General features: G+C 74.7%; 60 protein-coding genes and 1 pseudogene (2 of these 61 running past the window's edge). 36 read left to right on the forward strand and 25 right to left on the reverse strand.

The window, feature by feature from the left end:
* A protein-coding gene (locus O2W16_RS19760; RefSeq protein ID WP_269160542.1) for an AraC family transcriptional regulator crosses the window boundary here: on the reverse strand, positions 1-230 show its 5' end (the start). Its footprint begins 703 nt before the window's first position; only the first 230 of its 933 coding nucleotides appear in the window; it begins with the start codon at positions 228-230; its stop codon lies off the left edge, out of view.
* A gap of 81 nt (positions 231-311) precedes the next feature.
* Between O2W16_RS19760 and O2W16_RS19765 the strand changes: the two genes are divergently transcribed.
* On the forward strand, positions 312-1,145 hold the full coding sequence (locus tag O2W16_RS19765) for an NAD(P)H-binding protein (protein ID WP_269160543.1): 834 nt from the start codon (positions 312-314) through the stop codon (positions 1,143-1,145).
* Entirely contained in the window at positions 1,142-1,612 is a 471-nt protein-coding gene (locus O2W16_RS19770) for an anthrone oxygenase family protein (protein WP_269160544.1), read from the forward strand. The genes O2W16_RS19765 and O2W16_RS19770 overlap by 4 nt, the downstream gene beginning before the upstream one ends.
* 2 nt (positions 1,613-1,614) lie before the next feature.
* Here the strand turns inward: O2W16_RS19770 and O2W16_RS19775 are convergent, their stop codons facing one another.
* A complete protein-coding gene (locus O2W16_RS19775; RefSeq protein ID WP_269160545.1) occupies positions 1,615-2,553 on the reverse strand; it encodes a hypothetical protein in 939 nt (312 codons plus the stop codon).
* Positions 2,554-2,660: 107 nt separating this feature from the next.
* Entirely contained in the window at positions 2,661-3,644 is a 984-nt protein-coding gene (gene dapD / locus O2W16_RS19780) for a 2,3,4,5-tetrahydropyridine-2,6-dicarboxylate N-succinyltransferase (RefSeq protein ID WP_269160546.1), read from the reverse strand.
* A 111-nt stretch (positions 3,645-3,755) separates the two neighbouring features.
* Here dapD and dapE point away from each other — a divergent pair, with 111 nt between their 5' ends.
* The 4 genes from dapE to O2W16_RS19800 are packed head-to-tail and all read left to right on the forward strand — an operon-like array spanning position 3,756 to position 6,580.
* Positions 3,756-4,886 carry a succinyl-diaminopimelate desuccinylase gene (gene dapE / locus O2W16_RS19785; protein WP_269160547.1) on the forward strand — a complete coding sequence of 377 codons (1,131 nt, stop codon included), beginning with the start codon at positions 3,756-3,758 and terminating at the stop codon, positions 4,884-4,886.
* Entirely contained in the window at positions 4,883-5,713 is an 831-nt protein-coding gene (locus tag O2W16_RS19790; protein ID WP_269160548.1) for a TIGR00730 family Rossman fold protein, read from the forward strand. Before dapE ends, O2W16_RS19790 begins: the two co-directional genes overlap by 4 nt.
* A gap of 2 nt (positions 5,714-5,715) precedes the next feature.
* Complete coding sequence (locus tag O2W16_RS19795; RefSeq protein WP_269160549.1) at positions 5,716-6,117, forward strand: DivIVA domain-containing protein; 402 nt, start codon at positions 5,716-5,718, stop codon at positions 6,115-6,117.
* Positions 6,110-6,580: an SRPBCC family protein gene (locus tag O2W16_RS19800; RefSeq protein WP_269160550.1), complete on the forward strand. Its 471-nt coding sequence runs from the start codon at positions 6,110-6,112 to the stop codon at positions 6,578-6,580. Before O2W16_RS19795 ends, O2W16_RS19800 begins: the two co-directional genes overlap by 8 nt.
* A 106-nt stretch (positions 6,581-6,686) precedes the next feature.
* On the opposite strand, the gene O2W16_RS19805 is transcribed toward O2W16_RS19800, so the two are convergent.
* Together O2W16_RS19805 and O2W16_RS19810 are read right to left on the reverse strand one after the other, a co-directional pair.
* Entirely contained in the window at positions 6,687-7,433 is a 747-nt protein-coding gene (locus tag O2W16_RS19805) for a cytochrome c oxidase assembly protein (protein WP_269160551.1), read from the reverse strand.
* Entirely contained in the window at positions 7,430-7,891 is a 462-nt protein-coding gene (locus tag O2W16_RS19810; RefSeq protein WP_269160552.1) for a DUF2243 domain-containing protein, read from the reverse strand. The genes O2W16_RS19805 and O2W16_RS19810 overlap by 4 nt, the downstream gene beginning before the upstream one ends.
* Positions 7,892-8,051: 160 nt before the next feature.
* Between O2W16_RS19810 and O2W16_RS19815 the strand changes: the two genes are divergently transcribed.
* The 12 genes from O2W16_RS19815 to O2W16_RS19870 all read left to right on the forward strand — a co-directional run bounded on the left by O2W16_RS19815 (position 8,052) and on the right by O2W16_RS19870 (position 18,997).
* The gene (locus O2W16_RS19815) at positions 8,052-8,765 is read left to right on the forward strand and encodes an ABC transporter ATP-binding protein (RefSeq protein ID WP_269160553.1); all 714 of its coding nucleotides are present in this window, start codon (positions 8,052-8,054) and stop codon (positions 8,763-8,765) included.
* The gene (locus O2W16_RS19820; RefSeq protein ID WP_269160554.1) at positions 8,762-10,099 is read left to right on the forward strand and encodes a hypothetical protein; all 1,338 of its coding nucleotides are present in this window, start codon (positions 8,762-8,764) and stop codon (positions 10,097-10,099) included. The genes O2W16_RS19815 and O2W16_RS19820 overlap by 4 nt, the downstream gene beginning before the upstream one ends.
* A gap of 96 nt (positions 10,100-10,195) precedes the next feature.
* Positions 10,196-11,104, forward strand: coding sequence for a DMT family transporter (locus O2W16_RS19825; protein WP_269160555.1), 909 nt, complete (start codon positions 10,196-10,198; stop codon positions 11,102-11,104).
* A complete protein-coding gene (locus O2W16_RS19830; RefSeq protein ID WP_269160556.1) occupies positions 11,101-11,694 on the forward strand; it encodes a DNA-3-methyladenine glycosylase I in 594 nt (197 codons plus the stop codon). The genes O2W16_RS19825 and O2W16_RS19830 overlap by 4 nt, the downstream gene beginning before the upstream one ends.
* A gap of 116 nt (positions 11,695-11,810) precedes the next feature.
* A complete protein-coding gene (locus tag O2W16_RS19835) occupies positions 11,811-11,978 on the forward strand; it encodes a DUF3117 domain-containing protein (RefSeq protein WP_064972432.1) in 168 nt (55 codons plus the stop codon).
* Positions 11,979-12,127: 149 nt separating this feature from the next.
* On the forward strand, positions 12,128-13,600 hold the full coding sequence (locus tag O2W16_RS19840; protein ID WP_269160557.1) for a leucyl aminopeptidase family protein: 1,473 nt from the start codon (positions 12,128-12,130) through the stop codon (positions 13,598-13,600).
* A gap of 85 nt (positions 13,601-13,685) precedes the next feature.
* A complete protein-coding gene (locus O2W16_RS19845) occupies positions 13,686-13,853 on the forward strand; it encodes an antitoxin (protein WP_269160706.1) in 168 nt (55 codons plus the stop codon).
* Positions 13,854-13,925: 72 nt separating this feature from the next.
* Positions 13,926-15,374: a hypothetical protein gene (locus tag O2W16_RS19850; RefSeq protein WP_269160558.1), complete on the forward strand. Its 1,449-nt coding sequence runs from the start codon at positions 13,926-13,928 to the stop codon at positions 15,372-15,374.
* Positions 15,375-15,423: 49 nt separating this feature from the next.
* Positions 15,424-16,125 (forward strand): hypothetical protein, encoded by a 702-nt coding sequence (locus O2W16_RS19855; protein WP_269160559.1) that lies wholly within the window; start codon positions 15,424-15,426, stop codon positions 16,123-16,125.
* A 198-nt stretch (positions 16,126-16,323) separates the two neighbouring features.
* Complete coding sequence (locus tag O2W16_RS19860) at positions 16,324-17,250, forward strand: ABC transporter ATP-binding protein (RefSeq protein WP_269160560.1); 927 nt, start codon at positions 16,324-16,326, stop codon at positions 17,248-17,250.
* The gene (locus O2W16_RS19865; RefSeq protein ID WP_269160561.1) at positions 17,247-18,125 is read left to right on the forward strand and encodes an ABC transporter permease; all 879 of its coding nucleotides are present in this window, start codon (positions 17,247-17,249) and stop codon (positions 18,123-18,125) included. Before O2W16_RS19860 ends, O2W16_RS19865 begins: the two co-directional genes overlap by 4 nt.
* A 119-nt stretch (positions 18,126-18,244) precedes the next feature.
* Positions 18,245-18,997 carry a CPBP family intramembrane glutamic endopeptidase gene (locus O2W16_RS19870; protein ID WP_269160562.1) on the forward strand — a complete coding sequence of 251 codons (753 nt, stop codon included), beginning with the start codon at positions 18,245-18,247 and terminating at the stop codon, positions 18,995-18,997.
* Between the two features lie 7 nt (positions 18,998-19,004).
* Here O2W16_RS19870 and O2W16_RS19875 read toward each other — a convergent pair whose 3' ends face one another.
* From O2W16_RS19875 to O2W16_RS19905, 7 genes are all read right to left on the reverse strand, one after another.
* Entirely contained in the window at positions 19,005-20,498 is a 1,494-nt protein-coding gene (locus O2W16_RS19875; RefSeq protein ID WP_269160563.1) for a phytoene desaturase family protein, read from the reverse strand.
* 79 nt (positions 20,499-20,577) lie between these two features.
* Positions 20,578-21,447, reverse strand: a complete 870-nt coding sequence (locus O2W16_RS19880; RefSeq protein ID WP_269160564.1) for a polysaccharide deacetylase family protein — start codon at positions 21,445-21,447, stop codon at positions 20,578-20,580.
* Positions 21,448-21,666: 219 nt separating this feature from the next.
* Positions 21,667-23,193, reverse strand: a complete 1,527-nt coding sequence (locus O2W16_RS19885; RefSeq protein ID WP_269160565.1) for a DUF2252 domain-containing protein — start codon at positions 23,191-23,193, stop codon at positions 21,667-21,669.
* A gap of 57 nt (positions 23,194-23,250) precedes the next feature.
* A complete protein-coding gene (locus O2W16_RS19890) occupies positions 23,251-24,270 on the reverse strand; it encodes an ABC transporter permease subunit (protein ID WP_269160566.1) in 1,020 nt (339 codons plus the stop codon).
* Complete coding sequence (locus tag O2W16_RS19895) at positions 24,267-25,181, reverse strand: ABC transporter ATP-binding protein (RefSeq protein WP_269160567.1); 915 nt, start codon at positions 25,179-25,181, stop codon at positions 24,267-24,269. Before O2W16_RS19895 ends, O2W16_RS19890 begins: the two co-directional genes overlap by 4 nt.
* 119 nt (positions 25,182-25,300) lie before the next feature.
* Positions 25,301-26,296 (reverse strand): MsnO8 family LLM class oxidoreductase, encoded by a 996-nt coding sequence (locus O2W16_RS19900; protein WP_269160568.1) that lies wholly within the window; start codon positions 26,294-26,296, stop codon positions 25,301-25,303.
* On the reverse strand, positions 26,296-27,408 hold the full coding sequence (locus O2W16_RS19905) for a spore photoproduct lyase family protein (RefSeq protein ID WP_269160569.1): 1,113 nt from the start codon (positions 27,406-27,408) through the stop codon (positions 26,296-26,298). Before O2W16_RS19905 ends, O2W16_RS19900 begins: the two co-directional genes overlap by 1 nt.
* Positions 27,409-27,507: 99 nt before the next feature.
* On the opposite strand from O2W16_RS19905, the gene O2W16_RS19910 reads away from it, so the two are divergent.
* Entirely contained in the window at positions 27,508-27,927 is a 420-nt protein-coding gene (locus O2W16_RS19910) for a DUF350 domain-containing protein (protein ID WP_269160570.1), read from the forward strand.
* A gap of 41 nt (positions 27,928-27,968) precedes the next feature.
* Here O2W16_RS19910 and O2W16_RS19915 read toward each other — a convergent pair.
* A pseudogene (locus O2W16_RS19915) lies at positions 27,969-28,817 on the reverse strand (EamA family transporter); the annotation flags it as partial.
* Between the two features lie 71 nt (positions 28,818-28,888).
* On the opposite strand from O2W16_RS19915, the gene O2W16_RS19920 reads away from it, so the two are divergent.
* A complete protein-coding gene (locus tag O2W16_RS19920; RefSeq protein ID WP_269160571.1) occupies positions 28,889-29,815 on the forward strand; it encodes a LysR family transcriptional regulator in 927 nt (308 codons plus the stop codon).
* Between the two features lie 145 nt (positions 29,816-29,960).
* Positions 29,961-30,923, forward strand: coding sequence for a GGDEF domain-containing protein (locus O2W16_RS19925; RefSeq protein ID WP_269160572.1), 963 nt, complete (start codon positions 29,961-29,963; stop codon positions 30,921-30,923).
* Positions 30,924-30,933: 10 nt separating this feature from the next.
* On the opposite strand, the gene glgA is transcribed toward O2W16_RS19925, so the two are convergent.
* Positions 30,934-32,106 (reverse strand): glycogen synthase, encoded by a 1,173-nt coding sequence (gene glgA / locus O2W16_RS19930; protein WP_269160573.1) that lies wholly within the window; start codon positions 32,104-32,106, stop codon positions 30,934-30,936.
* A gap of 71 nt (positions 32,107-32,177) precedes the next feature.
* Between glgA and glgC the strand changes: the two genes are divergently transcribed.
* Together glgC and O2W16_RS19940 are read left to right on the forward strand one after the other, a co-directional pair.
* Complete coding sequence (gene glgC, locus O2W16_RS19935) at positions 32,178-33,398, forward strand: glucose-1-phosphate adenylyltransferase (protein WP_269160574.1); 1,221 nt, start codon at positions 32,178-32,180, stop codon at positions 33,396-33,398.
* 6 nt (positions 33,399-33,404) lie between these two features.
* On the forward strand, positions 33,405-33,971 hold the full coding sequence (locus tag O2W16_RS19940; RefSeq protein WP_269160575.1) for a 2'-5' RNA ligase family protein: 567 nt from the start codon (positions 33,405-33,407) through the stop codon (positions 33,969-33,971).
* Here O2W16_RS19940 and O2W16_RS19945 read toward each other — a convergent pair.
* Positions 33,968-34,645, reverse strand: coding sequence for an O-methyltransferase (locus tag O2W16_RS19945; RefSeq protein WP_269160576.1), 678 nt, complete (start codon positions 34,643-34,645; stop codon positions 33,968-33,970). The two genes, O2W16_RS19940 and O2W16_RS19945, sit on opposite strands and share 4 nt — an antisense overlap.
* A 231-nt stretch (positions 34,646-34,876) precedes the next feature.
* Here O2W16_RS19945 and sigE point away from each other — a divergent pair, with 231 nt between their 5' ends.
* From sigE to O2W16_RS19965, 4 genes are all read left to right on the forward strand, one after another.
* Positions 34,877-35,482: an RNA polymerase sigma factor SigE gene (gene sigE / locus O2W16_RS19950; protein WP_269160577.1), complete on the forward strand. Its 606-nt coding sequence runs from the start codon at positions 34,877-34,879 to the stop codon at positions 35,480-35,482.
* Complete coding sequence (locus O2W16_RS19955) at positions 35,479-36,057, forward strand: anti-sigma factor family protein (protein ID WP_269160578.1); 579 nt, start codon at positions 35,479-35,481, stop codon at positions 36,055-36,057. The genes sigE and O2W16_RS19955 overlap by 4 nt, the downstream gene beginning before the upstream one ends.
* Before the next feature lie 245 nt (positions 36,058-36,302).
* The gene (locus O2W16_RS19960; RefSeq protein ID WP_269160579.1) at positions 36,303-37,664 is read left to right on the forward strand and encodes a S1C family serine protease; all 1,362 of its coding nucleotides are present in this window, start codon (positions 36,303-36,305) and stop codon (positions 37,662-37,664) included.
* 145 nt (positions 37,665-37,809) lie between these two features.
* Positions 37,810-38,208: a twin-arginine translocase TatA/TatE family subunit gene (locus O2W16_RS19965; protein WP_269160580.1), complete on the forward strand. Its 399-nt coding sequence runs from the start codon at positions 37,810-37,812 to the stop codon at positions 38,206-38,208.
* Positions 38,209-38,334: 126 nt separating this feature from the next.
* On the opposite strand, the gene O2W16_RS19970 is transcribed toward O2W16_RS19965, so the two are convergent.
* Positions 38,335-39,495, reverse strand: a complete 1,161-nt coding sequence (locus O2W16_RS19970) for an Mrp/NBP35 family ATP-binding protein (protein ID WP_269160581.1) — start codon at positions 39,493-39,495, stop codon at positions 38,335-38,337.
* Between the two features lie 291 nt (positions 39,496-39,786).
* Between O2W16_RS19970 and O2W16_RS19975 the strand changes: the two genes are divergently transcribed.
* From O2W16_RS19975 to O2W16_RS19985, 3 genes are read left to right on the forward strand one after another with little or no spacing between them, the layout of a single operon-like run.
* The gene (locus O2W16_RS19975; protein ID WP_269160582.1) at positions 39,787-41,316 is read left to right on the forward strand and encodes an esterase; all 1,530 of its coding nucleotides are present in this window, start codon (positions 39,787-39,789) and stop codon (positions 41,314-41,316) included.
* 51 nt (positions 41,317-41,367) lie between these two features.
* On the forward strand, positions 41,368-42,060 hold the full coding sequence (locus O2W16_RS19980; RefSeq protein ID WP_269160583.1) for an AzlC family ABC transporter permease: 693 nt from the start codon (positions 41,368-41,370) through the stop codon (positions 42,058-42,060).
* The gene (locus O2W16_RS19985) at positions 42,057-42,374 is read left to right on the forward strand and encodes an AzlD domain-containing protein (protein WP_269160584.1); all 318 of its coding nucleotides are present in this window, start codon (positions 42,057-42,059) and stop codon (positions 42,372-42,374) included. The genes O2W16_RS19980 and O2W16_RS19985 overlap by 4 nt, the downstream gene beginning before the upstream one ends.
* 48 nt (positions 42,375-42,422) lie before the next feature.
* Here O2W16_RS19985 and O2W16_RS19990 read toward each other — a convergent pair whose 3' ends face one another.
* The 4 genes from O2W16_RS19990 to O2W16_RS20005 are packed head-to-tail and all read right to left on the reverse strand — an operon-like array spanning position 42,423 to position 45,910.
* Positions 42,423-42,824 carry a universal stress protein gene (locus tag O2W16_RS19990; protein WP_269160585.1) on the reverse strand — a complete coding sequence of 134 codons (402 nt, stop codon included), beginning with the start codon at positions 42,822-42,824 and terminating at the stop codon, positions 42,423-42,425.
* Positions 42,821-44,362, reverse strand: a complete 1,542-nt coding sequence (locus tag O2W16_RS19995; RefSeq protein ID WP_269160586.1) for a tripartite tricarboxylate transporter permease — start codon at positions 44,360-44,362, stop codon at positions 42,821-42,823. The genes O2W16_RS19990 and O2W16_RS19995 overlap by 4 nt, the downstream gene beginning before the upstream one ends.
* Positions 44,355-44,897: a tripartite tricarboxylate transporter TctB family protein gene (locus O2W16_RS20000; protein ID WP_269160587.1), complete on the reverse strand. Its 543-nt coding sequence runs from the start codon at positions 44,895-44,897 to the stop codon at positions 44,355-44,357. The genes O2W16_RS19995 and O2W16_RS20000 overlap by 8 nt, the downstream gene beginning before the upstream one ends.
* A complete protein-coding gene (locus O2W16_RS20005; RefSeq protein WP_269160588.1) occupies positions 44,894-45,910 on the reverse strand; it encodes a Bug family tripartite tricarboxylate transporter substrate binding protein in 1,017 nt (338 codons plus the stop codon). Before O2W16_RS20005 ends, O2W16_RS20000 begins: the two co-directional genes overlap by 4 nt.
* Positions 45,911-46,065: 155 nt before the next feature.
* Between O2W16_RS20005 and O2W16_RS20010 the strand changes: the two genes are divergently transcribed.
* The gene (locus O2W16_RS20010) at positions 46,066-47,661 is read left to right on the forward strand and encodes an ATP-binding protein (protein ID WP_269160589.1); all 1,596 of its coding nucleotides are present in this window, start codon (positions 46,066-46,068) and stop codon (positions 47,659-47,661) included.
* Complete coding sequence (locus tag O2W16_RS20015; RefSeq protein ID WP_269160590.1) at positions 47,658-48,377, forward strand: response regulator; 720 nt, start codon at positions 47,658-47,660, stop codon at positions 48,375-48,377. Before O2W16_RS20010 ends, O2W16_RS20015 begins: the two co-directional genes overlap by 4 nt.
* A gap of 28 nt (positions 48,378-48,405) precedes the next feature.
* Here O2W16_RS20015 and O2W16_RS20020 read toward each other — a convergent pair whose 3' ends face one another.
* Together O2W16_RS20020 and O2W16_RS20025 are read right to left on the reverse strand one after the other, a co-directional pair.
* Positions 48,406-49,986: an MDR family MFS transporter gene (locus tag O2W16_RS20020; protein WP_269160591.1), complete on the reverse strand. Its 1,581-nt coding sequence runs from the start codon at positions 49,984-49,986 to the stop codon at positions 48,406-48,408.
* A gap of 39 nt (positions 49,987-50,025) precedes the next feature.
* Positions 50,026-50,628 (reverse strand): acyl-CoA-like ligand-binding transcription factor, encoded by a 603-nt coding sequence (locus tag O2W16_RS20025; protein WP_269160592.1) that lies wholly within the window; start codon positions 50,626-50,628, stop codon positions 50,026-50,028.
* 116 nt (positions 50,629-50,744) lie between these two features.
* Between O2W16_RS20025 and O2W16_RS20030 the strand changes: the two genes are divergently transcribed.
* On the forward strand, positions 50,745-51,353 hold the full coding sequence (locus tag O2W16_RS20030; protein WP_269160593.1) for a DUF6518 family protein: 609 nt from the start codon (positions 50,745-50,747) through the stop codon (positions 51,351-51,353).
* 4 nt (positions 51,354-51,357) lie between these two features.
* The gene (locus O2W16_RS20035; RefSeq protein WP_269160594.1) at positions 51,358-51,867 is read left to right on the forward strand and encodes an AAA family ATPase; all 510 of its coding nucleotides are present in this window, start codon (positions 51,358-51,360) and stop codon (positions 51,865-51,867) included.
* On the opposite strand, the gene O2W16_RS20040 is transcribed toward O2W16_RS20035, so the two are convergent.
* Both O2W16_RS20040 and O2W16_RS20045 read right to left on the reverse strand, forming a co-directional pair.
* Positions 51,860-52,405 (reverse strand): DUF1003 domain-containing protein, encoded by a 546-nt coding sequence (locus O2W16_RS20040; RefSeq protein ID WP_269160595.1) that lies wholly within the window; start codon positions 52,403-52,405, stop codon positions 51,860-51,862. The genes O2W16_RS20035 and O2W16_RS20040 overlap by 8 nt on opposite strands.
* Positions 52,398-53,627, reverse strand: coding sequence for a magnesium transporter MgtE N-terminal domain-containing protein (locus O2W16_RS20045; RefSeq protein WP_269160596.1), 1,230 nt, complete (start codon positions 53,625-53,627; stop codon positions 52,398-52,400). The genes O2W16_RS20040 and O2W16_RS20045 overlap by 8 nt, the downstream gene beginning before the upstream one ends.
* Before the next feature lie 102 nt (positions 53,628-53,729).
* On the opposite strand from O2W16_RS20045, the gene O2W16_RS20050 reads away from it, so the two are divergent.
* The gene (locus O2W16_RS20050; protein WP_269160597.1) at positions 53,730-54,611 is read left to right on the forward strand and encodes a PhzF family phenazine biosynthesis protein; all 882 of its coding nucleotides are present in this window, start codon (positions 53,730-53,732) and stop codon (positions 54,609-54,611) included.
* Positions 54,608-55,576 (forward strand): DMT family transporter, encoded by a 969-nt coding sequence (locus O2W16_RS20055; RefSeq protein WP_269160598.1) that lies wholly within the window; start codon positions 54,608-54,610, stop codon positions 55,574-55,576. The genes O2W16_RS20050 and O2W16_RS20055 overlap by 4 nt, the downstream gene beginning before the upstream one ends.
* 117 nt (positions 55,577-55,693) lie before the next feature.
* Here O2W16_RS20055 and O2W16_RS20060 read toward each other — a convergent pair whose 3' ends face one another.
* A protein-coding gene (locus O2W16_RS20060; RefSeq protein ID WP_269160599.1) for a GNAT family N-acetyltransferase crosses the window boundary here: on the reverse strand, positions 55,694-55,726 show its 3' end. The gene runs 537 nt beyond the window's last position; only the last 33 of its 570 coding nucleotides appear in the window; its start codon lies off the right edge, out of view — the gene reads right to left on this strand; the stop codon is at positions 55,694-55,696.

The following is a 55,726-nucleotide window of genomic DNA, read 5'->3' on the forward strand; positions in this document are numbered from 1 at the left end:
TCGGCCACCGTGTAGTGCTGCGGGCCGCGGACCAGGGCGACGTCACCGGCGCCGATGCGCTCGGTGCGGCCGTCGGCGAGCACCACCCACGCCGAGCCACGCAGGACGGCGACCAGGGTCAACGGCGCCTCGTCGGCGATCCGCATCGACCAGGGTGGGCTGAGCAGGGAGCGCAGCAGGAAGGCGCCGCGGGCGTGCGGACCGTCGAGCAGACCGGAGACGGCGTCCATGCGGCGCAGCGTAGACGCTGGCGCATGTCCTTGCGGCTCCTGACCATGGATCGTCTCGCTTCCCGACGCTGTACTGACGTCATGACCGAACAGCTGATCCTCGTGACCGGCGGCACCGGGATGACCGGCAGCCGCATCGCCCGTCGACTGCGCGCCCGGGACGTGCCCGTCCGGGTCGCCTCCCGGAGCTCCGCCTGCCGGCTCGACTGGGCCGACCCCGCCACCTGGGACGCCGCCCTGGCCGGGGCGTCGGCGGTGTACCTGGCGTACGCGCCGGACCTCGCCGTCCCGGGGTCGGACGACGTCCTGACCGCCTTCGCCGAGCGGGCCGCCCGCGCCGGCGTGGGCCGGGTCGTGCTGCTGTCCGGGCGGGGCGAGCCCGCCGCGCAGCGGGCCGAGCAGGCGGTGCAGCGGACGGCCACCGGCGCGGGGCTCGGGTGGACGGTGGTGCGGTGCAGCTGGTTCGTGCAGAACTTCACCGAGGGGCAGTTCGCCGACGCGGTGCGCGCCGGTGAGCTCGCGCTGCCCGTGGACGACGTGGTCGAGCCGTTCGTGGACGCCGACGACATCGCCGAGGTGGCCGTCGCCGCACTGCTGGACGACGGGCACGCCGGACGGACCTACGAGCTGACCGGCCCGCGGGCGCTCGGCTTCGGTGCGGCCGTGGCCGAGATCGCCGCGGCGACGGGCCGGCCGGTGGCCTTCCGGCCGATGCCGCTGGGGGAGTTCACCGCCGGCCTGGCCGAGCACGGTGCGCCGCCGGAGGTGGTGCAGCTGATGACCCACCTGTTCACCGAGGTCCTGGGCGGCCGCAACGCCGCGCCCGCCGACGGCGTGCAGCAGGCGCTGGGCCGCCCGGCCACCGACGTCACCGACGCGGTGCGCCGGAGCGCACTCGCCGGGACCCGGCGATGAGCGGGGATCGCGCCCCCGTGCTGGTCGTCGCGACCGTCGGGTCGGGGCTGGTCGCCGGGGCCTTCACCGTCTTCGGGCTGATGGTGCTGCCGGCCCTGACCGCCCTGCCCGGTGCCGCCGGTGCGACGGCCATGCAGTCGGTCAACCGTGCCGCCGTCCGTCCCGGGTTCATGACGCTGCTCTTCGGCACGGCGCTGGTCTGCCTGGTGCTGGGCGGCGTCGAGCTGGCCGGGCAGCGCCGGCCCGCCGTGCTCACCGGTGCCGCGCTCCACCTGTTCGGCGTCGTCGGGGTCACCGTGCTGGCCAACGTGCCGCTCAACGACGCGCTGGCCCGGCTGGACGCCGCCGCGCCGGGAGCGGCGGAGACGTGGCGGGAGAACGCGGCCCGCTGGGGCAGGTGGAACACCGTGCGCGCGCTCGCCGCGACGGGTGCGGCGACTGCGTTCGTGCTCGTGCCGACCGACTGAGCTCAGCTCAGCTGAAGCTGGAGCGGCAGCTCGAAGGTGCTCGGGGTGCTCTCCCAGCCCACCGCCGGGGTCCAGCGCCAGCCGTCCTTCGTGACCTCGGTGAGCCCGAACCGCTCGGCGTGCGTCACCGCCCAGGTGGCCTCCGGCCAGCCGGCGTCGGCGATCGTCACGGTGCCGTCGGTCTCGACGGTGGGCGCGCCGGCCTCCCGCCGGGCGGCCTCGGTGACCAGCGCCGTCCGCTCCGCCACGGTGGCCGGTTCTGCAGCTGGCGTGTAGCTGCACGAGAGCTGCCCCGGCTGATCGGCGAGCAGAGCGGGGGCCAGAGACTCTGCCATCGCGGTCCACTGTCGGTAGGCGAGCGGGAAGGCGCTGCGCTGAACAGCGTCTGCCACGGTCGTCAGGTCTCCGGTCTCCCAGTCCGGCACCTTCACCAACCCGTCGAAGAACTTGCCGGCCGAGTAGACCGGGTCCTGAACCTGGGCTTCGCTGCCCCAGCCCTGGGAGGGCCGTTGCTGGAAGAGGCCGAGTGAGTCGCGGTCGCCGTAGTCGAGGTTGCGCAGCCGGGACTCCTGCTGGGCGGTCGCCAGCGCGATCACGGTGGCCCGTGGCGGCAGCCCACGGGAGCGGGCCACCGCGGCGATCGTCGCGGCGTTGGCGGCCTGCTCGGTGGTGACGGTGACGTCCGAGCCGGGCACGGCGCACCCGGCGGGCACCGACGGCGTGCCCTCCTCCTCGCGCCAGACCAGGGCGACGGCGGCGATCAGGACGGCGACGACCAGCAGCGGCCACAGGCCGCCCGCACGGGACCTGTGTGCGGTCCTGCGGGCAGGGGGGCGAGCCGCCGGCCGGCCCGCTCGGGCCTGCGGCCGGCTCGACGGGCGACCCGACGGGCGAGCAGCCCGGGCCGGGGGCCGTCGGCTCGCGACCGGGCTGCTGACCATCGCGCCGATGGTAGGTCGCCGCGCTGTCAGTCAGCTGGACGTCGGTGGCCTGCGCGGCGGTCGTGTCCGGTGGGGAGGACGAGCCCGATGAGCCGGTCTCGCCCGCGTCAGTTGGCGTGCAGTGCGGCGTTGAGCGCGCCCCAGTCGCCGTCGCGGGGCAGGGCCTCGAGCGCGCCGCTGAGGGAGTTGCGGCGGAACAGCAGGCCGCTGCGCCCGGAGAGCTCGCCGCCCTTGATCGACGTCCCGTCGGGGAGCAGCACCTTCGACCCGGCGGTCACGTAGCAGCCGGCCTCGACCACGCAGCCGTCGCCGAGGGAGATGCCGATGCCGGCGTTGGCGCCGAGCAGGCAGCCCTTGCCGATCGAGATGACCTGCTTGCCGCCACCGGACAGCGTGCCCATGATCGAGGCGCCGCCACCGATGTCGGAGTCGGCGTCCACGACGACCCCGGCGCTGATCCGGCCCTCCACCATCGAGGGGCCCAGCGTGCCGGCGTTGAAGTTGACGAAGCCCTCGTGCATGACCGTGGTGCCCTCGGCGAGGTGGGCCCCCAGCCGGACCCGGTCGGCGTCGGCGATCCGCACACCGGAGGGGACGACGTAGTCGACCATCCGCGGGAACTTGTCGACCCCGAAGACGGTCAGGTGCCCGGCCTCCGACCGCAGCCGGGCCCGCACCGCGTCGAGCTCGGTGGCGAGCACCGGGCCCGCGCTGGTCCAGGCGACGTTGGCCAGCAGCCCGAAGACGCCGTCCACGTTGACCCCGTGCGGCCGCACCAGCCGGGCGGACAGCAGGTGCAGGCGCAGGTAGACGTCGTGGGCGTCGACGGGCGGGGCGGAGAGGTCGGCGATGGTGGTGGAGACGGCGACCGACTGCACGCCGCGGGCGTCGTCGGTGCGCACCAGCCCGGAGAAGTCCGGCCCGAGCAGCCCCTCCAGCTCCAGCACCCCGATCTGCTGGGTGCCGCTCTCGCCCTGGTCGGCACCGCTGAGCGCCGGCGAGGGGAACCAGGTGTCGAGCACGGTCCCGTCGGCGGTGAGGGTGGCGATGCCGACGCCGTTCGCGCCGGTGGTCTCTGCAGCGGTCGTCACGGGCAGTCAGGCTACCCAGGGCGCCGCGGCCCGGCCTGGCTGCAGGGGTCCGGTGCGGGCGTCGGCGAGGGTCCGGGGGAGCCGGGTCCTCCCTCACTAGGCTCGGTGGTCGTGAGCCCCGCCGAGCAGCCGCTGCCCCCGCTCGACCTGACCGCCGACGTCCTCACCCTGACCCGGGCGCTGGTCGACGCCCCCTCGGTGTCCGGCACCGAGGGGCCACTGGCCGACGCCGTCGAGACGGCGCTGCGTGGGCTGGGCGGCCTGGAGGTGGAGCGGATCGGCGACTCGGTGCTGGCTCGGACGAACCTCGACCGGGACACCCGAATCGTGCTCGCCGGGCACCTGGACACCGTGCCGATCGCCGGCAACGTGCCCAGCCGGCTCGAGGTCGTCGACGGTGAGGAACGGCTGTACGGCTGCGGCACCAGCGACATGAAGGCCGGGGACGCGGTGATGCTGCGGCTCGCCGGGATGTTCGGCGTCCCCGGGGCGCAGCCGGCCCGCGACCTCACGTTCGTCTTCTACGACAACGAGGAGGTCGAGGCGGTCCGCAACGGGCTGGGCCGGGTGGCCCGCGAGCGCCGCGGCTGGCTGTACGGCGACCTGGCGGTGCTGCTGGAGCCCACCGACGGGGTGGTCGAGGGCGGCTGCCAGGGCACGCTGCGCGTCGTCCTCACCGTGCCCGGCACGCGCGCGCACAGCGCGCGTTCGTGGCTGGGCGTCAACGCCGTGCACGGCGCCGCCGGCATCCTCGCCACCCTGGCCGCACACCGGTCCCGCGAGGTCGAGATCGACGGGCTCCACTACCGCGAGGGGCTCAACGCCGTGCGGATCGAGGGCGGGGTGGCCGGCAACGTCGTCCCCGACGAGTGCCGGGTGACCGTCAACTTCCGGTTCGCCCCCGACCGGGACGAGGACCAGGCCCTGGCGTACGTGCGGGAGGTGTTCGCCGACGCGCTGGCCGCCGGGGTCACCCTCGAGCTCACCGACAGCTCCGGCGGCGCGCTGCCGGGGCTGTCGGAGCCGGCCGCCGCGGAGTTCGTCGCCGCGGTCGGGCAGCCGGCGCGGGCGAAGCTGGGCTGGACCGACGTGGCCCGCTTCGCCGCCTTCGGCATCCCCGCGCTCAACTTCGGTCCGGGCGACCCGACCCTGGCCCACACGGTCGACGAGCACGTCCGGGTCGACCGGTTGCAGCCGGCCGAGGACGCCCTGATCGCCTATCTGAGCGGGAGTGACGCATGAGCCAGACCGACGACGGCGCACGGCGGCGGCCGATCCGGCACCGCGGGCCGATCACGCTGCGCGGCGGTGAGCCCGACCCGCAGACGGCCGGGACGACGACCGACCAGCGCCTGCTGGACCGGCGCGGCAACAGCGACTGGGTGCACACCGACCCGTGGCGCGTGCTGCGGATCCAGGCCGAGTTCGTCGAGGGCTTCGGACTGTTGGCCGAGCTGCCGCGGGCGGTCAGCGTCTTCGGCAGCGCCCGCACGCCGCGGGACTCCGCGTACTACGCCACCGGGGAGCAGCTGGGTGCGGCGCTGGCCGAGGCCGGCTACGCGGTGATCACCGGCGGCGGGCCGGGCGCGATGGAGGCGGCGAACAAGGGCGCCTGCGACGCGGGCGGCACGTCCGTGGGCCTGGGCATCGAGCTGCCGTTCGAGCAGGAGCTCAACGAGTGGGTCGACGTCGGCGTGCTGTTCCGCTACTTCTTCGTGCGCAAGACGATGTTCGTCAAGTACGCGCAGGCGTTCGTGATCCTGCCCGGCGGCTTCGGCACCCTCGACGAGCTGTTCGAGGCGCTCACCCTGGTGCAGACCGGCAAGGTGACCCGGTTCCCGGTGATCCTGTTCGGCAGCGAGTACTGGGCCGGGCTGATCGACTGGATCCGGCAGACGATGGTCGCGCAGGGCACGGTGAGCCCGGGGGACCTCGACCTGCTGCACGTCACCGACGACGTCGCCGAGGCGGTCGCGATCATCCAGGCCGCGGACGCCACCCGCGCCGAGCACGAGTCGGAGCCGCCCGCCGGGGACGCGGTCCCCGACCCCGCCCCGATCGACGACTGAGCATGGCCGGTCTCGTCTTCGTCATCGGCCTGCTGCTGGTCGGCGGGCTGCTGTTCCTCGGCGCCTCGCTGCTGCTCGGCCGGGGCGAGACGCAGCCGCCCGCGGAGCCCGAGCGCTCGCCGGTGCAGCTGCCCGAGGGCCGGGCGGTGGTCGCCGACGACGTCCGGGCACTGCGGATCTCGGTGACCGTGCGCGGCTACCGGATGACCGAGGTCGACTGGCTGCTGGACCAGCTGGCCTCGGTGCTGGACGACCGGGACGCCGAGATCGCGGCCCTGCGTGCGCAGCTGCCGGCGGCGCTCCCGGAGGACGACCAGCGCGACACTGACCCCGGGGGCGTGCCCGTCCCCGGAGGCGGCCTCCGTGCCGGACCTGACGACGACGAGAGGCGGACCGGTGCCTGAACTGGTGGAGCAGATCGAGGTGGACGCACCACCCGAGCAGGTCTGGGCGGCGCTGGTCGACTGGGACCGGCAGGGCGAGTGGATGCTGCTCACCGACGTGCGGGCCGGCGCCCGGGACGGGCAGGGGGTGGGTGGGGAGCTGGCGGCCACCACCGGCGTCCGGCTGCCCGGGCCGTTCGCGGGCCGCCGGATCGGGGTGCTGGACACGATGCTGATCACCGGCTGGGAGCCGCCCCGCCGGGTCGACGTGCGGCACACCGGCCGGGTGGTGCGCGGCACCGGCACCTTCGAGGTGCGGCCCCGGGACGGCGGCGGGTCGACGTTCGTGTGGACCGAGGGCCTGGACCTGCCGCTGGGGGCGCTGGGCCGGGCCGGGTGGCCGCTGGTGCGCCCGGTGATGGCCGCCGGGGTGCGGCTGTCGCTGCGCCGGTTCGCCGCCTACGCGCAGGCCCACCCCGCCTGACGGGACTGCTCCGGCAGCCGGGTTGCACGCTCTTCGTCCGCTCCGCACGTGCTGCACCACGTGCGGAGCGGACAGAACGCGTGCACAGGGAGGTGCGTCGGGGCGGTCAGGCCCCCGCGGGCACTGTGGTGTGTTCGGCGTCCCGGACCGCTGCCCGCGAGCAGTACCACTGCCGCCACAACAGGGCCGCCACCAGCACGTGCACGACGGTGCCGCCGTGGTACATCAGCTGGGCGCCGGCCTCCGCCTCGGTGACCCCGGCCGGCGGGGCCGCGTACAGCGCCTTGGCGAGCACGTCGTGGGCGGCCGCCCCGGCGGCCAGCGCCACGGCGCGGGCCACCACGCCGCGGCGGTGCCCGATCGGCTCCAGGGCCAGGACGGCGGCCGTGGCCAGCCAGCCGGTGAGCAGCACGTGCGCCGAGACCAGCAGGTGCAGCCCCGGCGAGTGCAGCATCGCCGTCAGCAGGCCCGTGCCGTAGAGGAGCCAGAGCCCGGCAGCGTTCAGCCCGGTGGCGACGAAGGGGTCGGCGAGCACCCGCACCGGTGCCGTGCGCAGCACCCGGCTGACCCGCCGGGCGGCGGGCACCGGCAGGGCGCGCAGCAGCAGGGTCGCGGGGCGGGCGAGCACCAGCAGCAGCGGGGCGACCATCCCCACCAGCAGGTGCGCGGCCATGTGCGCGCGCAGGTCGCCGTGTGCCGCGGCGAGCGGCCCGGTGAGCGCCACGGCCAGGCAGCCCAGCCCGGCCAGCCAGGCCACCGTCCGGCCCGGTGGCCACGGCGAGCGCGTCCGGGCGACCCCGGCCAGGTACAGCGCGGCCGGCACGAGCACCGCGGCCCCCACGGCCTGGTTCACGGTGTGCGGCCGGTCCGGGTGCGCCCGAGCAGCAGTGCCCCGGCGAGCAGCACGAGCACCCCGGCGCCGATCCAGGCCAGGTCGTAGCCGGTGAGGTCGACCCCGTAGCGGACCTGGTGCAGCCGCAGCAGCTTGTGGTGGACGACGCCGTCCCAGACCTGGAACGCCCCGGCGCCCACCAGCACCGCGCCCCACCAGGTGCGTGGGGTGAACGACCGCCGCCGGCGGACGTCGGCCAGCAGCGCCAGGCCGGCCACGGTCGCCGACCAGGTGGTGGCGTGCAGCAGTCCGTCGGAGACCAGCGCCGCGGCCCCGCCGGCCCGGTCGTAGAAGTGGTGCCAGTGCAGCAGCTGGTGGAAGACGATCTCGTCGACCGCGCCGGCGGCGCCGAGGCCGAACAGCAGCCCGGAGACCAGCAGCCGGCGGCGATCGGACCGCGGGGGATCGCCTGCGGTCACGGGGCCTCCGTCGTCGGGCTGCGGGTGGTGCCCGGTCGCTGCCCGGCCGCCGACCGGGGGAAACCCCTGCCCGGGTGTACGACCCAGGGCGGACCCCGGCCACCCGGCTTCCGTCCCCGGGGCGACGCGGTGCGTCGGGTCGGCGGCCGACGATCAGCCCATGACCGCGACCCTCTCCGCCCGGGACCTCCGGATGACCTACGGCGACGGCCCGGCCGCCGCCCACGCCCTGGCCGGGGTCGACCTCGACCTCGGCGCCGAGTCGCTGGCCGTGATGGGGCCCTCCGGTTCCGGCAAGACAACCCTGCTGCACTGCCTGGCCGGCATCGTCCGGCCGACGTCGGGGTCGGTCACCTGGCAGGGCCAGGACCTCGCCCGGCTGTCCGACGCGCGCCGCACGGTGCTGCGCCGGTCGGACTTCGGCTTCGTCTTCCAGTCCGGCCAGCTGCTGCCCGAGCTGCCCGCTGTGGAGAACGCCGCGCTGCCGCTGATGCTGGCCGGCGTCGACCGGCGCACGGCGACCGAGCGGGCGGCCCGCTGGCTGGACCACCTGGGGCTGGCCGGGCTGGAGCAGCGCCGGCCCGGTGAGCTCTCCGGCGGGCAGGGTCAGCGCGTGGCGATCGCCCGCGCCCTGGTCACCTCGCCGGGCGTCGTCTTCGCCGACGAGCCGACCGGTGCGCTCGACGCCGCCACCGGGCAGGAGGTGATGAGCCTGCTGGTCCGCTCCACCTCGGCGGCCGGGGCAGCGCTCGTCGTGGTCACCCACGACGAGGGGGTCGCCGCCTGGTGCGGACGGGTGGTCACCATGGGCGACGGCCTGCTGGTCGACGACCGCCAGACGCCGGCCGCGGCGCCGCGCGGGAGCCTCCTATGAGGGCCGCCCTGCGGTTGTGGTGGGCGCTGGCCCGCAGGCAGGGGCCCGACCGGCTGACCACCGGCCTGGCCGTGCTCGCCTTCACCGCGGTGACCTGGGCGCTGCTGACCACCCTGGGTGGGCTGCGCGCCTTCGTCGACCGCGCCGCCGTCGAGCGGGCCGGACCGGAGCCCTCGGGCATGGCCGAGGTGTACGTCGTCCTGGCCGTCGTCGCGGCTGCCCTCATCCTGGTGCCGCTGATCACGCTCGGCGGCGCGGCGGCCCGGCTGGCCGTCGCGCGGCGCAACGCCCGGATGGCGGCGTTGCGGCTGGCCGGGGCGACCACCGGGCAGGTCGCGGGGATGGCGGTCGCGGACGCGCTGGCCCAGGCGGTCGCCGGTGCGCTGGCCGGTGCGGTGCTCTACGGGGCGACCCTGCCGCTGGTGGCGCTGCTGCACTTCCAGGGCCGGACCTTCGCGGTGGGCGAGCTGTGGGTGGGCTCCTGGGCTGCCCTCGCCCTGCCGGTGGTGCCGCTGGTGGCCCTGGTCTCGGCGCTGGCCGCGCTGCGCCGGGTGGCGGTCACGCCGCTGGGCGTGGCCGCGCGCACCGGGGTGAAGCCGCTGTCCTGGACCCGGCTGCTGCCGCTGGTCGTGCTGGTCGGGGTGTTCCTGCTCGCCGCCAACGGGATGCTCCGGCTCGACGCGATCGTGGTGCTGGCGATCCTCGTCGGGACGCTGGCCGGCGCGATGTGGGTGTTCAACCTGGTCGGCCCGTGGCTGATCTCGGTGCTCGGCCGGGTGGTCGCCCGGCGGGCGCGCAGCGTGCCGACCCTGCTGGCCGGCCGACGGATCGTCGACGACCCGAAGGCGGCCTGGCGCAGCGTGGGCGGGGTGGCGCTGGTCGCCTTCGTCGCCGGCGTGCTGAGCGTCAGCCCGGGCCTGGCGGCGACCGGCGCGGAGCAGGACCACCTCGGGGTGGACATCGCGACCGGGACCGCGATCACGCTGGTGATCGCGTCGCTGCTGGCCGCGGTCTCCACCGGGGTCACCCAGGCGGGCCGGGTGCTCGACCACGCCAGGGAGTACCGCGCCCTGCACCTGGCCGGCACCGAGGTGGCCACCCTGCACGCGGCCCGGATGCGGGAGACCTGGATCCCGCTGGTGGTCTGTGTGGGCGGCGCGAGCGTCACGGCGCTGGCGCTGATCACCCCGTTCATCGACGTGCTGGCCGACGAGCCGATCGGGGTGCTGCTCTTCCTCGGCTCCGTGGTGGCCGGCTGCGCGCTGGTGCTCGGCGGCACGGCGGCCAGCCGGCGGATGGTCGACCGGGCCGTCGGGGCGGCGGTCCCGGCCTGACCGGGAGCGGCCTGCGGCCTTGGGTCCGCCGCCGGCGAGGACCGTCGTACCGGGGAGCCATGATGACCCGGTGAGGACGGCGTCAGGGGGACGAGGGTGAGTCGGCGGGGCTGGGCGCTCTTCGTGGCGATGTCGCTGATCTGGGGCCTGCCGTACCTGCTGATCAAGGTGGCGGTCGAGGACTTCTCCCCGGTCGTCGTGGTCTTCCTGCGCTGTGCGATCGGCGCGGCGCTGCTCCTGCCGTGGACCCTGGCCCGGGGGCACCTGGGTACCGCGCTGCGCCGGCACTGGCGGGCCCTGCTGCTGTTCACCGTGCTGGAGATGACCGGCCCCTGGCTGCTGCTGCCGTACGCCGAGCAGTCGCTGTCCAGTTCGCTGACCGGGCTGCTCGTCGCGGCGGTGCCGTTCGTGGCCGCGGTGGCGGCCCTGGTCGCCGGGGACGAGGACCGGCTCTCCCCGCTGCGGGTGGTCGGCATGCTGATCGGGGTGGTGGGCATCGCCGCCCTGCTGGGCCTGGACGTCGGCGGAGCCCAGCTCAGCGCGATCGGGGCGGTCGCCCTCGTGGTGGTCGGCTACGCCGTCGCCCCGATCGTGATCAGCCACAAACTGCCCGACGTGCCGGGCGTGACCGCAGCGTCCTTCGCGCTGCTGTTCACCGCGCTGGTCTACGCGCCGTTCGCGGTGCCCCAACTCGGTGCCGCCGTCGACGCACCGACCCGGGCCTGGCTCGCCCTCCTCGCGCTCGGCACGGTCTGCACCGCGCTGGCCCTGGCGCTGTTCTTCGCGCTGATCCGGGAGGCCGGGCCGCAGCGGGCGCTGGTGATCACCTTCGTCAACCCGGCGGTCGCCGTCCTGCTGGGCGTCCTGGTGCTCGACGAGCCGTTCACCCTCGGGCTGGCGCTCGGGCTGCCGCTGGTGCTCCTCGGTTGCGTGCTGGCCACCCGGCGCAGCCCCGTTCGCACCGCGCGGTCGGAGTTCGACGACCTCGACACGGCCGTCCCGTGACCGCGCAGACGCCGGCCCCGGTGGAGCGCTCCGTGGTCGGCAGATGTGGCTGGGCGACGAGCGCGCCGGAGTACGTCCGGTACCACGACGAGGAGTGGGGGGTGCCGCTGCACGGCGACGACGCCTTGTTCGAGCGGCTCACCCTGGAGGCGTTCCAGTCGGGCCTGTCCTGGATCACGATCCTGCGCAAGCGCCCCGCCTTCCGGGCCGCGTTCGCCGGCTTCTCGATCCCGGCGGTGGCCGCCTTCACCGACGACGACGTCGAGCGGCTGATGGCCGATGCGGCGATCGTCCGCAACCGCGCCAAGGTGACCGCCGCGCTGCGAAACGCCCGAGCCGCACTGGACCTGCCGGAGGGTCTGTCGGCCCTGCTGTGGTCGTTCGCACCGCCCCCGGGACGTCCCCGGCCGGAGACCCTCGCCGACGTCCCGGCCACCAGCCCGGAGTCGGTTGCGCTGGCCAAGGAGCTGAAACGGCGGGGGTTCACCTTCGTCGGACCGACCACCTCCTACGCCCTGATGCAGGCAACCGGGATGGTCGACGACCACGTCGCCACGTGCTTCCGGACGGGGGCCAGGTACCCGGACTGAGGGGTCCGGGTTGGTCGATGGCCGGAGATACGGGATCATGGACCGCACAGCTCTGCAGGAACAGTTGCCACACCACGGTCCAGCCGGGCGGTGGGTGGCCGGTGAAGGAGGCACGCATGGCGGCCATGAAGCCGCGTACGGGTGAAGGTCCCCTCGAGGTCACCAAGGAGGGCCGCGGCCTGGTCATGCGCGTCCCGCTGGAGGGTGGTGGCCGGCTGGTCGTCGAGCTGTCCCCCGACGAGGCGAGCGCCCTCTCCGAGGCCCTGAAGGGCGCGATCAGCTGAACACCGACGCGAGTCTGCCTCCGGGCAGCCCCGCGATCGACGACGCGGCCCCGGCCGCCGGCACCACGCCGGCGACCGGGGCCGCGCCGTTCCCGCGGGTCGAGATCGTCCCGGCGCTGCCGGACCTGGGTCCCGACGACGTCCTGGCCGTGCCGGTGGGGGCCCAGGGCGCCCTGCCGGACTGGCTCACCGCGGCCGACCATCCGCCGGTCGACCCGGACTTCCTCGCCGCCGCGCTGGCCGACACCGGCAACGGCGGCAAGCCCGGCGGGATCACCAACGTCCCGCTGGCCGGGCGGCACCCGCGCAGCGTGGTCGCCGTCGGGGTGGGCGACGCGACCCTGCCGCACCTGCGCTCCTACGTGTCGGTCGCCGTCCGGCGGGCGCAGACGCTCGCCGAGTCCGGCGCCCGCCGGCTCGTGCTGCCGCTGGACACCGGCGTCGCCCCGGCCGGTGCCGACGAGGTGCGCACGGCCGTCGAGACGGCGCTGCTGGCCGGCTACCGCTTCCGGGACACCTCGACCCCGCACCCGCCTCGGCTCGCCGAGGTGCTGGTGGTGGCCGCCGGTGCGGACGACCCGGCGGTGGCCGCCGGTGAGCTCGCCGGCCGGGTCGCCGCGGAGTCGGTGGCCTGGGCCCGCGACCTGGTCAACACCCCCAGCAGCACCAAGAACCCGCCCTGGCTGGCCGAGCAGGCCCGGCGGCGGCTGGGTGCGCTCCCCGGGGTGACCGTGACCGTGCTGGGGCCCGACGAGCTGCGGGCGGGGCGCTTCGGTGGCGTGCTCGCCGTCGGCGGGGGATCGGCCTCCCCGCCGCAGGTGGTGGTCGCCAGCTACCGGCCGCACGGTGCGGGTCCGGCCCACCCAGTGCTGGTCGGCAAGGGCATCACCTTCGACACCGGCGGCATCTCGATCAAGACCAACCCCGGCATGCGGGAGATGAAGACCGACATGGCCGGCGCCGCCGCGGTCCTCGGCGCCGTCGACGCCGCGGCCCGGCTGGAGCTGCCCGGTGCCGTCACCGCCGTCGTCGCGCTCTGCGAGAACGCCGTCTCCGGCGCCGCCTACCGGCCGGCCGACGTCGTGCGGCACGTGGACGGGCGGACCACCGAGGTGCGCAACACCGACGCCGAGGGCCGCCTGGTGCTCGCCGACGCGCTGGCGCACGCCCGGCTGGCGCTGGGGGCGACCGTGCTGGTCGACGTCGCCACGCTCACCGGGGCGATGAGGACGGCGCTGGGTGCTCGCACCGCCGGGCTGTACGCGACCGCCGACGGGCTGGCCGACGCGCTGCTCACCGCGGGCGGCCATGCCGGCGAGGCGTTCTGGCGGATGCCGCTGACCGAGGAGCACGTCGGGCACCTCCGTTCGCAGCTGGACTCGGAGGTGGCCGATGCGAACAACGCCCCGGGCAACCCGGGTTCGACCACGGCGGCGCTGTTCCTGCAGCCCTTCGCCGGGGGCCTGCCGTGGGCGCACCTGGACATCGCCGGCCCGGCGCGCGCCGGCAGCGACGACGCCGAGGTGGTGAAGGGCGGCTCGGGCTTCGCCGTCCGCACGCTGCTGCGCTGGTTGGAGGCGGGGGCACCGGCCGAGCTGCCGGAACCGGTCGTGCGCAACTGAGCGGTTGCCCTCGCCGGTCGGCGGGCATCCCGGGGTCGAGCCGCGTCACCGGCGCGACCGGACAGCAGGAGGACCAGCCGTGAGCATGATGGACAAGGCCAAGGGCGCACTGAACAGCGACAAGGGCGAGAAGGCCAGCGACTCGGCGCTGGACAAGGGCGAGCAGTTCGCCGACAAGAAGACCGGCGGCACCCACGATGCGCAGATCGACAAGGGTCGGGACGCCGCCGACGGCAGGATCGGCAACCAGTAGTCGAGGTGGTCGGCGGCTGACGCTCACGAGCCCCAGCCGCCGTCGCCGGGCCGGGTCGGGCAGGATCGGGCCGTGACCGAGGACCAGCGCGGAGTCGTCTTCCCGGCCGGGCCCGACGGCCGGCGCAGCACCGCCACGCTCGGCCGGGCGGTCGTCGCCGACGCGTTGCGGCCGGTCGACCCGACGGGGGCGCGGGCCGCTGAGCAGGAGACCAACTGGCGGGCCGGCTACCTGACGCACCTGCGCCGCACGGTGGAGGCGGGGCTGAGCTCCCGGGCCGCGGCCCTGCAGATCGCCGGTGCCGGACTGGACTCGCTGCACGCCCGGATGCGGGTGGCGGGGCCGGACGGCGAGACCGACCTCGGCGCGCTGCAGACCGCGCCGCCCGCCCGCCGGCTGCGCACCGCGGAGCTGACCGGGGCGGCCGAGCCGGAACGCGAGCTGTCGCTGCCGTACCGCGGTGGCCGGCTGCGCGGGGACGACCTGCACCGCCGGCTGGTCGCCTGGGTCGACGCCGGGGTGATCGAGCCGAGCTGCGCCGACGCGGTGCGCACCGTCGCCGACCACCCCGAGTGGCTGGCACTGCCCGACCACACGGTCGCGGTGCTGGGCGCCGGCGCGGAGATGGGGCCGCTGACCGCGCTGCTGCGCTGGGGCGCCCGGGTCGCCGCCGTCGACCTGCCGCGGCCGCCGCTGTGGGAGCGGGTCCACGAGACCGCCCGGCGCGGCGCGGGCACGCTGCTCACTCCGGTCGGCGAGGACGACGCAGCCGGCGCCGACCTGATCACCGAGGTGCCCGCGGTCGCCGACTGGCTCGCCGCCCTCCCGGGTTCCCCGGTGCTCGGCAACTACGTCTACGCCGACGGCGCGACCAACGTCCGCGTCTCGACCGCCGTCGACGCGCTCACCCGGCGGCTGACCGGCGCCCGCCCCGACCTGGCGCTCGCCTTCCTGGCCACCCCGACCGACGTGTTCGCGGTGCCCGGCGAGGCCGTCGACTTCTCCGTCGCCGCCTACGCCTCCCGGCCGCGGACGGCGAAGCTGGTGGGCCGGCCGCTGCGCACCCTGTCGGCCGGACGGCTGCTGCGCCGGGCGTACGTGCCGGGCACCGACCCGGGCATCGCCGACAGCCTCGTGCCGCAGCAGGGGCCGAACTACGCCCTGGCCAAGCGGCTGCAGCGCTGGCGTGCCTCGGTGGCCCGAGAGGCGGGCAGCACCGTGTCGATGAACGTCGCCCCGCCCACGCGCACCCGCTCGGTGGTCAAGAACCGGGCGCTGGCCGCCGCCTACGCCGGTGCCCACCGCTTCGGGGTGGAGGTGTTCGAGCCGGCGACGTCGAACGTGCTGATGGCGGCGCTGCTGGTGCACGACCTGCACACCGGCGGGGGCCCCGCGCAGCCACACCCCTGGCAGGAGGAGGCGAACGCCGCCGCACACGGCGGGCTGTGGCGGACCCCGTACGCCCCGCGCAGCGCCCTGGGGCTGGCGGCGGTGCTGGGCCTGGGCGCCGCGCGCAGCTGAACCGGCCGACCGTGTTCCGCTGACGGCCGGTCACCTCTACGGTCGCGTCATGCCGCCGGCCACCGCACCGACCACGCCGGTCCCGCCGCGGCCGCGGACGCGGCTGCGGGACCCGTGGACGGCGTTGCGGGTGGCGCTGGCGCTCGGCTGGGTGGTCGTCGCGCTGGCCACCGTCCTCGTCGGTCAGCGCCCGGCGTCGCTGGAGGACCTGCGTGCTGCGGTCGATGGCGGGTGGGTGCAGGAGCTCCAGGTCAGCGAGGGGCTGGAGCCGGACGCCACCGGCTACGCCGTGCAGACCGCGGTCTGGCAGTCCGGCCTGATCACCCGGCGCACCGAGGTCTGGGAGGCGAGCCCGGGCGCCCAGCCGCCCGGAGGCTCCCGACCGGTCGTCATCGGCGACCTGGCCGACCAGCTGCGGACGGTGGAGCCGGGCCTGCGCGTGGAAGCGTTGGCCGAGCCGCTCTCCTCGTCGGAGTTCCTGGGCTGGCGGACCCCCATGTGGGTGGGGACCCTCCTGCTCGTCACCTGGCTCGCCGGGATGTTCCTGCTGGTCGGTGGTCCGGTGCCGGAGCGGGCCACCCGCTGGGCGTGGTTCTGGCTCACCTGGACCCCGCTCGGCACGCCGGCGTTCCTGCTTCTGTCCGGGCCGTTCCCCGGTGTCCCGGCGCCGCGGCCCGGAGCTCGTCGGCTGACCGGCGGCTGGGCGTTCCTGCTCAGCTGCGTCCTGGGCGGTGCGCTCGCCGGGAGCTGACCCGGCGAGCATGAGCCCACCGGCCTCGGGACGGCTCCGGGCGGCGTCCGCTGCCGTTCCGCTCAGGGGCTGCTCAGGGACGCAGGTCAGGGGCGCTTCAGGGTCGGTTCAGGGCGCTCCCCGATGTCCCCGGGGGCGCCCCGCCGACAGGCTCGTCGGCATGGACACCACCTCTTCCGCCCACCTCGGAGGGACGCTGTGATCGTCGCCCGGGGACTCACCAAGACCTACGGCCCGAAGACCGCCGTCGACCACCTGAGCTTCACCGTCGAGCCCGGCCGGGTGACCGGCTTCCTCGGCCCGAACGGGGCCGGCAAGTCCACGACGATGCGGATGATCCTGGGCCTGGACCGCCCCACGTCGGGCAGCGTGACCGTGAACGGCCGGTCCTACGCCGCCTCACCGGCGCCGCTGCGCGAGGTCGGTGCGCTGCTGGAGGCGCGGGCCCTGCACCCGGGCCGCAGCGCCCGCGACCACCTGCGCTGGCTGGCCGCCAGCAACGGCATCCCGCGCACCCGGATCGACGCGGTGCTCGACCTGGTCGGGCTGGAGGCCGTCGCCGACCAGCGGGTGGGCCGGTTCTCCCTCGGCATGGGCCAGCGGCTGGGCATCGCGGTGGCGCTGCTGGGCGAGCCACCGGTCGTCGTCCTGGACGAGCCGGTCAACGGCCTGGACCCGGAGGGCATCCGCTGGGTGCGGACCCTGGCCCGGGAGCTCGCCGGGCAGGGGCGCACCGTGCTGGTCTCCAGCCACCTGATGTCGGAGATGGCGCTCACCGCCGACCACCTGATCGTCGTCGGCCGCGGCCGGATGCTGGCCGACTGCTCGATGGCCGACTTCATCACCGACCACGCGTCCTCCTACGTCCGGGTCCGGAGCCCACGGATGGGCGATGCCGAGGCGCTGCTGCGCGACAACGGCCTGGACGTCGACCGGGTCGACGACGAGCTGCGGGTGCGCGGCCGGAACGCCGCCGAGATCGGGGAGCTGCTCGGCGGCGCCGGGCTGTACGTCCACGAGCTGTCCCTCGTCCAGTCCTCGCTGGAGGACGCGTTCATGACCTTGACCGCCGACAGCGTCGAGTACGCCACCCACTCGACCGAGACCGCAGGAGCCGTCCGATGAGCACCACGACCGCGAGCGCCGCCCCGGCCCGGCCCGGCGCCGGCTCCTCGCCCACCCTCGACGTCGTCTCCCTCGACCCGAACCGGCACGTGCCCGGGGTCCGGCGCCCCGGCTTCCTCCAGGTGCTGCACGCGGAGTGGGTCAAGTTCTGGACCGTCCGCTCCACCCGCTGGTCGCTGGGCCTGCTGTTCCTGCTCGGCGCAGGCCTGACCACGCTGGTCTGCTGGGCCGCGGCCGCCGACCTGGCCGCGGGCGACACGGGGGAGGTGCCGGCGGCCTTCCTCACCTGGGGCCTGCTCTTCTCCCAGCTCACCGCGCTGGCGCTGGGCACGCTGGTGGTCACCAACGAGTACGGCACCGGGATGATCCGGGCCACCGTCACCGCGGTGCCCCGCCGCGGGCGGGTGGTGGCGGCCAAGGCCGTGGTGCTCGCCGGCGTGCTCTTCGTCGCCGGCGTGGTGACCGCGGTGGCCGGCTACTTCGGCGGCAACTGGTTCCTCGAGCGGGAGGGCGTCGGCATGGCGCTCTCGGACGACGGGGTGATGCGCGCCCTGCTGGGCAACGGGCTCTACCTCGCCGGGCTCGGGCTGTTCGCCCTGGCGACCGGGCTGCTGATCCGGCACACCGCCGCGGCCGTGACCGTCGGCATGGCGCTGGTGCTGGTGGTCGGCAACGTCGCCTACGCCCTGCCGGGCACCTGGGGGGAGTGGGTGGCCAAGCTGCTGCCGGGCAACGCCGGCGGGTCGGTCGCCCAGGTCGCTCCCTTCAACGGCGGGGCGGTGCTGGCGCCGTGGACCGGCTTCGGGGTCTTCGTCGCCGAGGTGGCCGCGCTGATGCTGGTGGCGGTCCTGGTCTTCCGCCGCCGCGACGCCTGACCAGAGACGGTCACCCCGTCCCTCGACTCCTCCCTCACCCGCCGGTGAGGGAGGAGTCGCTGCATCTCCGGACCGGGGAGCCTGGACGGCGGTCCTCCGGGCGCGGGACGCTGCCCGCCGTGCGGCTGCGTGTGCTCGACCTCGCCCGCCGGCGGCCGCTGACCTCCGCCGCCGCGGTCACGGTGCTCTGGCACCTGGTGCTGTTCGCCGTCGAGGACCTGCTGCCGCCGTTGCGGCCGGGGTGGTTCCCCGACCTGGGCGCAGCGGTGGTGAACGTCGTGCTCGCCGCGCTCACGCTCGCGCTGATCGGCTGGCTCGGCTGGTGGCGCGAGACCGGGCTGGCCTGGCGGTGGCCGGACCGCTCGTGGTGGCTGCTCCTGCCGCTGCTGGCCGAGGGGCTGCTGCACCTCGTCGACGGGCTGACCGGTTCGGCGACGGTGCTGGCCAGTGCTGCGGTGACCATGCTGGCGGTCGGGTTGGCCGAGGAGTCGCTCAGTCGAGGGCTGGTCCAGCGGCTGCTGAGCCCGTTGGGCCTGGCCCGGACGGCGGTGCTGGTGGGCGTGCTGTTCGGCCTCGGGCACGCGATGAGCGGGCTGTGGTTCGCGCGGCCGGTCGACGAGATCGCCTTCCAGGTGGTGAACACCGCTGCCTTCGGGTTCTGCCTGGCCGCGCTCCGCTGGCACGTCCGCACCATCTGGCCGTTGGTCGGGCTGCACGCGCTGGTGGACTTCACCAGCATCAACAGCCCCGGCGCGCTGCCCGACGTCGTCCAGGTCTCGATCATCGTGCTGCTGATCGCCTACGGCTGGTGGTTGCTGCGGCTGCTCGACCGGCAACCGGAACGGGCCCGGGACCCGGCCTCCACCGGCTGACCGGTGCTCACGCCGGGCCGATGAGCCCGGCGACGATCTCCGCGGAGAGGGTGACCAGGGGAAGCCCACCGCCGGGGTGCGCCGAGCCGCCGACCAGGAACAGGCCGGGCACCCCGGCCGCGTTGGCCGGCCGCAGGAAGGCGGCCCGGGCCCCGTTGCTGGACGTGCCGTAGATCGAGCCGCCGGGGCTGGCGGTCTCCCGCTCCAGGTCGGCCGGGGTGCGCACGACCCGCCAGCGGACCCGATCGCGCACGTCCAGGCCGCGGGCGGCCATCGTCGCCAGCACCTGGTCGGCGTAGCGGTCGGCCAGGCCGGGGGCTGTCCAGTCGACGCCGGTGCCCGGCTCGTGCCGGGGTGCGTTGACCAGCACGAACCAGGACTCGCTCGACTCGTCCGGGCGGGTGGCCGGGTCGTCGGGGGCGCTGACGTAGACCGTCGGATCGGTCACCGGTCGCGGTCCGCCGTGCCGGCCGAAGAGCGCGTCGAACTCGGCGTCGTAGTCGGTGGGGAAGAGCACGGTGTGGTGGGCCAGCCCGGGCGTGCGGCCGCGCAGCGCCAGCAGCAGCACGAACCCCGAGGACGACGGGGTGACCCGCTGCAGCGCGGCCCGGGCCCGCCGCACCGGCGCCTCCCGGGGGAGCAGCCGACCGTAGAGGCTGGCCGCGTCGGCGTTGCAGACGACGACGTCGGCCGGCAGCACCTCGCCGTCGGCCAGCCGCACCCCGGCCGCCCGGCCACCGGTCACCAGCACCTCGGCTACCGCGGCGCCGGTGCGCAGGACCGCGCCTCGTGCCTCGGCACGCGCGGCCACCGCCTCGGGCAGCCGGCGCAGCCCACCGGGCACGTACCAGGAGCCGAACGCCTGCTCGGCGTAGGGCACGGTGAGCAGTGCGGCGGGTGCCCGCCGGGGATCGGAGCCGGAGTAGGTCGCGTACCGGTCCAGCAGCATCCGCAGCCGCGGGTCGGTCAGGTGGCGGCGGCCCAGGCCGCGCAGCGTCCGCCCGGGGGCGACCGTGCGCAGGTCGGCGGTGTTCCGGGCGAGCCGGGCCAGCGTGGCCGCACCGGCCAGCGGGGTGCGCAGGAACGGCTGCTCGGTGGCCCGCCACATCGCCTCCGCCCGGGTCAGCAGCGCGGCCCACTGCGCGCCGCTGCCCGGGCCGAGGTCGGCGTCGAGCCGGGCCGGGACGTCGTCGCGGTGGCCGGGCATCGCCGTCGTCGTCCCGTCGGCGAACCGGTAGGCGACCGCGGGGTCCAGGCGCTGCAACGGCAGCACCTGCGACAGCGGGGCTCCGGTGGCGGCGAAGAGGTCCTCGAGCACCTGCGGCAGGGTCACCAGGCTCGGACCGGTGTCGAAGCCGTGGCCGTCGCGGGCGTACCAGCCGAGCTTGCCCCCGACCTGCGGCGCCTGCTCCAGCACGGTCACCACGTGGCCGGTCGCAGCCAGCCGGGCAGCGGCGGCGAGGCCCCCGAGCCCGGCGCCGACGACGACGACCCGGGCCACGCCGCCACGGTACTGGCCGCCGTTGGTCACGCCGTGCGGTGTCGGCCGCCCCGAGGCAGCGCTCAGCGACCAGCGGCGGTCAGAAGTCGGACTCCAGGTGGGCCAGCAGGGTCGCACCGTCCCAGGTGGGCGGCGGCATGATCCGGCGGATGGTGAGCAGCGGCTGCGCCGGGTCGGTGGTGTCGGCGAGCTGGAACGCGGCCCGGTAGCCGGCGGTGGCGACGTGCGGCAGCGCCTCCTGGTTCCACATGCCGTGCGGGTAGGCCAGCAGGTCGACCGGGTGGCCCAGGATGCCGGCGAGGGTGGCCGCCGGGGCGTCGAGCTGCTCGGTCCACTGGTCACCGGTCAGCTGGTCCATCCGCTGGTGGTCCCAGCTGTGCGCGCCGATCGTCATGCCTGCCGCGTCCAGCTCCCGCAGCTGGTCGCTGCTGAGCCAGTCCGGCTTGTCCAGCACCACGGTCATCGGGAAGAACGCCGCCGGGAAGCCGAACTGCTGGAGCACCGGCAGGGCCGCCGTGGCGTGCGTGACGGACCCGTCGTCGAACGTCAGCAGCACCGGCCGGTCGGGGAGGGCGGTGCCGAACTGCAGGTGGTCGACGACCGCCGGGGCGGTGACCGGGGTGTACCCGCCGTCGCGCAGCGCCTGGAGCTGGGCGGTGAGCACGGCCGGAGGCGTGATGATCGTGCGGGCGTAGGCGCTGTCGTCGGCGCGGAACTCCCGGATCTGGTGGAAGCAGAGCACCGGGACCGTCGACCGGGCGAGGATCTCGGCCGGGGTCCCCGGGGTGGGGGCTGGTTCCTCGGTCGGGCTGGGAGCTGCGCTGGAGGTCTCGGCTGCCGACGTCGACGGCGCGGAGGTCGTGGGCGTCGCCACCCGGTCGCCGTCGGACCGGCTGCACCCGGCGAGGAGGAGGGCGCCGCCGGCGGCCAGGAAGTCACGTCTGCGCACGGACGTCACCGTGGTCCATCGAGGGGCGCGGGCGCAAACCCCCGGCGTGGCGCCGCACGGGTGCGCCGCCGCCGGGCACCGACAGTCCTGTCGGCCCGGCTGAGGCGCCGCAGGGTCGAGCCGCCCCACCGACCGTGGAGCCAGGGCGCGGCCCGGCTCCACGGTCGGCCCTGCGGCTCAGGCTGGGCCGGGTCGAGGGCCGAGCCTGAGCCGGCGCCGTCAGCGGTAGACGACGTCCACGCTGCGGAAGGCGCCCAGCTCGTGGTCGGCGACGAAGTACTCGTGGTCCTGGCGGACCCGCTCGGTGGCCTCCTCGGCGAAGCGCAGGATGTCGTCGACGAACAGGTCCCGCCCGCCGATCGCCTCCAGGATCGCCGGCTCGACGTCGTAGTCGACGTTGCCGGTCTCGTCCGACATCGCATGCGTGTGCGCCAGCACCCGGCCGCAGATCTCCGCGTACTGCTTCCACTCCTCGGTCGACAGCGAGCCGAGGCTGATGTCGTCGCGGAAGGGTGCCCGCTCGCGGACCATGAAGCTCTGGCCGTCGATGTCGACGCTGCCGTAGAAGACGTCACCGCTGACCAGGTGCACCCGCTGGGCGTGCCGGATCCGGTCACCCTGGCCGTCCACCTCGTACCCCGAGGGCGGGACCAGCCCGGCCAGGGCCGAGCGGCGGGCGCGCTTGAACTCCAGGAGCAGGTCGTCGGTGCCGTCGTCGTTCACGCCGGTGATGAGCACGAAGTACCGGGTCAGCCCCAGGGAGGCGGTGCCGGCGCCGCGCCGTTCGGCGACGTCCTTCACCCGCATCCGGCCGGCGCGCTCGGGCACCGGCACCTCGTTCTCGGCGACGTAGCGGTCGACGATCTCCTGGAACTCCTCCCGGCGGCTGCTGACCGGCACCAGTTCCTCGTCGTTGCGGAAGCCGCGGCCGGCGTCGTCGAGCATGTCGGCCAGCCAGTCGGCGCGGGTGGTCTCCAGCGTGCTGGAGATCAGCTCGGCGATCAGCGGCGGCGCGTTGTCCATCCGGAGCTGCTCGGTCTGCTCCTGGCCGTCGGCGGCGTAGGAGGCGATCCCGGCCACGTAGCCGCGCACGAAGCGGCGGGCGATGGCCCGCTGCTTCTTCGGGCCGTGACCGGACTTCTCGGCCGCACCCAGCATGAATCCGACGGCACCACGCTTGAGGTCCCAGGTGAAGGGCGCGTAGTAGGCGTCGTCGAAGTCGTTGACACCGAAGATCGGCACGTTGTCCGAGCTGGGCATCACACCGAAGTTGCCGGGGTGGACGTCGCCGAGCGCGAGCACGGTGGGCAGCCGGGAGTCCTCGCCGACCAGGTCCCGGTAGAAGAGGAGGTTCGTGCCGCGGAAGAAGTGGAAGACCGACCCGGCGAGCTTGTCGAACTTCTCCCGCGCCTCCAGGTCACCGGTCGCGATGCGCGTCTCGTGGTCCTCGCGCACGGTCTCCCGGACGTGCACCCGCCGGTCGTTGCCGGTGAGCATGCGGGGGATGAGCACCATCTCGCCGCGAGACCGGGCCTCGGCCAGCAGGTGGAAGGCGTCGACCCGGGAGTGCACCGGACGGGAGCCGTCGCCGCGCATGCCGTCAGGGGAGGCGGCGTGGCCCTGGTCGTCCGACGTCAGTGCGTCCAGCAGTTCTTCCTTGCTCATCGACGAACGTCCGGGCACCTCCTGCTCACGCGCGCGGCGCAGCAGTTCGGTGCGGGTGGCGGACTCGAGGTCTGTGTCCATGCCCCTCCGCCTACCCCGACCCGCCCGGGTGCTGAAACCCCGACGTCAGCAGCGGGGTCAGTGCAGGTCGCGGCGGGTGAACAGCACGATGCCCACGGTGAGGACGACGGCGGCGACGACGGCGAGGAAGACGCCGGCCTGGAGGTTGCCCAGCAGGTACTCCGTGGAGACCCCGGTGACCGGGTCGAAGCCGGTGTAGATGGTGAGTCCATCCGGCATCACCAGGGCCGCGGCGTTGTCGGTGAGCAGCCAGGGCTGCCACTCCGGGCGCACGGCCCGCACCGCCGTCTCCAGCACCGCGAAGTAGACGAACCCCACCCCGAGCGCTGCGCCGGTGTTGCGCACCAGGTTGGTCAGCCCGAACCCGAGCAGCCCGACCAGGGTGGTGAGCAGCACGCCGCGGCCCCCGGTGGCCAGCAGCTCCGGCCAGAACCCGTCGGGCAGGGCGGCGCCGTCGCCGGCGAACGCCTGCCAGAGGCCGGCCGTCGCCAGCCACGCAGCCTGCGCCACCACCCCGAGGACGGCGGAGGCGACGGCGACGACGGCGATCTTCGCCCCGAGCACCCGGGGCCGCCGGGTCTCCCAGAACAGCAACGCCACCATCGACCGGGACGACCACTCGGCGCCGACGAACGTGGCGCCGACGAGGAAGGCCAGCACCGCACCCGCGGCACCGAACGCCACCGCACCCGCCGTGCCGCTGGCGGCGAGGGAGAACGGCGCCGGGTCGAGGTACCAGTCGAGGTCGAGGTCGGCGGCGGTGACCGGCGTGCCGCACCACTCCTCGGGGGAGATGTCCGCCGGGGCGTCGTCCGAGGCCAGGCACTCCTCGCGGTACGCGTTCGACCGTTCCACCTCCTCCTGCAGTTCCTGCTGCGCCGCGGCGAGCCGCTCGGGGGTCGCGGAGGCGAACTGGGTGAGGCCGATGACGGTGGCGGTGACCCAGCCCAGCGCCGCGAGCAGCAGGAGCACCTGGATGAACCGGCGGGCCACGAAGCGGTGCGCCTCGGCCCTCAGCAGTCCGCCGAACCGTCCGGCGGGCGCCGTCGGGGGCGCCTCGGTGCGGACGGCGCTCACGCCGGCTCCGCCGTCAGCGCCAGGAACGCGCTCTCCAGGTCGTGCGCCACCGGGGTCAGCTCCTCCAGGTAGTGACCGTGCTGGGCGAGCACCCGGGTGATCTCACCGGGAGCCGGGACGGCGGAGACGACCAGCACGTCGTCGGTCGGGGTGACGGTGAAGCCGGCTGCGGTGAGGACGGCGGCCGCGGCGGCCTGGTCGGGCACCCGGACCCGCACGTCCCCGGAGGAGCGGCCGGACAGCACCTCGTGCACCGGGCCGGAGGCGATGCAGCGGCCCCGGGCCATGATCGAGACCTGGTCGGCGACCTGCTCGATCTCGGCGAGCAGGTGCGAGCTGAGCAGCACGGTGGTCGAGCCGTCGTGGCCCAGCCGGCGGATGAGCTCACGCACGTCCCGGATGCCGGCCGGGTCCAGACCGTTGCTGGGCTCGTCCAGGATCAGCAGCCGTGGCGACTTGAGCAGCGCCGCGGCGATGCCCAGCCGCTGCTTCATCCCCAGCGAGTAGCCCTTGAACCGGTCGTCGGCCCGGTCCTGCAGCTCGACGGTCTCCAGCACCTCCTCGACCCGGGTCCGCGGCACCCCGGCGGTCTCGGCGAGCAGCCGCAGGTTGCGGCGGCCGGAGAAGCCGGGGAAGAACAGCGGGGTCTCGACCAGGGCACCGACGTTGCCGATCACCTGCGGGAGCCCGTCGGGCACCGGCCGGTCCAGCAGCCGGACCTCGCCGGCGTCGGGGCGGATCAGGCCCAGCAGGACCCGGATCGTCGTCGTCTTGCCCGAGCCGTTCGGGCCGAGGAACCCGTGCACCCCGCCGGACTCGACGACCAGCTCCAGGGAGTCCAGGGCCTGCTGCGGCCGGCGACCCCGCCGGGCGTAGCTCTTGGACACCGCGTGCATCTCCACGGCTGGCACGGACGCCTCCTGACGCGACGGGGCTGGGCGGGGAGCACCGTGGCACAGCCGAGCGCCCGCGCGACACCACCTGGCGCGTGTGTCCGGGAGCAGGCCGGCCACGTCAGGAGCTCCCCGGGTCAGGGGGCCGCGCGCTGCCGGCCGAGCAGGTCGGCGAGTGCGGCGTCGGAGACGGCCAGCGCCGCGCGGTCGTGGGTGCTGCTGGAGGCCACCAGCTCCGCGGCGCCGGTCCGCTCGAGCAGCTCGGCCAACCGGCTCGCCACCTGGGCGGGGGTGCCGGCGATCGCGGCGGCGGTGGTCTGCTCGACGTACTGCTGCTGGCGCGGGCTCAGCGTGCGGGTCCGGATGTCCGCCACCGGCTCCAGCGGCGGGAAGGCGCCGGTGGTGCGGGCCTGCGCCATCGCCCAGGCCTCGGGCAGCAGCAGGTCGGTGGCATCGGCGGCGCTGTCGGCGACCAGCACGTCGAGGCTGATCGCCACCCGCGGCTCCGGCGCCTGCTCGCTCGGCCGGTGGTCGCGCCGGTACCCGGCCAGCGCGGCGAGCCCGGGCTCCGGGTCCCCGGCCACGCCGAGCAGCGGGCCGCCCACGATCACCGGGAGCCCCAGCTGCGCGGCGACCTGCAGGCCCTGGCCGGTGGCCAGCACGTACATCGGGACGGCGGCGGGCGGCCGGGGGTACGCGGTGATCTCCGCGGACCCGGTGAGGAAGGCCCGCAGCTCCGCCAGGTCACCGGCGAAGTCGTGTTCGCCGGTGGAGCGGAGCGCCCGGCGCACCGGCGCGGTGAAGCCGGGGGAGCGGCCCAGCCCGAGGTCGACCCGCCCGGGGGCGAGCGCACTCAGGGTGGCGAACTGCTCGGCGACGACAAGCGGCTGGTGGTGCGGCAGCATCACGCCGGCCGAGCCCAGCCGGACGGTCGTCGTCCGGCCGGCGATCGCGGCGAGCAGCACCGCGGGCGCCGACCCTGCGACGCCGGGCACCCCGTGGTGCTCGGCCACCCAGAACCGGTCGTAGCCCAGTTGCTCGGCGCGGGCGGCCCGGGCCACGGTGCCGGTCAGCGCGGCGGCGTCCGGCTCGCCCGCCCGGGTGCGGGCACGGTCCAGCAGGGAGAGCTGCATCAGAACGCGTACCTGACCCGCAGCCACGGGGCGTGCTGCCGGATCAACTCCTGCAGCCGGAGCACCCCGGCCCGCTTCACGTCGTTGCGGTAGCGGACGTTGACCTGGCCGTTCTGGCTGACCTTGGGCTGCTGCAGCTCCGGGCGCCAGAGCAGCTCCTCGGCCTGCGGGTGCCACCCGAGGTTGACCTCGTGCAGGCCCTCGTTGTGGGTCAGCAGGATCACCTCGGCGGCGGCCTGGGCCTTCGTCGCGTCGGCGAGCTCGTCGTCCAGCTTCCGCAGCAACGTCGCCCAGTCGGCCTCCCACCCGTCCCGGAGCACGACGGGGGAGAGGTTGAGGTGCACCTCGTAGCCGGCCGCGACGAAGTCGTCGACCGCACCGATCCGCTCGTCGACCCGGCTGGTGCGCAGGTCGAGCACCCGGGCGTCGGCGTCGGGCATGAGCGAGAAGCGGATGCGGGTGCGACCCTGCGGGTCCAGGTCGAGCAGCTGCCGGTTGACGTGCTTGGTCGCGAAGGAGGCCTTCGCCGTCGGCAGCGTGCGGAAGGTGGCGACCAGGTCGGCGACGTTGTCGCTGACCAACGCGTCGACCGAGCAGTCGCTGTTCTCGCCGATGTCGTAGACCCAGCTCTCCGGGTCGCACTGGTCGGGCTCGGTCTTGGGCCCCTGGCGGGCGACGTGCCGGCGCAGGTGGCCGGTGATCTGGTCGATGTTGGTGAAGACCGTGATCGGGTTGGCGTAGCCCTTCTGGCGCGGCACGTAGCAGTAGGCGCAGGCCATCGCGCAGCCGTTCGCGGTCGACGGCGCGATCCAGTTGGCCGAGCGCCCGTTGGGCCGGCACGACAGCGACTTCTTGACCCCGAGCACCAACGTCTCGGTCTTCACGCGGACCCAGCGGTCGACGTTGCCCTCGTTGCCGTGCAGGTCGGGGATCTGCCAGTGCGAGGGCACCTCCACCACCTCGGCGCCGGGGAACCGGGCGAGCACCTGCCGCCCGCGTGGGGAGGCGGCGGCCGCGGGCTCGGCGTAGACGGTGCGCACCTGCAGCAGTCGGCTCCGCACCGGCTCCTCGGGCGGGAGGACGTCGTCGAACAGGGTCAGCGCGTCCGTCACGACCGGTGCAGCGTCGCCGGATCGACGCCTGTTCCACGGGGCGATGTGGTGATGGCCCTAGGCTCAGCGCTCCGCCGTCCCCCATCTCGGAGGTCCTCTGTGCTGGCCAGCATCGGTTACGCCGTCGCCTACACCGGCGTCGGCATCATGCTGCTCGTGGTGGGCGCCCTCGCTCTCGACCTGCTCACCCCCGGCCACCTGGCCAGGCACATCTACGAGGAGCGTTCGGTCAACGCCGGCATTGCGCTGGCGGCCGGGTTCCTCGGCCAGGGCGCGATCGCGTTCACCACCATCTGGACCAACGCGACCAGTGGGTTCGGGCGGGCGCTGCTCTACACCGTGGTGTTCGGGCTGCTCGGTGTCCTGCTCCAGGCGCTGGCGTTCCTGCTGCTGGACCTGCTCACCCCCGGGCGGCTGGGCCAGCACCTCACCGAGGTGGCCTTCCACCCCGCCAGCCTGGTCTCTGCCGGAGCGACGCTGGCCGTCTCGGCGATCATCGTCGCCTCCATCTGGCCCTGACGGACCCCCCGACGGGTCCGTCGGGTCGTGGTCGCCAGCAGCACCCCGGCGACCACGAGGGCGCCGCAGCCGAGCTCCACCGCTGACGTGCTGTCGCCGAGCACCAGCCACGAGGTGCCGATGCCGACCACCGGCACCAGCATCGAGAAGGGGGCGACGGTGCTCGACGGGTGCCGGGCCATCAGCGCCGTCCAGAGCCCGGACCCCAGCAGGGTGGCCACCACGACGGTGTAGAGCAGCCCCGCCAGCGCCAGCAGCCCCTGCTGACTGCCCAGCGTGGTGAAGGAGCGGGCGATCGCCTCCGGGCCCTCGGCCACCAGGGAGACCCCGAGCATCGGCACCGGGGGGACCACGCTGATCCAGAGGGTGAGCTTGAGCGGCTCAGAGGAACGCGCCTGCCGGGCGCAGAGGTTGCCCAGCGCCCAGCCCAGCCCGCCGCACAGGGTGAGCAGCACGGGCAGCGCCAGCGCGGTGCCCCCGAGGTCGGCCCGGTAGAGGGCGATGCCGCCCAGCCCGGCGACCGCGATGCCGATGCCGGTGAGCTGGCGGGCGGTGAGCCGCTCGTGCAGCAGCAGCCCGGCCAGCAGCACGGTGAACGGGGCCGAGGACTGCAGCACCAGGGAGGCCAGTCCGGTCGGCATGCCGGTGTCCATCGCCAGGTAGAGGAAGAAGAACTGCAGGACGCCGAACCCGGTGCCGTAGCCGATCAGCCAGCGCAGCGGGACGTCGGGGCGCGGCACGAACAACAGCGTCGGGACGGCGAGGAGGGCGAAGCGCAGCGCCACCAGCGCGAAGGGCGGGAACTGCTGCAGCGACAGGTGGATGGCGGTGAAGTTCAACCCCCAGAGCACGGCGACGAGGCAGGCGAGCAGGCGGTCACGAGGGGGCACGAGATGAGCGTGCCGCCCCGCGTCGTACAACTCCAGTGAAGAGACGTTGACCGTCCGTGCAGAATGGCTACATGGATCTGCGCACCCTGGAGACGCTGCGCGCGGTCCGCAGCCAGGGCGGGGTGACCGCGGCCGCCACCGTGCTGCACCTGACGCCGTCGGCGGTCTCCCAGCAACTGGCCGGGCTCGCCGCGGAGATGGGCGTGCCGCTCACCGAGCGGGTGGGGCGCGGGCTGCGGCTCACCCCGGCGGGTGCGGCGCTGGCCGATGCCGCGGTCGACGTCGCCGTCGCCGTGGAGCGGGCCCGCGCGGCCTGCCAGGGCCATCGGGACTCACCCGTCGGCACGGTGCGCGTCTCGGCCTTCCAGAGCGCGGCGCAGCTGGTCTTCCCCCGGCTGCTCGGCGCGGTGGCCGGGTGGGACGGCGTGACGCTGGAGTGTGCCGACGAGGACGTCGCGCTCGCCGACTTCCCCGACCTCACCGATCGCTTCGACGTGGTGGTCGCCCACCGGCCGGACGGCGCCGCGGACTGGCCTCCCGGCGTGCGCGTGGTGCCGCTGTTCCGGGAACCGCTGGACGTCGCGGTGAGCCCGGGGCACCGGCTCGCCGGCCGGGGGGTGATCGGCCCCGAGGAGCTCGCCGACGAGGCGTGGATCACCGTGCGGGAGGGCTTCCCCGTGGCGCCGGTGCTGGCCGCGGTGGCGGCGCGGTCCGGGGCAGCGCCGCGCATCGCCCACCGGATCAACGACTTCACGGTCGCCACGGCGATGGTCGCGGCCGGGCACGGGATCTCACTGCTGCCCCGGCACACCACGCCCGCCTTTCCCGGGGTGCGGTTGCTGCGGCTGACCGGGGTGCCGGCCGGGCGCCGGGTGGAGGCGCTGCTGCGCCCGGACCGGGCGGAGCGGCGGGTGGTGGCGCGGGTGGTCGGGGCGCTGACGGCGCTGGCTGCCGAGATCGACACCGTGCCGGCCGAGCCGTCTGACCGATCCGGGTGAGGTCCTGCCGGGAACCGGTCCGCACGCCTGGAGCCAGCAGCTAGGTTGCCCACAACGGAACCGCCCGGTCTCGCGCCGGTGCCGGGACCGTCCGGCACCGGGCCCAGCGAGCACCGGGCACAGGGCGAGGACCGGGAGGTGGCAGGTGCGGAACGGACTCGAGGTGGCGACCGCCCGGATCATCGGCCCGGTCATCGGCTCGCTGTACGTGGCCGGCGGCCTCGCCGTCCTCGCGGTCGTCGGGTTCGGCGGGATCGGGGAGCGGTCCGTCTCGCCCCTGCTGACCGCGATCGGCCTGATCGCGATGTTGGCCGGCGCCGGGGTGGTCCGCTGGGGGCACCACCTGCCGCGACCGGTGTTCCACCTGATGGTCTTCCTGGGCACCGGGCTGATCAGCGCCGTCGTGTACGCGGCGCCCGATCCGGCCTCGTCCGTGGCGCTGGCCGGCATCTACTCCTTCGTCGCGGTCGCGGCGTTCTTCCTGTTCACCCTGCCCGTGGCCTCGGCCTACCTCGGCCTCGCGCTCGCCGCCTGCACCGGCGTCCTGCTGCTGAGCGGGGTGTCGACCGGCCCGGTGGTCGCGCTCGCCGTCGTGATGGCCGCGATCGGCCTGGTGGTCGCCACGCTCGCCCGGCGCGCCTCGGCGGCCAGCCTGGACGGGCTCACCGGCCTGGCCAACCGGCGCGGCTTCGACGACGCGCTCGAGGAGACCGTGCGGGTCGCCGTGCGCACCGGCACCGACCTGTCCGTGGCGCTGGTGGACATCGACCACTTCAAGTCCATCAACGACCAGCACGGGCACGCCGCAGGCGACGAGCTGCTCCGGACCGTCGCCGACGAGTGGCTGCCGCGGGTGCCCCGCGTATCGGTGCTGGCCCGGCACGGCGGGGACGAGTTCGCCCTGCTGCTGCCCGCCCACGCCGGCCCGGCTGCACTGGCGGTGGTCGAGCAGCTGCGGGTCGCCTGCACGGGCGTGCCGCTGTCGATCGGCGTCGCCCAGCACGAGCCGGGGGAGCCGACGTCCCAGTTGATGCGCCGCGCCGACAGCGCCCTGTACCGGGCGAAGGCGGCCGGGCGCGCCCGCACCGTCTTGTACGAGGACGGCTGAGCAGCTCCGGTCAGCCGCGGGCGGCGAGCACCGACTCGTAGACCTCGACGGTCTGTTGGGCGATCGCCGGCCAGCCGAACTCGGCCAGGACCCGCTCCCGGCCGGCCGCGCCCATCGCGGCGGCGCGGTCGGGGTCGGCGAGCAGCTCGGCCATCCGCGCCGCCAGCCCGGCCGCGAAGGCGGCCGGGTCCTCGGCGTCGTAGGGCACCAGCAGCCCGGTGCGGCCGTCGTCGACGACCTCCGGGATGCCGCCCACGGCGCTGGCCACGACCGCGGTGCCGCAGGCCGCGGCCTCCAGGTTCACGATGCCCAGGGGCTCGTACACCGACGGGACGACGAAGACCGTCGCCCCGGTGATCAGCGGCACCAGCTGTTCGCGGGGCAGCATCTGCTCGATCCAGACCACGCCGCTGCGGCGGGTCTGCAGCTCCGCCACGGCGTCGGCGACCTGCGCGCGCTCGGCCGGGGTGTCGGGTGCGCCCGCGCAGAGGACCAGACCGGCCTCCGCCGGCAGCTGCTCGGCCGCGGCCAGCAGGTGCACCAGCCCCTTCTGCCGGGTGATCCGGCCGACGAACAGCGCGTACGGCCGGTCGGGGTCGACCCCGACCGAGCGGACGACGTCGGGTGCCTGGACCGGCCGGTAGGCCTGGGCGTCGACCCCGTTGCCGACCACGACCACCTTCGCCGGGTCCAGGTCGGGGTAGACCTCGAGCACGTCGGCCCGCATGCCCCGGCTGACCGCGATCACCGCGTCGGCGGAGGCGTAGGCGGTCCGTTCCACCCAGGAGGAGAGCCGGTAGCCCCCGCCCAGCTGGTCGGCCTTCCACGGCCGGCGGGGCTCCAGCGAGTGCGCGGTCACCACGTGCGCCGAGCCGTGCACCAGCGAGGCCAGGTGCCCGGCGTGGTTGGCGTACCAGGTGTGCGAGTGCACCAGCTCGGCGTCGGCCAGCGCGGCGGCGATCTCCACGTCGACCCCGACGGCCTGCAGCGCGCCGTTGGCGGCCTGCAGCCCCGACGGCACCCCGTGGCCGGTCGCGTCCGCACGTGGCCCACCGAAACAGTGGACGTCCAGCTCCGGCCCCTGCTCGAGGCCACGCAGGGCCGCGACGAGGTGCTCGACGTGCACCCCGGCCCCTCCGTAGACGTCCGGCGGCCATTCCCGGGTGATCACTCCGACGCGCACGGACTCACCCTAGGTGGTGGACGCGCGCCGTCGATGGGGCAAACCGCGGGCGCACCCGTTACGGTCCGTCCATGCGTGGTGGTCCTCGGGTGCTCGGCATCGTCCTTGCAGGTGGTGAGGGGAAGCGGCTCGCCCCGCTGACCCAGGACCGGGCGAAGCCCGCGGTCCCCTTCGGGGGCAACTACCGGCTCATCGACTTCGTGCTCTCCAGCCTGGTCAACGCCGACATCCGGCGGATCGCGGTGCTCACCCAGTACAAGAGCCACTCGCTGGACCGGCACATCACCACCGTGTGGCGGATGTCGACGCTGCTGGGCAGCTACATCACCCCGGTGCCGGCGCAGCAGCGGCTGGGCCCGCGCTGGTACACCGGCAGCGCCGACGCGATCTACCAGAGCCTCAACCTGATCTACGACGACCGGCCGGAGATCGTCGTCGTCTTCGGTGCCGACCACGTGTACCGGATGGACCCGTCGCAGATGATCGACCAGCACCTGGCCACCGGCGCCGGCGTGACCGTCGCGGGCCTGCGGGTGCCCCGCCAGGAGGCGACCGCCTTCGGGGTCATCGACGCCGACGAGAACGGCAAGGTGCGCCAGTTCCTGGAGAAGCCGGCCGACCCGCCGGGGATGCCGGGCAGCCCGGAGGAGACGTTCGCCTCGATGGGCAACTACGTCTTCACCACCGACGCGCTGCTCGAGGCCCTGCGGGTCGACGCCGCCGACGAGAACTCGGTGCACGACATGGGCGGGTCGATCATGCCGATGATGGCCGACGCCGGCGACGCCTACGTCTACGACTTCAGCAGCAACGTCGTGCCCGGCGAGACCGAGCGCGACCACGGCTACTGGCGTGACGTGGGGACGCTGGACGCCTACTACGACTCGCACATGGACCTGGTCTCGGTCAGCCCGATCTTCAACCTCTACAACGACCGTTGGCCGATCTACACGCTGCCGCCGATGCTGCCGCCGGCGAAGTTCGTGCTCGGCGGCCGGGCCGAGGAGTCGATGGTCAGCGCCGGGGTGATCATCGACGGCGGCTCGGTGCACGGCTCCGTCGTCGCACCGAACGTGCGGCTGGAACGGGGTTCGCGGGTCGAGGCCAGCGTGCTGATGGACGGCGTCCACATCGGTGAGGGCGCCGTCGTGCGCCGCGCCATCCTGGACAAGAACGTCGTCGTCCCGCCCGGTGCGCAGATCGGGGTCGACCCCGAGCGGGACCGGGAGCGGTACCACGTGACCGCGAGCGGCATCACCGTCCTGGGCAAGGGCTCCCGCGCGATCCTCTAGCCGGCCGTGTCGGCACCGCTGATCGTGACGCTGCTGCTGGACGAGGCTGCGCAGCAGCGGTTCGACCGGCTGCGGACGGCGCACTTCCCGGCCCGGCCCCTTCGAGGGGCCCGCCCCGAGCTCGCGAGGGGTGGGGGCGAAGGGGTGTTTCGACTGCAGGCACACGTGACGCTGTTCCACGCACTGCCCGGCGAGCACCGGGCGGCCGTCGGCCGCGAGCTGGCGGCGGTGGCTGCGCGGCCGGCGTTCGAGGTGGCGGTCACCGGGGTCCGCTTCCTCGGTGGTGGCGTTGCGCTGGACCTGTCGGCGCCCGAGCTGACGACACTGCGCGCCGGCCTGGCCGACGCCTTCGACCCGTGGCTGACCCGGCAGGACCGGCAGTGGTCCCGCCCGCACGTGACCGTGCAGAACAAGGTCGCCCCGGAGACCGCACGGGCGCTGCACGCCGAGCTGGCTGCGTCCTTCGTGCCGGCGACGGTGACCGCCCGCGGCCTGGGGCTGTGGCGCTACCTGGGCGGACCGTGGGCCGCGGAGGCGGAGTTCCCGTTCCGCCAGGAGCGGCCGGACCGCTAGGAGCGCTTGGTGGCGACCAGCAGGCCGGTGCCGATCGGCAGCACCGCGCAGGTCAGCGTCTCGTCCTCGCGCAGGGTCCGGGCGATCTCCCGCCACGCGACGGTCTGCGCGTCCCGGGCCGCGGGGTCGGCGATCCTGTCCTCGGCGAGCAGGCCGTGGCAAATCAGCGACCCGCTGTGCCGGATCAGCCCCAGCAGGCCGGTCAGGTTGCCGGCGTACTCCAGCGGCGGGCCGGCGCAGCTGACCAGGTCGTAGGCGCCGGGGGACAGCCGCGGCAGCACCTCCCCGGGCGTGCCGAAGATCAGTCGGGTGCGCCCGCTGGGGACGCCGGCCTCGGTGAAGGCCTGCCGGGCGGCACGCAGCTCGGCCGGGTCGGCGTCCAGGGCGGTGAGGACGCCGTCGGGGCGCATCCCCTGGAGCAGCCAGAGTCCGGCCACCCCGCCGCCGCTGCCGATGGACACCACCGAGCGGGCGTCGCAGGCCGCGGCGAGCACGGAGAGCGTCGCGCCCACGGCCGGCTCGACCGGGACCTGGGTCCCGAACGCGTCGGCCGAGGTCACGGCGCGCTGGCGGGCGGCCACCTGGGCGGGGGTCTCGGCGGCGAAGCTGTCGGCATAGGTCGCCGCGTCGGTCGGGGTGCCGCCGGTGGGGGGCGGTCCGGCAACGCTGGTCACCGGGCGAGGGTAGTGGCGGGGGCGGGGTCGCCGCCCGGCCGGGTGGAGAGGCCGACACGACCCGGCCGGCTGCCTGGCAACCGGCTGTGTGTCTGCACCGCGCGGGAACACCGGCCGCGCCCGACCGTTGCACTGGACGTGCGTCTCTCGCGTACCACCAGTCAGCGCTCCACCGAGCGGTCCACGCCTGCAGGGGAGGTGTCGAGCGCGGCCGTCTGCGATCCTGGGTCCGTGACCGAGCCCTCCGCGACCGGGTCGGCGGCCCCTGCCGACCTCGAGCCCGCGGCCGCCGCGGCCGAGGGCTGGGTGGCGCCCACCTGGGAGCAGGTCGTCCGGGACCACTCGGCGCGGGTCTACCGGCTGGCCTACCGGCTCTCGGGCAACCAGCAGGACGCCGAGGACCTCACCCAGGAGACCTTCGTCCGGGTGTTCCGCTCGCTCGCCGACTTCTCGCCGGGCACCTTCGAGGGCTGGCTGCACCGGATCACGACCAACCTGTTCCTGGACATGGTGCGTCGCCGGCAGCGCATCCGCTTCGACGCCCTGCCCGAGGACACCGAGCGGCTGCCCGGCTCCGCGCCGTCCCCGGAGCAGGTGTACGCCGACACCCACCTCGACCCGCAGATCCAGGCCGCCCTCGACGCGCTGTCCCCGGAGTTCCGGGTCGCGGTCGTGCTGTGCGACATCGAGGGCCTCACCTACGAGGAGATCTCGGCGACCCTCGGCATCAAGCTGGGCACCGTGCGCAGCCGCATCCACCGTGGTCGCGTGCAGTTGCGCGAGGCGCTGGCCCACCTCGCCCCGGGTCGGCCCGTCCCCGCCGTGGAGGTGTCGTGAGCATCCCGGAGAGCCACCTCGCCCAGGAGGCGATCGCCGCCCTCGTCGACGGAGAGCTCTCCGGCGGTGCGGCGAACCGGGCGGCCCGGCACCTGACCGGCTGCGCGCAGTGCCGGATGGCGGTCGCCGCGCAGCGCGAGGCCAAGGACGCACTGCGGCACGGCGTCGACGTCGCGGTCCCCGGTGACCTCCTCTCCCGGCTGCAGGCCATCCCGTTCACGGCCGCCGGCCCCGGCGGCGGGCTGGGCTCGCTGAGCGCCGGTTCCGACGGGCTCACCGCCACCGGCGCGGGTGGCTCCTGGGCGATCCCGTTGGCCCCCACCGAGACGGCACCCCGTTCCGACGGCGGCGCCCGCTGGCTGCGGCGGGGGATGACCGGGGCGCTGGCCGGGCTCGGCCTGGGCGTCGCGGTGCTCGCCGTCAACCTGCCCACCGCCGACCTGCCGAGCCGGGAGCCGGTCGCCGGCCCCGTCCGGTACACGGCGCCGACCGAGCGCACCGACATCGTCCCGCCGGTGGTGCGGGCGTTCACCGTCGGTTCCCGCACCGGCCTGGCGGATGGTGGGACGCCCTGAGCGCGACGCCCGGCACCGAGCCGTCCGACGCGGGCTCACGGCTCCCTGACTCCGCCCACACGCCCGGCCGGCCCGAGGAGCAGTCGGCGGCCTACGGTCGACCCGCGGGGACGACGGGCGCCTTCGCGCCGACCGGCTCCCGGCTGCAGCCGCACACGCCACCCGCCCCGACCCCCCAGCCCGAGCAGCAGGCCGCCTTCGGCCGGCCGGCCGCGGTCGAGGGGTCCTTCGGCGCCGACCGTCCCGTGCCCGCACCCCGGCCGCTGCCCCCGCCGCCGCCGGAGGCCGTGCTCCGGGCGTTCGCGCCGCGGGACGGAGCCACCGGTCTGGGTGAGCCCCCCGGTGGCCGTCCTGCGCGGCGGCGCACCGCCGCTGCCCCGTTCTGGAAGCCCGACGCCGCGGCAGACCCGTGGCGTGACCCGCACGCCCCCGCCGCGCTCGGTGCGCCCGCGCAGTACCCCGAGGAGCCGCAGCAGTCCGGCCCGGTGGTGCTCGACCCGCAGGGCCGCCGCAAGGTCCGGGTCCGCGACCTCTCCGTCCGGCTGACCGTGCTGGCGCTGTTGAGCCTGCTGCTGGTCGGCATGGTCGGTGGCACGACCGCCTGGTACCTGGGCCGGACGGCCGACGAGGCGCCGCTGCTGGCCGAGGGCACCCAGCTCTCCGAGGTGTCTCCGGGCACCAGTCGGGAGCCCGGTTCGATCTCCGACATCGCCGGCCGGATCATGCCCGCCGTGGTCTCCATCGAGGTCCGGCTGGCCGGCGCAGGCGCCACCGGGTCCGGCGTCGTGGTGGACGCCGACGGCGGCTACATCGTCACCAACAACCACGTGATCTCCGGTGCGGCCGACGTCGAGGGCGCAGAGATCCGCGCGGTCTTCAGCGACGGCAGCGGTTCGACCGCCCGCATCGTCGGCCGGGACCCGGCCAGCGACCTCGCCGTCCTCAAGGTGGACAAGCCCGGCCTGGTCGCGGCGTCCCTCGGCAGCGTCAGCGACCTGGTCGTCGGCGACCCGGTGGTGGCCATCGGTTCACCGCTGGGCCTGGCCGGCACGGTCACCAGCGGCATCGTCAGCGCGCTGGACCGCCCGGTGCGGCTGTCCGGCGATGGAAGCGACACCAACGCCGTGATCAGCGCCGTGCAGACCGACGCGCCGATCAACCCGGGCAACTCCGGAGGTGCCCTCGTCGACGCCACCGGCGCGGTCATCGGGATTAACACCGCGATCGCCTCGGTGGCGGGCGCAGGCACCACCGGCGGTTCGATCGGCCTCGGCTTCGCCATCCCGATCGACACGGTGCGGGACATCAGCGAGGAGCTGATCAGCACCGGGACGGCGGTGCACGCCTCGCTCGGGGTGAACGCCCGCACGGTGACCGACGGCACCCGCGACGGGGCGCTGGTGCTCAACGTCGAGCCGGACAGCGGTGCCGCCGAGGCCGGGGTGCAGGAGCAGGACGTGGTGATCGCGGTCGACGGCGAACCGGTGCGCAGCTCGGAGGAGCTGGCAGTCGAGGTCGACGCCCACGAGCCGGGTGACACTGTCACGCTGGAGCTGGTGCGGGGCGGCAGCTCCCGCGAGGTCGACGTCACCCTCGGCATGGCCTAGGCCCCCTTCCGGGCCCGCGCTGAGCTTGCGAAGCGTGGGGAGAAGGGGGTCCTTCTGCCACTGTTGGGCTGCGGGTCTCCTGACAGCAAGGCGGTCCACCTACGCTGGACACGACCGCGGTGCGCGGTGGGCGCGAGGAGGAGCGGTGTTCGACTCGATCGGCTGGGGCGAGATCGTCGTCCTGGCGCTGGCGGCGCTGTTCATCTTCGGGCCCGACCGGCTCCCCACGCTGGCCAAGGACGCAGCCAGCGGGTTGAAGAAGGCGCGTGACGCGGTCACCGGGGTGCGCGGGCAGCTGCACGACACTCTGGGCGACGACTTCGACCACCTGCGTGACATCGACCTGCGGCAGTACCACCCGAAGACCTTCATCCGCTCCCAGCTGATGGGCGACGACGACGCCCCGGCCCGCACCGTGAGCACCGCCGCCGGGGCGACCGCAGCAGGGGCGACCGCCGCCACGGCGGGCCGTGCCACGGCAGGGCAGATGACCGGCAGCCGGGACGCGAGCACCCCGCCGCCGTTCGACGTCGACGCCACCTGAGGAAGGACCTCGGTGCCCCCCACCTCTCGCTGACGCTCGACGCGGGACGCTGCACCGAGGCCGACCGGGAACAGCAGAGGCCGGTCACCCCCGCGGGGTGACCGGCCTCTGTGGTGCTGAGCGTGACTAGCGCTTGACGGGGGTCAGCCCCAGCGACATGCCGGACAGCCCGCGCTGGCGGACGGCGAGGGCGTCAGCGATCGCGGACAGCGACTGGGCGGCGGGGGCGTCGGGCTGGGCGAGCACGATCGGCGCACCGGCGTCACCGGCCTCGCGCAGCCGGGTGTCCAGCGGGATCTGGCCCAGCAGCGGCACCCGCGCACCGAGGGTCTTGGTGAGCGCGTCGGAGACGGCCTGACCACCGCCGGAACCGAAGACCTCCATCCGGGAGCCGTCGGGCAGCTCCAGCCAGGACATGTTCTCCACGACCCCGACGACCTGCTGGTGGGTCTGGGTGGCGATCGCACCGGCCCGCTCCGCCACCTCGGCGGCGGCGAGCTGCGGCGTCGTCACGACCAGGATCTCGGCGTTGGGCACCAGCTGGGCCACCGAGATCGCCACGTCACCGGTGCCGGGCGGGAGGTCCATCAGCAGCACGTCCAGGTCGCCCCACCACACGTCGGCGAGGAACTGCTGCAGCGCACGGTGCAGCATCGGGCCACGCCAGACCACGGGGGTGTTGCCCGGGGTGAACATGCCGATCGAGATGACCTTCACGCCGTAGGACTGCGGCGGCATGATCATGTTGTCGACCTGGGTCGGCTTGTCGTCCACGCCGAGCATCCGAGGCACCGAGTGGCCGTAGATGTCGGCGTCCACGACGCCCACCGACAGGCCCTTCTTGGCCAGCGCTGCGGCGAGGTTGACGGTGACGCTGGACTTGCCGACCCCGCCCTTGCCCGAGGCGACCGCGTAGACGCGGGTCAGCGAGCCGGGCTGGGCGAAGGGGATCACCGGCTCGGCGGTGTCGCTGCCGCGGACCGTCTTGCGCAGCTCGGTGCGCTGCTCGTCGCTCATGACGTCCAGGCCGACCTGGACGGAGGTGACGCCGGGGACCGCGGAGACGGCCTGGGTGACGCGGTTGGTGATGGTCTCGCGCATCGGGCAGCCGGCGACGGTCAGGTAGACCTCGATGCGCACCGCGCCCGGGTCGCCGCCGACGCCGATCTGCACGTCCTTGACCATGCCCAGCTCGGGCAGCGGACGGTTGATCTCGGGATCCTGGACGGTCGCCAGCGCCGCGTTCACGGCGTCCAGCTCCGGGGATCCGGTCAGCGTGTCGGACATGCGGGTTGTGTCTCCTTCGACGGGGAGCCTGCGGATTCCGGGCCCGTGCGGGGCCCGCGCGCCGGCGAGCCCCACTGTACGGCGGCTGATCGACCCGCCCCGGGCCAGCGGGTGTGAACCGGCCGACCCTGGTCCGGTGGGGGCGATGGCCGTTGGCGCCCGATGGCCGCCCGGCGCGCCCGGCACGACCCGCCGGTGCCCCAGAGTCACCGGGTGACAGCACTGCGGTGCGTGGTCATGATGAGGCGCCCAGTGGCGCAGCTCACCGTCGAGCAGTCGGGAGACCTCCCCATGACCCAGTTCCAGCACCGCTCCACCCGGCTCTGCGCGGTCACCGCCGCCACGGCCCTGCTGCTCGGCGGGTGGGCCGGCACCGCCGGTGCCACGGACGACCGACGCGGACCCGAGGGCCCGGTGGCCCCGGGGTTCCAGGAGGCCCAGCAGTCGCCGTCGCTGCCGGCGGTGCCCGCCCGGGACATCGAGTGGACGGTCGCCGACCCGGCCTTCGACTACGACCCGGCCACCGGGCAGCCGGGCGAGGCCTTCACCCCGCTGCTGGACGCGGAGGGCCAGCCGCGGACCCGGGTCCTGACCGGCGTGGAGAAGGGCGCCGGCTACCGGATCGAGGTGCCCACCGAGGGCTGGAACGGCGACGTGGTGTTCTGGGAGCACGGCTACCGCGGCACCGGGACGGTGCTCTGGGTGGACAGCCCCTCCTTCGAGCTGCGCCAGGCCTACATCGACGCGGGCTACGCATGGGCGGCGTCGTCCTACTCCGCCAACCGGTACGACATCCGGGCCGGGGTCACCTCGACGGAACGGCTGGCCCGGCTCTTCGACCGACTCGTCGCCCCGGCCGACGACCGCTACCTGCAGGGGGTGTCCATGGGCGGCCACATCATCGGCGCCCTGGTGGAGCGGCAGCGGGTGGACTGGGCCGGTGCCGCGCCGATGTGCGGGGTCATGGGGGACCTGGCCCAGTTCGACATCCGACTGGACTACAACCTGGTGGCGCAGACGCTGGCCGAGGTCGATGCGTACCCGGTGACGTCGACCGAGGCCTACCAGGCCGCGATCGCCGAGATCAAGACGACCCTGGGGCTGCCCACCTCGCCCACCGGGCCCAACCCCGAGCTGACCGAGCGGGGGGAGACCTTCCAGGACGTCGTGATCGACCTGACCGGCGGCCCCCGGCCGGCCGACGAGGCCGCCTTCACCTACTGGGAGGGGCTGACCTTCAACCTGGGCCGGTTCGCCGACGACCCGACCGGGACGCTGGGTGGGCTCACCGCCGGCTCGGTGGCCGAGAACGCCGATCGGCTGTACCCGACCACCTTCACCTTCCCGGACGGCTCGACGCTGAACTCCCGGATCGAGCGGGTCGAGGCCGCGCCTGGCACCCGCAAGGAGACCGGGAAGGCGCCGATCATCCAGCTGGACGCCGACTTCTCCGTCCCGGTCCTGTCGGTGCACACGATCGGTGACATGTTCGTGCCGTTCGAGCACCAGCGGATCTACGCCGCCGAGGCCGCGCTCCAGGGCACCGGCGGGCTGCTGGTGCAGCGGACGGTCCGGTCGGTCGGGCACTGCGAGTTCAGCCCGGAGGAGGCGGCACAGACCTTCACCGACCTGGTGACCTGGGTCGAGTCCCTCGAGGGGGGCGGCCCGGTGGTGCGGCCGGCAGGGGAGGACGTGCTGAACCGGAACGCGGTGGCCGAGGCGGACCTCGGGTGTGCGTTCACGGTGCCGCAGACCGGCGGGACCCGGGACCTCTTCCCGGCCTGCCCGGTGGTCGAGGAGCCGGTGGGCGCCGGCTCCTGACCGCGGCGCCCCCGGCCCTGACCGGCCGGGGGGGCCGCCTAGGGTCGGCCCGTGCCGTCCGATGCCCGCACCGCCACCCTCCGGGACGCCGTCGGGCTCGGCGTGGCGGTGGGGCTGTACGGGATCGCCTTCGGCGCCGCGGCGGCCGGGGCCGGGCTGGACACCTGGCAGGCGCTGGCGACGTCGGCGCTGATGTTCACCGGGGCCTCCCAGTTCGCGATGATCGGCGTCCTCGGTGCCGGCGGTGGCGCGCTCTCCGCCGTCGGCAGCGCCCTGCTGCTGGGCACCCGCAACACCGTCTACGGCGTCCGGCTCGCCCCGATGCTGGCGCCGCGGGGCTGGCTGCGCCGGGCCGGGGCGGCGCACTGGGTGATCGACGAGACGACGGCGATGGCGGTCGCCGCGCCGGACCGGGAGCTGGGCCGGCTGGCGTTCTGGGTCACCGGCGCCACGATCTACCTCGGCTGGAACGTCACGACGCTGATCGGCTCGCTGGGGGCAGCGGCGCTGGGGGAGACGGCGCAGGCCGCGCTGGACGCCGTCGTGCCGGCGGCCTTCCTGGCGCTGCTGTGGCCCCGGTTGCAGCGCTCGGCGCGGGAGCCGGGCGTGCAGCGGCGGGTGGCGCTCGGCGGTGCGGTGATCGCGCTGGCGCTCACCCCGTTCGTGCCGGCCGGGGTGCAGGTGGTGCTGGCCGTGGTCGCGGTGGCGCTGGCCGGCCGGCCGCGGCGGACGGCGGCAGCGTGAGCAGCGGCACGCTGTGGGCGGTGGTGCTGGCCGGCTCGCTGGGCTGCTACCTGCTGAAGCTGGCCGGTCTCTCGGTGCCCGCGGCCTGGGTGGAGCGGCCGTGGGTGACCCGGGTGGTGGAGTTCGTGCCGGCGGCGCTGCTGGCCGCGCTGGTCGCCGTCCAGGCTGCGACGTCGGGGCCGCAGCTGACGGTCGACGGCCGGCTGGCCGGGCTCGCGGTGGCGGCGGTCGCGCTCGCGCTGCGGGCGCCGTTCATCGTCGTCCTCGTGCTGGCCGGTGCGGCCGGCGCGCTGGTGCACGTCCTCACCGGCTGAGTCGCCGGCTGGTGGGGGTCGCCGTCGGGACGGCGACCCCCACCCTGGTCAGTCGGCAGCCGGTGCCTTGACCGCCAGCACCGGGCACTCGGCGTCCAGGAGGATGCGCTGGGCGTCGCTGCCGAAGACCAGCTTGCCGGTGGGCGAACGCCGGCGGATGCCGATCACGATGAGCGAGGCGCCCAGCCGCGCCGCGGTCGCCGCCACCTCCTCCGCCCCGCCCCGGCCGCCGACGCGCTGGTCGAGCTCGAAGCGCAGGCCGGTCTCCTCCAGGAGGCCGCGGACCTCGGCGAGGTCCTCGGGACTGGCGTACGACGGATCGACGTAGGCGTCCCCGCGCGAGGTGTTCAGCACGTGGAGGCCCTCGCCGCGCAGGTCGGCCTCCTCCACGGCCGCCCGGAGAGCCGCGCGGCCCTCCGGCTTGGGCACGTAGCCCACCACGATCGTCATGACGAACTCCTCTCGGACTCGGCAGGCGTGGCGGCCACGGCGGCCAGCTCTGCCTCGGTACGGGCCTGGCGGCGGCGGAGCCACCAGCCCAGGAACAGGAAGACCACGAGCGCCGCGTACACGACCGCCGCGAAGGGACTCGTGACCAGGACCGTGGCGTCGCCCTGGCTGATGGCCAGGGCGCGGCGGAGCTGCTCCTCGGCGATGGGGCCCAGGATCAGGCCGACCACCGCCGGCGCGATCGGGAAGCCGAAGTTGCGCATCGCCCAGCCGAGCAGGCCGAGGAGGAACAGCAGGACCAGGTCCTCGGTCGAGGCGCCGACGGAGTAGCTGCCCAGTGCGGCGAAGGTGAGGATGCCGGCGTACAGGTAGGGCCGGGGGATCTGCAGCAGCTTCACCCAGATGCCCACCAACGGCAGGTTCAGCACCAGCAGCAGGACGTTGCCGATGTAGAGGCTGGCGATCAGGGCCCAGATCAGCGCCGACTCGTCCTGGAACAGCAGTGGCCCCGGCTGGATCCCGTAGCTCTGGAAGGCGGAGATGAGGATCGCCGCTGTGGCTGAGGTGGGGAGGCCGAGGGTGAGCAGGGGCACCAGGACCCCGGCCGCCGAGGCGTTGTTGGCCGCCTCCGGGCCGGCGACGCCCTCGATGGCGCCCTTGCCGAACTCCTCGGGGTGCTTGGAGAGCTTCCGTTCCGCCGAGTAGGACAGGAAGGTCCCGACCTCGGCCCCACCGGCCGGGAGGGTGCCGATCGGGAAGCCGATGGCGGTGCCGCGCAGCCACGGCTTCCAGGAGCGGCTCCAGTCCTGCTTGGTCATCCAGCCCTTGCCGGCCGGCACCAACGGGATGGGGCCGCGGCGCAGCCGGGAGGCGACGTACAGCGCCTCCCCGACGGCGAAGACCCCGACCGCCACGACCACGACGTCGATGCCGTCGGCGAGCGCGGGCAGCCCCAGGGTGAACCGCTGCTGACCGGTGAGCGTGTCGGTGCCGACCAGGCCGAGGAACAGCCCGATCCCGAGCGAGGCGATCCCCCGGGGCGGGCTGGAGCCCAGCACCGCGGCCACCGTCAGGAAGGCGAGCACCAGCAGGGCGACGTAGTCCGCCGGGCCGAGCTGGACCGCCAGGCGGGCGATCGTCGGCGCCACCAGGGTCAGTGCCACGGTGGCGATCGTGCCGGCCACGAACGAGCCGATGGCCGCGGTGGCCAGCGCGGCCGAGCCCCGGCCGGCCTTGGCCATCCGGTTGCCCTCCAGGGCGGTGATGATGGAGGAGGACTCACCGGGTGCGTTGAGCAGGATGGACGTGGTCGACCCGCCGTACATGCCGCCGTAGTAGATGCCGGCGAACATGATGAAGGCCGCGGTGGGCTCCAGCGAGTAGGTCAGCGGCAGGAGCAGCGCCAAGGTCATCGCCGGGCCGATGCCGGGCAGGACGCCGACGGCGGTGCCCAACGTGACGCCGATCAGCGCGTACAGCAGGTACATCGGCTGCAGGGCGGTGGCGAACCCGTCGAGCAGCGCGCCGAAGTCACCCAAGGAAGCTCACTCCCTCCAGCGGTCCGGCCGGCAGGTAGAGGTCCAGCAGCTGGGTGAACAGCACCTGGGTGGTGAAGGCGAGCACGGCCCCCACGAGCACGGGCCGCCACCAGGGGCGGGCGCCCAGCGACCAGGCGGCGCCGGCGAAGAGCACGGTCGCCGCGATGGGCCAGCCGAGGGGTTCCACCAGGACGACCAGGGCGGCGAAGGACCCGGTCAGCTTGAGCACGGTGGGCCAGTCGGTGGTGGCCGACGGATCGACGTCCTCCCCCTCCTCGGCGGCGCCACCGCGCCCGCGGGCCAGGTCGACGAAGAGCGCGAGGGAGGTGAGCACCAGCAGCACCCCGACCGCGTACGGGAAGGCCTGCGGGCCCACGGTGTTCACCGAGCTGGGCGCGACGATGGTGCTGGCGTCGACCAGGGTGAAGACCCCCAGCGCGAGCAGCCCCACGGGGAAGGCAGCCTCTGCCCAGGACCACGCCCGCCCCGGCGTACCGGTGCGGGCGTGGTCCTCAGCGGCTGCAGACGAGCTCACTCCACCAGCCCGATGTCCTGCAGGACACCGCGCACCCGCTGCTGCTCCTCCTCGAGGAAGGCATCGAACTCGTCGCCGGACAGGTAGGTGTCCTCCCAGTCGTTGAGCTCCAGCCGCTCCTGCCAGGCGTCGGACTGGACCGCCTCGTCGACGAGGTCGATCAGGTTCTGCCGGGCCTCGTCGGACAGGTCCGGCGGTCCGACGACGCCGCGCCAGTTGCTGAGCTCGACGTCCAGCCCCGCCTCGGTCAGCGTGGGGGCGTCGATGCCCTCGACCCGCTCGGCGCCGGAGACGGCCAGCGCGCGCAGCTCGCCGGCCTCGATCTGCTCGGCGTACTCGGAGACACCCGAGATGCCGGCGGAGACCTGGCTTCCCAGCAGTGCGGCCAGGGACTCACCGCCACCGGAGTAGGCCACGTAGTTCAGGTCCTCGATCGGCACGTCACCGGCCTGGGCGATCAGCCCGGCCAGGATGTGGTCGGTCCCGCCGGCCGAGCCGCCGGCGATCGACACCGCCCGGCCGTTGGCCTTCATGTCGTCGACCAGGTCCTGGATGTCCTGGTACGGCGAGTCGGCGGGCACGACGACGATCTCGTCCTCGGCCGTGAGCCGCGCGATCGGGGTGCTGTCCTCCAGCGTGGCCTGGGACTGGTTGGTCTCGATGGCGCCCAGCATCACCAGGCCCATCACCATCAGGAACTCCTCGCTGCGCTCGTTGGCGAGCTCGGCCAGGCCCACGGTGCCGCCGGCACCGCCGACGTTGGTGACCTGGGTGCTCCCGGCGAGCTCGGCCTCCTCGATGGAGGCGGCCAGCGCCCGGGCGGTCGAGTCCCAGCCGCCACCGGGGTCGGCCGGGGCCATCAGCTCCAGGCGGTCGATCGCCGCCGCCTCCACCTCGCCGCCCCCGGAGTCGCTGCAACCGGTGAGCAGGCCCAGGAGCGCCGCGCCGGCCGCGGCGGTCAGCCGCCAGGGACGCGCACCGGATCGTGGTCGTGCGCTGAGGGTCAGGGACATCGGGTGGACCTCCTCGTCCGCCGGGCCGGGGTCGGCTCGGGTTCGGTCCCGACGCTAGGAAGGCCGCGGCGCGGTGGGAACGTGACGGTCGTACTGGTTGTTTCGGTCTTTGTGGTCCCCGCCACATCCGGCGCCCGCGGCTGCACAATGAGCTGGTGCGCCGCCGGACCATGCCCCTCGGGGTCCAACTGCTGTTGCTGCAGGTGGGGATCGTGCTGACCACCGTGGTCGTGGCGGGTGCGGTGGCCGTCCAGCACCAGTACGAGCAGATCCGCGACGCCTACCGCCAGCAGGTCCTCACCGTGGCCAGCAGCACGGCTCGGCTGCCCAGCGTCGTCGACGCGTACGACCGTCCTGACCCCAGCACGACCCTGCAGCCGCTGGCCGAGCTGATCCGGGCGGCCTCCGGGGTGACCTTCGTGGTCATCACCGACGCCGAGGGGATCCGGTACTCCCACCCCGACCCCGACCGGATCGGGGATCGGGTGTCCACCGATCCGAGCCCCACGCTGGCCGGTGAGGTCTTCGTCGGTTCCGAGGAGGGCACCCTGGGCAGGTCGCTGCGCGCCAAGGTGCCGGTCCGCGACAGCTCCGGTCAGGTGGTCGGCGCCGCCTCGGTGGGCATCCTGGAGAGCCAGCTGGCCGCCGAGTTCCGGCGGGAGGCCCCGGCACTGGTCGCCTGGCTGGCCGGCGCCGCGCTGCTGGGGTCGCTGGGCTCGGTGCTCGTCGTCCGGCTCGTCCGCCGCAGGATCTTCGGGCTGGAGCCGGAGGAGATCGCGCGCCTGCTGGAGACACGGGAGGCGATGGTGCACGGCATCCGCGAGGGCCTGGTCGCCGTGGACCAGCGCGGTCGGGTGGTCCTGGTCAACGACGAGGCCTCGCGGCTGCTCGACCTGTCCGACGACGTGGTGGGCCGCGCCGCCGCCGAGGTCCTGGACGCGGCGATGCTCCCGCTGGTCGCCGGCGACCGCCCGGTGACCGACGAGCTGGTGCTGTCCGGCGAGCGGCTGCTGGTCGCGAACCGCACCCCGGCGGTCGTCGGCGGCCGCCGGGTCGCCGAGGTGCTCACCCTCCGCGACCGCACCGAGCTGGCCAGCGCGCTGCGGGAGCTGGACGGCCAGCGCAACCTGACCAACACCCTCCGCGCCCAGGCCCACGAGTTCAGCAACAAGCTGCACGTCATCCAGGGGCTGATCGAACTGGGCCGGGCGCAGGACGCGGTCGCCTTCATCGACCGGGCCGGTGGCGGGCAGCTGCTCGACAGCCGGTCCCTGGGCGCCGTGGCCGACCCGGCGGTGACGGCCCTGCTGCTCGCCAAGGCGGCGGTGGCCCACGAGCGGGGCATCGCGCTGGCCCTGGTCCCGGGTTCGTCCCTGGCGGCCGGCAGCGGGGACGACGTGGTCACCGTGCTCGGCAACCTGCTGGACAACGCGATGGACGCCACCGGGACCGGCGGGACGGTGACGGTCTTCCTCGGGCCCGGCCCGGACGGCGGGCTGGTCGTGCGGGTGGACGACGACGGGCCGGGAGTGGCCGAGGAGGACCGGGCCCGGGTCTTCGACGTGGGCGTCACGACCAAGCGGGCGACCGACGCCGACCACGGCCGTGGCATCGGCCTTGCGCTGGTGGCCAGGATCGCGGCCCGCCGCGGGGGCTCGGCCACGGTCACCTCCGCGCCCCTGGGCGGCGCCCGGGTCGACGTGCGCCTCGGGGCTCCCGCCCCGGCGATGGCCGAGGTCGCGGCGCCGTGACCGGTGAGCGCACGGTGCGGGTGCTGGTGGTGGACGACGACTTCGCGGTCGCGTCGGTGCACCGGGGGTACGTGGAGTCCGTTCCTGGCCTGGAGGTGGTGGGGGAGGTGCACCGGGGGGTCGAGGCGCTGGAGGCCGTCCAGGCGCTCGCCCCCGACCTGGTGCTCCTGGACATCCACCTGCCGGACCTCTCCGGGGTCGAGGTGCTGCGGCGGCTCCGGTCGCTGGCCGGCCCCCAGCCCGACGTCATCGTCATCACCGCCGCGCGGGAGGTGGAGACGGTCCGGGCGGCGATGACCACCGGGGTCGTCGACTACCTGGTCAAGCCGTTCTCCCTCGGCGCGTTCCGGGAACGGCTGGAGGCCTACCGGGTGCACCGGGTGGAGCTCCTGCGCCGCACGGCCGAGCCGGGACAGGGCCTCCAGCAGAGCGACGTCGACCGGCTCTTCTCCACCAGGCGGCGGGTCAGCGAACGACCCTCGGCCGCACCGCTGCCCAAGGGCCTGTCCCCCCGGACGCTGGAGTTCGTCGCCCGGACGCTCGCCAGCAGCCCCGCCGAGGACCTGTCGGCCGGCGAGGTCGGGCAGCGCTGCGGCCTGGCGCGGGTCAGCGCCCGGCGGTACCTGGAACACCTGGAGCGGTCCGGGCTGGCCGCCGTCCGCCCCCGGTACGGGGCGGCGGGGCGCCCGGAGAACGGGTACCGCTGGACCGGCTGACCGGAGGTGCGGCGGCCGCCCGGACCGCTCAGTGCGCCGGCGGCAGCTGGGCCTGCTCTTCGGCCAGCCGCTCCGCGCCGCTGGTGGTCTTCAGCGGCTTCTCCTTGATGAAGAGCACCACCAGCAGGGCCAGCGCAGCCAGCGGGGTGGCGATCAGGAACAGCTCGGCGGTCGCGTTGCCGTAGGCGTCCTGCACCACCCGGGCGACCTCCGGCGGCAGGCTGGAGACGTCGGGGACGGTGGTCTCACCGCCGCCCTCCGTGCCGCCGCCCAGCACGGCCAGGTCACCGGCGACCCGGCTGGCCAGCACCGCGCCGAGCACGCTCACCCCGACGGTGCCGCCCAGGCTGCGGAAGAAGGACAGCACCGAGGTCGCCGAGCCGAGCTCGCGGGCCGGCACGTCGTTCTGCGCGGCCAGGACCAGGTTCTGCATCAGCAGGCCGACGCCGACACCCAGCACGACCATGAACGCGCCGAGCAGCCAGATCGAGGTCTGCGCGTCGATGGTGGACAGCAGGCCGAAGCCGAGGGTCATCAGCACGCCGCCGGCGACCAGGAACCGCTTCCAGGTGCCGGTCTTGGTGATCAGCGCACCGGCGACGGTGGAGGAGACCAGCAGACCGCCGATCATCGGCAGCGACAGCAGGCCGGCCTCGGTGGGGGAGTAGCCCAGCGAGATCTGGAAGTACTGGGACAGGAAGACGGTGCCGCCGAACATCGCGATCCCGACCAGCGCACTGGCGACCACGGTGAGCGTCACGGTGCGGTTGCGGAAGATGCCGAGCGGGATGACCGGCTCGTCCACCCGCGACTCGACGACGAGCGCCAGGGCCAGCAGCACCGCGGCGCCACCGACCATCAGCGCGGTCGTGCCGGAGAGCCAGTCGAAGTCGTTGCCGGCCAGGGTCACCCAGATCAGCAGGGTGCTCACCCCGGCGGTGATCAGCAGGGCGCCCAGCCAGTCGATCCGGACGTCGTCGCGCGTGACCTGCTCGAGCTTGAGCGTCTTCTGCAGCAGCACGATCGCGGCCAGGGCGAACGGCACGCCCATGAAGAAGCACCAGCGCCAGCCCAGCCACGAGGTGTCCACGATGACGCCGCCGATCAGCGGCCCGGCGACGGTGGCCACGGCGAAGACGGCGCCGAAGATGCCGGCGTACCGGCCCAGCTCACGCGGCGGGATCATCGCCGCCATCACGATCTGCACCAGCGCGGTGAGGCCGCCGGCGCCGGCGCCCTGGATCACCCGGGCGACGATCAGCATCGTGGTGTCCTGGGAGAACCCGGCCAGCAGCGACCCGGCGACGAAGAGGGTCAGCGAGAGCTGCACCAGCAGCTTCTGGCTCACCAGGTCGGCGAGCTTTCCCCACAGCGGCACCGATGCCGTCATGGCGAGCAGCTCGGCGGTGACCACCCAGGTGTAGATCGACTGGCTGCCCTCGAGGTCGGCGATGATCACCGGCAGGGCGTTGGAGACGACGGTCGCGGCCAGGATGGACACGAAGATGCCCACCATCAGGCCGGACAGCGCCTGGAGGACCTCCCGTCGGCTCATCCTGGCCTCGGTGCTGGCTGCGCCGGCTGCGTCGGTCTCCGTGGTGGCGGACATGGTGCTCCTGTCGATGGTGCGGGTCGGTGGAGGTGGAGGTCAGTGCGGAGGCTCGGGCAGGCCGGCGGCCAGTGCGTCCAGCGCCTCGTCGAGCAGGGTGGTGAGCGGGACGGCGCCGCGCTGGACGTGCCAGCGGGAGAAGGTCACCCGGACAGCGGCGGACAGCACGGCGGCGAGCAGACCGGGGTAGAGGTCTGTCTCGGCGTCCTGGCCGGTCCGCTCGGCGATCGCCACGGCGACCTCCCGCTCGTCGGCCGCACCGATCTCCACCAGCCGGGGGAGCAGTGAGGGGTTGCCGGCGACGACGGTGATCCGGTCGCGCAGCGCCGCGGCGTCGGCCTCGAGCTCGGTGAGGTCCGCGTGCAGGGCGGTGCGGGCGGCGGCGAGCACGCCGGTGCCGGCGGGCTGGGCGCGCAGCCGGGCGGAGAGCCGTGGCTGGTCGGTGCCGGCGGGGAACAGCAGCGCCTCCTCCTTGGCGGAGAAGTGGTTGAAGAACGTCCGGTAGGAGACGTCGGCCGCGGCCGCGACGGCCTCCACGGTGACGTTCTCCCAGCCGAGCTCGATCGCCAGCCGGAGGGTCGCCGCGGCCAGCGCGGCCCGGGTGTCGGCCTTCTTCCGCTCACGCAGCCCTCGCTCGGTCATGCGCTCAGGATGCGCCGCTCGCTGCACACTGTGCAAGCTTGCTCGCTGTGCAGCTCATCACCACGGTGCGGCGCGGCTGCCCCCCTTCGCCGGGCGGCGGCGGCACGATCGACGCCGTGACGGCGACCACCGAGGTGCGGGCCCGCCGCCGGGCACCTCTCGCGCTGGCCGTGCTCGCCGGCGTGCTGGCCGGTGTCGCGGCCAAGGCGGGGGACGAGTCGGGGTGGCGGTGGGCGGCCGACCTCGGCTCCTACCCGGCTGCCTGGGTGCTGGCCGTGGCACTGATCGGCTGGGCGGCGCCGTCGCCCTCCGCCGCTGCCCTCCGCTCCGGGGTGTTCTTCGCGGCGATGACGGTGGCCTACTACGCGTGGGCCGCGCTGGTCCTGGACTTCGGCTGGTCGGTCCGGCTGCTGGTCGCCTGGCTGGTGTTGTCGGCCACCGCGGTGCCGGTCACCGCCGTGGCGGCGCACGTGGCGACCCGGGGCTCGGGGTGGCTGCCGGGAGCCCTGCTCGCGACGGCCGCCGGGATCACTCTGGGCGGTGGTGCGCTGGCCGACGCCGGTGACCACCCGGTGCAGGCGGTGGTCGACGTCGTCGTCGCACTCATGCTCGTCGTCGTCCTGGCCCGTGACCTGCGCACCCGGCTCTGGGCCGCGGCGCTGACGCTCCCGCTCACCGGGGTGGCCGCGGTGCTCCTGGGTCTGCTGCGCGACCTGCTGGGCTGAGCGCGTGCTCATCGTGCTGGGCGGCCTGCCCGGGGTCGGGAAGACGACGGTCGCCCGGTCGGTGGCCGGCGCGCTGGGCGCGGCCCACCTGCGGGTCGACGCCTTCGAGGTCGCCCTGCTCCGGCAGGGCCTGGTGCCCGCTCCGGCCGAGGTCGGCGCGCACGGCTACGACCTGGCGCTGGCCGCCGCCGACACCTGCCTGACCGCCGGCACCGGCGTCCTGGTCGACGCGGTCTTCGACGTCGCCGCCGCCCGCCGGCCGTTCCGGGACCTGGCGACCCGGCACGGTGTCCCGGTGCACTGGGTGCGGCTGATCTGCACCGACCGGGCCGAGCACCGGCGCCGGGTCGAGGAGCGCTCCGCCGACCTCCCCGGCCACGTCCTCCCGACCTGGGAGCAGGTGCAGGCCCGGCGGGTCGACCAGTGGCACGACCGGCACACCGTCGTCGACACCGCCGGCGGCGACCCGGTCGTCGCCACGCTCGCGGCGGTCCGCGACGGACGCGTCAGCTGACGGGGTCGCCGGCCGACTCGCGGCGCTTCTTGTTCTTCTTCTTGCGCTCGGCGGCCTCGTCGTTCGGGTCCTCGGGCACCAGCCGGTTGAGCTCGCCACGGATGAAGTCGCGGGTGGCCAGCTCGCCGACCGACACCCGCAGCGACGCCAGCTCCCGGGCCAGGTACTCGGTGTCGGCGCGGGTCTGGGCGGCGCGGTTGCGGTCCTCCTCGGCCTGGATCCGGTCGCGGTCGGCCTGCCGGTTCTGCGCGAGCAGGATCAGCGGTGCGGCGTAGGCGGCCTGGGTGGAGAAGGCCAGGTTCAGCAGGATGAACGGGTAGGGGTCCCAGCGCAGGTCGACCGCGACGACGTTCAGCACGATCCAGACGATCACGAGGATCGTCTGCACCGCGAGGAACCGGCCGGTGCCCAGGAACCGGGCGATCCCCTCGGCGAACCGGCCGACCGCGTCGGGGTCCAGTCGCAGGAAGCTGCCGATGCCCCGGGCGGTGCGGGGCTGGTCCAGCCGCAGGTCGGCGCGCCGCTCGGCCTCAGCCACGACGGGACCTCTCGCGCCAGTCCTCGGGAAGCAGGTGGTCCAGGACGTCGTCGACGCTCACCGCACCCACCAGCCGGCCCTGCGGGTCGACCACCGGCGCGGCCACCAGGTTGTAGGTGGCGAAGTAGCGGGTGACCTCGGTCAGCGGCGTCTCCGGGCGAAGCGGCTCCAGGTCGTCCAGCACCCCGCTGACCAGCCCGGACGGCGGCTCGCGCAGCAGCCGCTGGATGTGCGCCAGCCCCAGGTACCGCCCGGTCGGGGTGGCCGACGGCGGCCGGCAGACGTAGACCTGGCTGGCCAGCGCCGGGGAGAGCTCGGGGGTGCGGACCCGGGCCAGCGCCTCGGCGATCGTCGCGTCGGGGGCGAGGATCACCGGCTCGCTGGTCATCATCCCGCCGGCGGTGTCCTCGGAGTACTTCAGCAGCTGGCGCACCGGCTCGGCCTCGTCCGGCTCCATCAGCTCGAGCAGCCGGTCCCGGTCGAGGGTGGAGAGCTCGGCCAGCAGGTCAGCGGCGTCGTCGGGGTCCATCTCCTCCAGGACGTCGGCGGCCCGGCGTTCCTTCAGGGTGCCCAGGATGGTGATCTGGTCGGCCTCGGGCAGCTCGCCGAGCACGTCGGCGAGCCGGGGGTCGTCCATCGCCTCGGCGACCTCGTGCCGCCGCTTGATCGGCAGCTCCTGCAGCGCGTGCGCCGCGTCGGCGGCGTTGAGCTCGCGGTAGGTGGCGATCAGCGTCTCGGCGCTCTGCCCGGTCTCGGGCAGGGCGAGCCCGCTGACCTCGTCCCACGCCAGCTGGTGCAGCTGCCCGCGACGGCCCAGCCGGCCCGGCTCCTGGACGGCGAGGCGGGAGACGACCCAGTCGCCGGTCCGGGTCTGCTCGATCGCGGCGTCGACGACGGCGGCCGGCCGGTCGGACTCCTGGATGGTCACCCGCCGGTCCAGCAGCTCGCCCAGCACCAGGGTCTCCCCGGCCCGCTGCTCGAAGCGCTTCAGGTTGACCGTGCCCGAGGACAGCCGCACCGAGGCGGAGTCCACGCCGGTGACCCGGCCCATCGGGCAGAAGATCCGGCGCCGCGGCACCACCTCGACGATGAGGCCCAGCACGCGCGGCGCGGCGGTGCCGACCCGCAGTGCGATGAGCACGTCGCGGACCTTGCCCACCCGGTCGCCGTTGGGGTCGAAGACGGTCAGCCCGGCCACCCGGGACACGTACGCCCTCGTCACCGTCGTCACTGGCCCTCCTCGATGCTGCGTCGGTCCCGGGACCAGTGGCCGGCGGCGACCTCGGGAACTCGGCCACCGGAGCGGAAGGCTACCGTCGCCGTCGTGGCGGCTCCGGGACCCGATCGACTCAGCTACGAGGTCGTGGACGTGTTCGCGCCCCGGCCCTACGCCGGCAACCCGCTGGCGGTGGTGTTCGACGCCGACGGGCTGACCACCGAGCAGTGCCAGGCGCTGGCCTTCGAGTTCCACCTCTCGGAGACCTCGTTCCTCTGCGCGCCCACCACCTCCGACGCCGACTACCGGGTGCGGATCTTCACGCCGTTCGCCGAGCTGCCCTTCGCCGGGCACCCGAGCGTCGGGGCCGCGCACACGCTGGTGCGCACCGGTCGGCTGCCCGCCGGTCGGGTGCGCCAGGAGTGCGGCGTCGGCGTCCTCGACCTGACCGTGGACGACGCGGGGGCAGCCCTCGGCGGTGGCCGGCCGACCCTCGAACCGGGGCCGGACCCCGCCGTCCTGGCGGCCGCGCTGGGCCTGTCCGCCGCGGACCTGGCCGACTCCCCGGTGCACGTGGCCGGCTGCGGCCTGCCCTTCGCCTACCTGGCCGTGCAGCCCGGCGCGGTCGACCGGGCGCGCCCGGACCAGGGCGCGCTGGACCTGCTCGGCGTGGGGGAGGGCGTCTCGGTGCTCAGCTGGGACGCCGGCACGGCCACCGCGTACGCCCGGGTGTTCGCCGGCGACCTGCGCTGGGGGGAGGACCCGGCCACCGGTTCGGCGGCGCTGGGCGCGGGGGTCTGGCTGGCCGCGACCGGCCTGGTGCCGGCGGACGGGACGACGGAGTACACGATCCGGCAGGGCGAGCAGCTCGGCCGGCCGTCGGTGCTGTCGTGCACGGTCACCGCCGCCGGCGGCCGGGCCACCGCGGCCACCGTCGCGGGCACCGTGCTGCCGATCGCCAGCGGCACCATCCGGGTCCCGGCGCGGTGACCGATCCCGCCGCTCCGCCCCGGTCACCGGCGCGCGCGGTGGGCGCCGCCGCCCCGTCGCTGTCGCCCTGGGCGGTGCACCGGCCGGGCGGTCGGGAGGTGGGGCTGATGGCGGTCGCCGTCATCGGGGTGTCGTTCTCCGGCCCGCTCACCGCCATGGTGGCCACCTCGTTCCTGGCGATCGCCTTCTGGCGCAACGCCGCCGGGGCGGTCCTGCTGCTGCCGGTCCTGCTGCTGCGCGAGCGCGCGACGCTGACCGGCCTGCGACCCCGGCAGCTGGTCAGCTCCGTCGTCGCCGGGCTCTTCCTCGCTGCCCACTTCGCCGCCTGGCTGCCCAGCCTGTCGATGACGACGGTCGCCGCCTCGACCGCACTCGTCACGACGACGCCGATCTGGACGGCGCTGGCCGCCCGCGTCTCCGGCGTCCACCTGCCCCGGCAGGTGTGGTGGGGGCTGGCGCTGGCGGTGTTCGGCGCCGCGCTGATCGCCGGGGTCGACGTCACCGTCTCCTGGACGGCGCTGGCCGGTGACGGGCTCGCGCTGCTGGGGGCGATCTGCGCCGGTGGCTACATGCTCGCCGGTGCCCGGGCGCGGGAGCGGCTGACCACCTCCGCCTACGCCGTCGTCTGCTACTCGACCTGTGCGGTGGTCCTGGCCGTCGCCGCGCTGGTCGTCGGGGTGCCGCTGGCCGGCTTCAGCGCGCGGGACTGGTGGCTGATCGCGGCGATCACCGTCTGCGCGCAGCTGTTCGGGCACACGCTGCTGAACCTGGTGCTCTCCTCGGTGGGGCCGACGGTGGTGGGGCTGGCGGTGCTGCTGGAGGTGCCGGGTGCGCTGCTGGTCGCGCTGGTGCTGCTGCAGCAGGTGCCGCCCCTGCTGGCGCTGCCGGGGATGATAGCCGTGGTGATCGGGGTGGCCCTGGTGATCCGCGGCGGCCGCCCCACGCCGGAGGCCGATCCGGTGTAGGACCGAGGCGCTGTTGATCATCGGCGAACGGCTGCTCGACACGCCGGTGGTGGCCGCCGTTCACCGATGATCAACCGGAGGGGCGGGTCGTTCAGCGGACCCGAGCCGATCCAGCTGTCAGTCGTGCAGCAGGACGAGGCCGGGGCGCCC

This window comes from Modestobacter sp. VKM Ac-2984, from assembly GCF_026967985.1.
Lineage (GTDB): Bacteria > Actinomycetota > Actinomycetes > Mycobacteriales > Geodermatophilaceae > Modestobacter.

Coding starts and splice junctions, on each gene's coding strand:
- O2W16_RS19765 (WP_269160543.1), top strand. CDS start 312: ATGACCGAACAGCTGATCCTCGTGACCGGCGGCACCGGGATGACCGGC.
- O2W16_RS19770 (WP_269160544.1), top strand. CDS start 1,142: ATGAGCGGGGATCGCGCCCCCGTGCTGGTCGTCGCGACCGTCGGGTCG.
- O2W16_RS19775 (WP_269160545.1), bottom strand. CDS start 2,553: ATGGTCAGCAGCCCGGTCGCGAGCCGACGGCCCCCGGCCCGGGCTGCT.
- O2W16_RS19790 (WP_269160548.1), top strand. CDS start 4,883: ATGAGCCAGACCGACGACGGCGCACGGCGGCGGCCGATCCGGCACCGC.
- O2W16_RS19795 (WP_269160549.1), top strand. CDS start 5,716: ATGGCCGGTCTCGTCTTCGTCATCGGCCTGCTGCTGGTCGGCGGGCTG.
- O2W16_RS19815 (WP_269160553.1), top strand. CDS start 8,052: ATGACCGCGACCCTCTCCGCCCGGGACCTCCGGATGACCTACGGCGAC.
- O2W16_RS19820 (WP_269160554.1), top strand. CDS start 8,762: ATGAGGGCCGCCCTGCGGTTGTGGTGGGCGCTGGCCCGCAGGCAGGGG.
- O2W16_RS19835 (WP_064972432.1), top strand. CDS start 11,811: ATGGCGGCCATGAAGCCGCGTACGGGTGAAGGTCCCCTCGAGGTCACC.
- O2W16_RS19845 (WP_269160706.1), top strand. CDS start 13,686: ATGATGGACAAGGCCAAGGGCGCACTGAACAGCGACAAGGGCGAGAAG.
- O2W16_RS19855 (WP_269160559.1), top strand. CDS start 15,424: ATGCCGCCGGCCACCGCACCGACCACGCCGGTCCCGCCGCGGCCGCGG.
- O2W16_RS19865 (WP_269160561.1), top strand. CDS start 17,247: ATGAGCACCACGACCGCGAGCGCCGCCCCGGCCCGGCCCGGCGCCGGC.
- O2W16_RS19885 (WP_269160565.1), bottom strand. CDS start 23,193: ATGGACACAGACCTCGAGTCCGCCACCCGCACCGAACTGCTGCGCCGC.
- O2W16_RS19900 (WP_269160568.1), bottom strand. CDS start 26,296: ATGCAGCTCTCCCTGCTGGACCGTGCCCGCACCCGGGCGGGCGAGCCG.
- O2W16_RS19920 (WP_269160571.1), top strand. CDS start 28,889: ATGGATCTGCGCACCCTGGAGACGCTGCGCGCGGTCCGCAGCCAGGGC.
- glgC (WP_269160574.1), top strand. CDS start 32,178: ATGCGTGGTGGTCCTCGGGTGCTCGGCATCGTCCTTGCAGGTGGTGAG.
- O2W16_RS19970 (WP_269160581.1), bottom strand. CDS start 39,495: ATGTCCGACACGCTGACCGGATCCCCGGAGCTGGACGCCGTGAACGCG.
- O2W16_RS19975 (WP_269160582.1), top strand. CDS start 39,787: ATGACCCAGTTCCAGCACCGCTCCACCCGGCTCTGCGCGGTCACCGCC.
- O2W16_RS19990 (WP_269160585.1), bottom strand. CDS start 42,824: ATGACGATCGTGGTGGGCTACGTGCCCAAGCCGGAGGGCCGCGCGGCT.
- O2W16_RS20005 (WP_269160588.1), bottom strand. CDS start 45,910: ATGTCCCTGACCCTCAGCGCACGACCACGATCCGGTGCGCGTCCCTGG.
- O2W16_RS20020 (WP_269160591.1), bottom strand. CDS start 49,986: ATGTCCGCCACCACGGAGACCGACGCAGCCGGCGCAGCCAGCACCGAG.
- O2W16_RS20025 (WP_269160592.1), bottom strand. CDS start 50,628: ATGACCGAGCGAGGGCTGCGTGAGCGGAAGAAGGCCGACACCCGGGCC.